The 57,671-nt window shown below is 43.6% G+C and carries 46 protein-coding genes, 4 tRNA genes and 1 riboswitch (2 of these 51 only partly in view); of the genes, 28 read left to right on the forward strand and 22 right to left on the reverse strand.

What is annotated here, in order from left to right:
* The 3 genes in view from uvrY to pgsA are tightly spaced (at most 47 nt apart) and all read left to right on the forward strand, a layout consistent with a single transcriptional unit that may run on beyond the window.
* Nucleotides 1-21: the end of a UvrY/SirA/GacA family response regulator transcription factor gene (gene uvrY, locus VTAP4600_RS01880; protein WP_102521249.1), read on the forward strand. It extends 624 nt beyond the left edge of the window; 21 of the gene's 645 nt are visible here — the last part of the coding sequence; the start codon falls outside the window, past its left edge; it ends in the stop codon at nt 19-21.
* Nucleotides 21-1,856, forward strand: a complete 1,836-nt coding sequence (gene uvrC / locus VTAP4600_RS01885) for an excinuclease ABC subunit UvrC (protein WP_102521250.1) — start codon at nt 21-23, stop codon at nt 1,854-1,856. The genes uvrY and uvrC overlap by 1 nt, the downstream gene beginning before the upstream one ends.
* A 47-nt stretch (nt 1,857-1,903) precedes the next feature.
* Entirely contained in the window at nt 1,904-2,461 is a 558-nt protein-coding gene (gene pgsA, locus VTAP4600_RS01890) for a CDP-diacylglycerol--glycerol-3-phosphate 3-phosphatidyltransferase (protein WP_102523858.1), read from the forward strand.
* Nucleotides 2,462-2,575: 114 nt separating this feature from the next.
* On the opposite strand, the gene VTAP4600_RS01895 is transcribed toward pgsA, so the two are convergent.
* Nucleotides 2,576-4,633, reverse strand: coding sequence for a GGDEF domain-containing protein (locus VTAP4600_RS01895; RefSeq protein WP_102521251.1), 2,058 nt, complete (start codon nt 4,631-4,633; stop codon nt 2,576-2,578).
* A 312-nt stretch (nt 4,634-4,945) separates the two neighbouring features.
* On the opposite strand from VTAP4600_RS01895, the gene VTAP4600_RS01900 reads away from it, so the two are divergent.
* The 9 genes from VTAP4600_RS01900 (at nt 4,946) to nspC (ending at nt 13,100) form a co-directional block, all read left to right on the forward strand.
* A tRNA-Cys gene (locus VTAP4600_RS01900) sits at nt 4,946-5,019 on the forward strand.
* Between the two features lie 3 nt (nt 5,020-5,022).
* Nucleotides 5,023-5,098: transfer RNA gene (locus VTAP4600_RS01905), tRNA-Gly, on the forward strand.
* Nucleotides 5,099-5,191: 93 nt separating this feature from the next.
* Nucleotides 5,192-5,278 (forward strand) — tRNA-Leu (locus VTAP4600_RS01910).
* 35 nt (nt 5,279-5,313) lie between these two features.
* Nucleotides 5,314-5,389: transfer RNA gene (locus VTAP4600_RS01915), tRNA-Gly, on the forward strand.
* Nucleotides 5,390-5,599: 210 nt separating this feature from the next.
* A complete protein-coding gene (locus tag VTAP4600_RS01920; RefSeq protein ID WP_102521252.1) occupies nt 5,600-5,881 on the forward strand; it encodes a hypothetical protein in 282 nt (93 codons plus the stop codon).
* A gap of 126 nt (nt 5,882-6,007) precedes the next feature.
* Nucleotides 6,008-7,183 (forward strand): HD domain-containing phosphohydrolase, encoded by a 1,176-nt coding sequence (locus VTAP4600_RS01925; protein ID WP_102523859.1) that lies wholly within the window; start codon nt 6,008-6,010, stop codon nt 7,181-7,183.
* 531 nt (nt 7,184-7,714) lie between these two features.
* Entirely contained in the window at nt 7,715-10,603 is a 2,889-nt protein-coding gene (locus tag VTAP4600_RS01930; RefSeq protein ID WP_102521253.1) for a pyridoxal phosphate-dependent class III aminotransferase, read from the forward strand.
* A 12-nt stretch (nt 10,604-10,615) separates the two neighbouring features.
* Nucleotides 10,616-11,860 carry a carboxynorspermidine synthase gene (locus tag VTAP4600_RS01935; protein WP_102521254.1) on the forward strand — a complete coding sequence of 415 codons (1,245 nt, stop codon included), beginning with the start codon at nt 10,616-10,618 and terminating at the stop codon, nt 11,858-11,860.
* Nucleotides 11,861-11,966: 106 nt separating this feature from the next.
* Complete coding sequence (gene nspC, locus VTAP4600_RS01940) at nt 11,967-13,100, forward strand: carboxynorspermidine decarboxylase (RefSeq protein WP_102523860.1); 1,134 nt, start codon at nt 11,967-11,969, stop codon at nt 13,098-13,100.
* A 25-nt stretch (nt 13,101-13,125) separates the two neighbouring features.
* On the opposite strand, the gene VTAP4600_RS01945 is transcribed toward nspC, so the two are convergent.
* Together VTAP4600_RS01945 and VTAP4600_RS01950 are read right to left on the reverse strand one after the other, a co-directional pair.
* Entirely contained in the window at nt 13,126-13,413 is a 288-nt protein-coding gene (locus tag VTAP4600_RS01945) for a hypothetical protein (protein ID WP_231897844.1), read from the reverse strand.
* A gap of 142 nt (nt 13,414-13,555) precedes the next feature.
* A complete protein-coding gene (locus VTAP4600_RS01950) occupies nt 13,556-14,008 on the reverse strand; it encodes a GNAT family N-acetyltransferase (RefSeq protein WP_231897845.1) in 453 nt (150 codons plus the stop codon).
* 481 nt (nt 14,009-14,489) lie between these two features.
* On the opposite strand from VTAP4600_RS01950, the gene VTAP4600_RS01955 reads away from it, so the two are divergent.
* The 3 genes from VTAP4600_RS01955 to VTAP4600_RS01965 all read left to right on the forward strand — a co-directional run bounded on the left by VTAP4600_RS01955 (nt 14,490) and on the right by VTAP4600_RS01965 (nt 17,210).
* Nucleotides 14,490-15,161, forward strand: coding sequence for a hypothetical protein (locus VTAP4600_RS01955; protein WP_102521257.1), 672 nt, complete (start codon nt 14,490-14,492; stop codon nt 15,159-15,161).
* A 232-nt stretch (nt 15,162-15,393) separates the two neighbouring features.
* Nucleotides 15,394-16,350, forward strand: a complete 957-nt coding sequence (locus tag VTAP4600_RS01960) for a transposase (RefSeq protein WP_231897894.1) — start codon at nt 15,394-15,396, stop codon at nt 16,348-16,350.
* 428 nt (nt 16,351-16,778) lie between these two features.
* Entirely contained in the window at nt 16,779-17,210 is a 432-nt protein-coding gene (locus VTAP4600_RS01965) for a GNAT family N-acetyltransferase (RefSeq protein WP_102521258.1), read from the forward strand.
* A gap of 47 nt (nt 17,211-17,257) precedes the next feature.
* On the opposite strand, the gene VTAP4600_RS01970 is transcribed toward VTAP4600_RS01965, so the two are convergent.
* Nucleotides 17,258-18,052, reverse strand: a complete 795-nt coding sequence (locus tag VTAP4600_RS01970) for an AraC family transcriptional regulator (protein WP_102521259.1) — start codon at nt 18,050-18,052, stop codon at nt 17,258-17,260.
* 101 nt (nt 18,053-18,153) lie between these two features.
* Here VTAP4600_RS01970 and VTAP4600_RS01975 point away from each other — a divergent pair, with 101 nt between their 5' ends.
* Nucleotides 18,154-19,281: a multidrug effflux MFS transporter gene (locus VTAP4600_RS01975; RefSeq protein WP_102521260.1), complete on the forward strand. Its 1,128-nt coding sequence runs from the start codon at nt 18,154-18,156 to the stop codon at nt 19,279-19,281.
* A gap of 131 nt (nt 19,282-19,412) precedes the next feature.
* Here VTAP4600_RS01975 and gbpA read toward each other — a convergent pair whose 3' ends face one another.
* From gbpA to VTAP4600_RS01990, 3 genes are all read right to left on the reverse strand, one after another.
* Entirely contained in the window at nt 19,413-20,873 is a 1,461-nt protein-coding gene (gene gbpA, locus VTAP4600_RS01980) for an N-acetylglucosamine-binding protein GbpA (RefSeq protein ID WP_102523862.1), read from the reverse strand.
* A 70-nt stretch (nt 20,874-20,943) separates the two neighbouring features.
* Nucleotides 20,944-21,032: riboswitch (cyclic di-GMP riboswitch) on the reverse strand.
* A 242-nt stretch (nt 21,033-21,274) separates the two neighbouring features.
* The gene (locus VTAP4600_RS01985) at nt 21,275-21,787 is read right to left on the reverse strand and encodes a glycine cleavage system transcriptional repressor (protein ID WP_102521261.1); all 513 of its coding nucleotides are present in this window, start codon (nt 21,785-21,787) and stop codon (nt 21,275-21,277) included.
* A gap of 299 nt (nt 21,788-22,086) precedes the next feature.
* Nucleotides 22,087-22,983 (reverse strand): DUF3943 domain-containing protein, encoded by an 897-nt coding sequence (locus VTAP4600_RS01990; RefSeq protein ID WP_102521262.1) that lies wholly within the window; start codon nt 22,981-22,983, stop codon nt 22,087-22,089.
* A 218-nt stretch (nt 22,984-23,201) separates the two neighbouring features.
* Between VTAP4600_RS01990 and VTAP4600_RS01995 the strand changes: the two genes are divergently transcribed.
* Nucleotides 23,202-24,437 carry a CinA family nicotinamide mononucleotide deamidase-related protein gene (locus VTAP4600_RS01995; RefSeq protein ID WP_102521263.1) on the forward strand — a complete coding sequence of 412 codons (1,236 nt, stop codon included), beginning with the start codon at nt 23,202-23,204 and terminating at the stop codon, nt 24,435-24,437.
* A gap of 210 nt (nt 24,438-24,647) precedes the next feature.
* Nucleotides 24,648-24,929 carry a 30S ribosomal protein S6 modification protein gene (locus tag VTAP4600_RS02000; RefSeq protein ID WP_102521264.1) on the forward strand — a complete coding sequence of 94 codons (282 nt, stop codon included), beginning with the start codon at nt 24,648-24,650 and terminating at the stop codon, nt 24,927-24,929.
* Here the strand turns inward: VTAP4600_RS02000 and yfaE are convergent.
* From yfaE to ubiG, 4 genes are all read right to left on the reverse strand, one after another.
* A complete protein-coding gene (gene yfaE / locus VTAP4600_RS02005; RefSeq protein WP_102521265.1) occupies nt 24,926-25,204 on the reverse strand; it encodes a class I ribonucleotide reductase maintenance protein YfaE in 279 nt (92 codons plus the stop codon). The two genes, VTAP4600_RS02000 and yfaE, sit on opposite strands and share 4 nt — an antisense overlap.
* A complete protein-coding gene (gene nrdB, locus VTAP4600_RS02010; RefSeq protein ID WP_102521266.1) occupies nt 25,204-26,337 on the reverse strand; it encodes a class Ia ribonucleoside-diphosphate reductase subunit beta in 1,134 nt (377 codons plus the stop codon). The genes yfaE and nrdB overlap by 1 nt, the downstream gene beginning before the upstream one ends.
* A 121-nt stretch (nt 26,338-26,458) precedes the next feature.
* Nucleotides 26,459-28,741, reverse strand: a complete 2,283-nt coding sequence (gene nrdA / locus VTAP4600_RS02015) for a class 1a ribonucleoside-diphosphate reductase subunit alpha (protein ID WP_102521267.1) — start codon at nt 28,739-28,741, stop codon at nt 26,459-26,461.
* Between the two features lie 541 nt (nt 28,742-29,282).
* Nucleotides 29,283-30,017: a bifunctional 2-polyprenyl-6-hydroxyphenol methylase/3-demethylubiquinol 3-O-methyltransferase UbiG gene (gene ubiG / locus VTAP4600_RS02020; protein ID WP_102521268.1), complete on the reverse strand. Its 735-nt coding sequence runs from the start codon at nt 30,015-30,017 to the stop codon at nt 29,283-29,285.
* Nucleotides 30,018-30,292: 275 nt separating this feature from the next.
* On the opposite strand from ubiG, the gene gyrA reads away from it, so the two are divergent.
* From gyrA to VTAP4600_RS02035, 3 genes are all read left to right on the forward strand, one after another.
* Entirely contained in the window at nt 30,293-32,950 is a 2,658-nt protein-coding gene (gene gyrA / locus VTAP4600_RS02025; RefSeq protein ID WP_102521269.1) for a DNA topoisomerase (ATP-hydrolyzing) subunit A, read from the forward strand.
* 786 nt (nt 32,951-33,736) lie between these two features.
* Nucleotides 33,737-35,020, forward strand: coding sequence for a group II intron reverse transcriptase/maturase (gene ltrA / locus VTAP4600_RS02030; protein WP_102521018.1), 1,284 nt, complete (start codon nt 33,737-33,739; stop codon nt 35,018-35,020).
* A gap of 216 nt (nt 35,021-35,236) precedes the next feature.
* Nucleotides 35,237-35,896, forward strand: a complete 660-nt coding sequence (locus VTAP4600_RS02035) for a TPR domain-containing protein (RefSeq protein ID WP_102521270.1) — start codon at nt 35,237-35,239, stop codon at nt 35,894-35,896.
* 132 nt (nt 35,897-36,028) lie between these two features.
* Here the strand turns inward: VTAP4600_RS02035 and cydC are convergent, their stop codons facing one another.
* The 4 genes from cydC to VTAP4600_RS02055 all read right to left on the reverse strand — a co-directional run bounded on the left by cydC (nt 36,029) and on the right by VTAP4600_RS02055 (nt 42,473).
* Nucleotides 36,029-37,750: a heme ABC transporter ATP-binding protein/permease CydC gene (gene cydC, locus VTAP4600_RS02040; protein ID WP_102521271.1), complete on the reverse strand. Its 1,722-nt coding sequence runs from the start codon at nt 37,748-37,750 to the stop codon at nt 36,029-36,031.
* Complete coding sequence (cydD, locus tag VTAP4600_RS02045; RefSeq protein WP_102521272.1) at nt 37,743-39,527, reverse strand: heme ABC transporter permease/ATP-binding protein CydD; 1,785 nt, start codon at nt 39,525-39,527, stop codon at nt 37,743-37,745. Before cydD ends, cydC begins: the two co-directional genes overlap by 8 nt.
* A 119-nt stretch (nt 39,528-39,646) precedes the next feature.
* On the reverse strand, nt 39,647-40,603 hold the full coding sequence (trxB, locus tag VTAP4600_RS02050; protein WP_102521273.1) for a thioredoxin-disulfide reductase: 957 nt from the start codon (nt 40,601-40,603) through the stop codon (nt 39,647-39,649).
* 160 nt (nt 40,604-40,763) lie between these two features.
* The gene (locus tag VTAP4600_RS02055; RefSeq protein ID WP_102521274.1) at nt 40,764-42,473 is read right to left on the reverse strand and encodes a hypothetical protein; all 1,710 of its coding nucleotides are present in this window, start codon (nt 42,471-42,473) and stop codon (nt 40,764-40,766) included.
* Between the two features lie 373 nt (nt 42,474-42,846).
* On the opposite strand from VTAP4600_RS02055, the gene VTAP4600_RS02060 reads away from it, so the two are divergent.
* Complete coding sequence (locus tag VTAP4600_RS02060) at nt 42,847-43,491, forward strand: 2OG-Fe dioxygenase family protein (protein WP_102521275.1); 645 nt, start codon at nt 42,847-42,849, stop codon at nt 43,489-43,491.
* Complete coding sequence (locus VTAP4600_RS02065) at nt 43,491-44,744, forward strand: cysteine desulfurase-like protein (RefSeq protein ID WP_102521276.1); 1,254 nt, start codon at nt 43,491-43,493, stop codon at nt 44,742-44,744. The genes VTAP4600_RS02060 and VTAP4600_RS02065 overlap by 1 nt, the downstream gene beginning before the upstream one ends.
* A 139-nt stretch (nt 44,745-44,883) precedes the next feature.
* Here VTAP4600_RS02065 and VTAP4600_RS02070 read toward each other — a convergent pair whose 3' ends face one another.
* Nucleotides 44,884-45,714, reverse strand: coding sequence for a DUF2797 domain-containing protein (locus VTAP4600_RS02070; RefSeq protein WP_102521277.1), 831 nt, complete (start codon nt 45,712-45,714; stop codon nt 44,884-44,886).
* Nucleotides 45,715-46,033: 319 nt separating this feature from the next.
* Between VTAP4600_RS02070 and VTAP4600_RS26120 the strand changes: the two genes are divergently transcribed.
* The gene (locus VTAP4600_RS26120; RefSeq protein ID WP_231897846.1) at nt 46,034-46,246 is read left to right on the forward strand and encodes a hypothetical protein; all 213 of its coding nucleotides are present in this window, start codon (nt 46,034-46,036) and stop codon (nt 46,244-46,246) included.
* Entirely contained in the window at nt 46,230-47,372 is a 1,143-nt protein-coding gene (locus VTAP4600_RS02075; RefSeq protein ID WP_231897847.1) for a GGDEF domain-containing protein, read from the forward strand. The genes VTAP4600_RS26120 and VTAP4600_RS02075 overlap by 17 nt, the downstream gene beginning before the upstream one ends.
* 29 nt (nt 47,373-47,401) lie before the next feature.
* Here VTAP4600_RS02075 and VTAP4600_RS02080 read toward each other — a convergent pair whose 3' ends face one another.
* The 3 genes from VTAP4600_RS02080 to VTAP4600_RS02090 all read right to left on the reverse strand — a co-directional run bounded on the left by VTAP4600_RS02080 (nt 47,402) and on the right by VTAP4600_RS02090 (nt 50,251).
* Nucleotides 47,402-48,124 (reverse strand): SanA/YdcF family protein, encoded by a 723-nt coding sequence (locus VTAP4600_RS02080; RefSeq protein WP_102523863.1) that lies wholly within the window; start codon nt 48,122-48,124, stop codon nt 47,402-47,404.
* On the reverse strand, nt 48,124-48,447 hold the full coding sequence (locus VTAP4600_RS02085; protein WP_102521279.1) for a DUF3392 domain-containing protein: 324 nt from the start codon (nt 48,445-48,447) through the stop codon (nt 48,124-48,126). The genes VTAP4600_RS02080 and VTAP4600_RS02085 overlap by 1 nt, the downstream gene beginning before the upstream one ends.
* Before the next feature lie 109 nt (nt 48,448-48,556).
* Entirely contained in the window at nt 48,557-50,251 is a 1,695-nt protein-coding gene (locus VTAP4600_RS02090) for an NAD-dependent malic enzyme (RefSeq protein WP_102521280.1), read from the reverse strand.
* 314 nt (nt 50,252-50,565) lie between these two features.
* Between VTAP4600_RS02090 and VTAP4600_RS02095 the strand changes: the two genes are divergently transcribed.
* From VTAP4600_RS02095 to VTAP4600_RS02105, 3 genes are all read left to right on the forward strand, one after another.
* On the forward strand, nt 50,566-52,929 hold the full coding sequence (locus VTAP4600_RS02095) for a helicase-related protein (protein WP_102521281.1): 2,364 nt from the start codon (nt 50,566-50,568) through the stop codon (nt 52,927-52,929).
* A 71-nt stretch (nt 52,930-53,000) separates the two neighbouring features.
* Nucleotides 53,001-53,771, forward strand: a complete 771-nt coding sequence (locus VTAP4600_RS02100) for a phospholipase A (RefSeq protein ID WP_102521282.1) — start codon at nt 53,001-53,003, stop codon at nt 53,769-53,771.
* Nucleotides 53,772-54,127: 356 nt separating this feature from the next.
* A complete protein-coding gene (locus VTAP4600_RS02105) occupies nt 54,128-54,511 on the forward strand; it encodes a transporter (RefSeq protein ID WP_102523864.1) in 384 nt (127 codons plus the stop codon).
* Between the two features lie 84 nt (nt 54,512-54,595).
* Here VTAP4600_RS02105 and VTAP4600_RS02110 read toward each other — a convergent pair whose 3' ends face one another.
* From VTAP4600_RS02110 to VTAP4600_RS02125, 3 genes are all read right to left on the reverse strand, one after another.
* Nucleotides 54,596-55,699, reverse strand: coding sequence for a phosphoribosylaminoimidazolesuccinocarboxamide synthase (locus tag VTAP4600_RS02110; protein WP_102521283.1), 1,104 nt, complete (start codon nt 55,697-55,699; stop codon nt 54,596-54,598).
* Between the two features lie 184 nt (nt 55,700-55,883).
* Entirely contained in the window at nt 55,884-56,321 is a 438-nt protein-coding gene (locus VTAP4600_RS02115; protein WP_102521284.1) for a hypothetical protein, read from the reverse strand.
* A 337-nt stretch (nt 56,322-56,658) separates the two neighbouring features.
* Nucleotides 56,659-57,671, reverse strand: partial view of a phosphopentomutase gene (locus VTAP4600_RS02125; RefSeq protein ID WP_102521286.1) — the 3' portion only. The gene runs 229 nt beyond the window's last position; 1,013 of the gene's 1,242 nt are visible here — the last part of the coding sequence; its start codon lies off the right edge, out of view; it ends in the stop codon at nt 56,659-56,661.

Genomic DNA, 57,671 nt, shown 5'->3' on the forward strand with positions numbered 1-57,671 from the left:
ATAGACACAGAGACTTTGTAGTGTCTGAAGCTGTATTCGATGCAAAATCTTTTCTAAGTACTGTCACCAGTCAGCCCGGCGTGTACCGAATGTATAACGCCGAGTCGACGGTGATTTATGTCGGCAAAGCCAAAGATCTTAAAAAGCGCCTTTCCAGTTATTTTCGCGCTAAAGTTGATAACGAGAAAACCCGCGCATTAGTCAGCCATATCGACAAAATCGATGTGACCGTGACGCATACCGAAACCGAAGCGCTCATTCTTGAGCACAACTACATCAAGCAGTATTTACCAAAATACAACGTGTTACTGCGTGATGATAAGTCTTATCCCTATATTTTTATTAGTGGTCATAAACACCCGCGTTTATCTATGCATCGTGGCGCTAAAAAGAAGAAAGGGGAGTACTTTGGTCCTTATCCAGACTCTGGTGCTGTACGTGAGACTTTGCACCTTCTGCAAAAAATATTCCCAGTAAGACAATGCGAAGATACGGTTTATGCTAATCGTACACGGCCATGCTTGATGTACCAAATTGGGCGCTGCGCAGCGCCTTGTGTATCGAGTGTGATCAATGATGAAGATTATGCCGAGCTGGTTGGGTATGTGCGCCTATTTTTGCAAGGTAAAGATCAACTCGTACTCGAGACATTAATTGCGAAAATGGAACAGGCGAGCATGGCACTGCGCTTTGAAGACGCCGCCAAACTTCGTGACCAAATCCAAGCAATTCGTCGTGTGCAAGAACAACAATTTGTTTCTGAAGACAGCATGGACGATTTAGATGTGCTCGGCTTCTCCCATGAAAATGGCATTGCCTGTATTCACATTCTAATGGTCCGTCAGGGTAAGATTTTGGGCAGTCGTAGTCATTTCCCTAAGATCCCAAATAATACGGATAGGCAAGAAGTGTTCGAGAGCTTTCTTAGTCAGTACTATCTCAGCCACAGTGAAACGCGTACCTTGCCGAGCAAGCTAATTCTTAATGATGACTTGCTGTTAGACCAAGAGCCGATGAGAGCCGCTATTAGCAATATTGCTGGACGTAAGGTGACATTTCATACCAACCCTAATGGTGTGCGCAGTAAGTATCTAAAATTGGCTAATACCAACGCGTTGACGGCAATTACCACTAAGATTAACCACAAAATGACCATAACCCAGCGAGTAAAAGCGCTGCAAGAAGAATTCGGTTTTGAGTCTATTCGCCGTATGGAATGTTTCGATATCAGTCACACTATGGGCGAAAGTACGATTGCCTCGTGTGTGGTGTTTAATCATGAAGGCCCAGTTAAGCAAGAGTATCGCCGTTACAACATCACAGGCATTACCGGCGGTGACGATTATGCTGCGATGGGGCAGGTGCTAGAGCGCCGCTATTCCAAGCAGTTAGACGTTGATAAAATCCCAGACATTATCTTCATCGATGGTGGTAAAGGGCAGTTAAACCGAGCTTATGAAATCATCACTCAGCATTGGGAAGACTGGCCCAAGCGGCCACGTTTGATTGGCATTGCAAAAGGGGTGACTCGAAAGCCGGGCTTAGAAACCTTGATCACCACCGATGGCGAAGAGTTTAATTTACCAAGCGATGCGCCTGCATTGCATTTGATCCAACATATTCGAGATGAAAGTCATAACCATGCCATTGCCGGTCACAGGGCAAAGCGTGGAAAAACACGTCGCACTAGTTCTCTAGAGGGGATCGAAGGGGTCGGACCGAAACGTCGTCAAGCCTTACTTAAATATATGGGCGGATTGCAAGAACTAAAACGTGCAACTGTTGAAGAAATAGCCAAAGTGCCAGGTATTAGCAATTCTTTAGCAGAAAACATCTATCAAGCATTGAAACAATAAGGAATTTATCGCACCATTAACCCGCGATGTCTAAGAGCCTAAATACTATGCGTTTTACCATACCAAATATACTTACTTTACTGCGTCTGATACTTATCCCGGTATTTGTGGTGGTTTTCTACTTACCATACCAATGGGCACCAGTTGCAGCTGCAATGGTATTTTGGGTGGCAGGCTTTACTGATTGGCTTGATGGCTTATTGGCCCGAAAGTTAGGCCAAACCTCTCGTTTCGGTGCATTTCTTGACCCGGTAGCCGATAAAGTCATGGTGGCGACCGCCTTAATCCTGATTACGGAAGACTACGCGTCCATTTGGATAACCATTCCCGCTATTACAATGATTGCCCGTGAAATTATTATTTCGGCATTACGAGAGTGGATGGCGGAGATTGGCAAGCGTGCTAGTGTGGCCGTTTCTTGGGTTGGTAAGGTTAAAACTGTCGCGCAGATGTTTGCTCTCTGGGTGCTTATTTGGCAGCACAACGAAATAATGGTTTGGGTTGGTTATGCGGCGCTGTACATCGCGACAATTTTAACCTACTGGTCGATGATGCAGTACTTAAAGGCTGCAAAAGATGACCTTCTTGATGAAAAGCATCAATAGATTAGTCATTTTGTATTAGATTAGAAAAGCGAGCTTTGATAGCTCGCTTTTTGCGTTTTATGGCCGATCAATTTTTTGAGGCAGTTTATCGCTGTGTTAGTCCTCGATAGGGCTTTACGTATAGTACTGCTCTACATATCGGTTTCGGCCCATACGTTTGGCTTGATAGAGCGCCATGTCTGCTTTATGTAGGCAGTGACTCAAGGTAAGTTTTTGAGCCTGATTTTGTATATGCGCTATTCCAATAGACAAAGAGAGCCTGTCAGCACAGTGCGACTTTGCATTGGGCAAGTTAAACTGATACAAGGCTTCTTGTAACCTTGTTACATGGTTACTCACGTGTTCAGCGCTATGTGAATGCACAATGACGACAAACTCATCACCCCCATATCGATACACCTTTGCTTCAACACAACCAAAAAAGTCAGAAATTAGATTGGCAATGCCAACTAACGTCTCATCTCCCTTAATATGGCCATAGTGGTCATTGAATTCTTTATAGCAATCAATATCAAACATTAAAAATGACAACTGCTTTGGCGGCGTCAGCATTAAATCTTCAAAGTGAATATCCAAAGATTGTCGATTCCACAACTGGGTTAGGTGATCCGTTTGAGACAGTTTGGTGAGTTTCTTCCTATTAAGCTGATTTTCAATGGCAATGGACATATAAGTTGCTAGCTGTAAAAACAACTCATAGTGATAGGTTTGATAAGCAAAGCATTGAATTGATTGCATAGTGAAGACGGCTTTCACTTTTCCATCAATGCTAATTGGTGCAAACATGAGAGAGTTGTTCCCTTCATGTATAGCGGTACCGTTGAGTAATTGCTGCTTTTTTTGAGCATCCATATTATTAAAATACAAGGGACGATTGTTTCTTGCACAGTATTCGAAAAAGGATGCTTCATCACCGAATGTTAACGAGAATGGCTGTTTTACTTCGCCCTCATCGTAATAGTGCTCAATGTGCATTTGTTGTTTATCTGGGTGGTAAAAAGCGATCGCAAGGGTATCGATAATAAACAGCCTTGAAAGGTCATTGGTCAACTGACTGATTATGTCTTTAAAATTGTCACAGGTACTAATGTATTGGCCAATGTTATTAACCATCGATAAATTGCTGTTGATGTCTTGCGCTGACTCTAATTTGAGTCGATCCATATTCAATTGATAGATCTGTTGCAAATAAGACGTTTCACGCGCTCGAGCGCTCTGACGTGCTTTTTGATAAGAATGAAGTAGTAGGTCGTAGTTTCTTTGCTTATCTTTAAAGTCATCTTGCTCATCCATCCGCTTGAGCAACAAGTCATTAAAATCGTCAATGAGCTTATCCGTACCCACTTGTTTGGCGAGATCCAGCCCCTCATTTAAGTAGACGTCAAGCCGCTCAAACTGGCGTGTCTCAAGTAAAACATGGCACAAATCTAATGTCATTTCGGCTTGGTAGTACTGGTGATGACAATTTTTGATGGCGAGAATAGCGGACAAAAAGCGCTGCTCTGCTTCTTTATATTTGCCTTGAACCTGAAAATATCGACCTTTCGCTTGATAGTAAAAGCTGAGGTAGCGCTCGTTTGATTGGATCAAAGGCTTAAGATGTTGCAGCGTGGCTAATGAGTTAGGGAGTCGATTGAGTTTTATGTAGACATTCGCGACGTTGATATACGAAAGAAGTGAGTATTCATGCTGGCCTAGGGTTTCAACAAGAGAGATGGCCTTAGAGAAATACGTTAGCGCTTCTTCATTTTTGTCTAGTTGCTCTAGTAAATCGCCAATGTTGTTTTGTATCAAGGCGTATAGAATATCATCTTGAAAATTCTGTATGTTTTCGGCTTTGGTTAGAAACTCACTTGCGTGAAGATGATCACCGAGCATGCCAAAGATGGTGCCGATGTTAAAGTAAGAGAAATGCAGTAAGTATTCTTGATGCGCGCTATTGCACAGCGAGACGCAATCAAAAAACTGTTTCATGGCAGGAATAAGCTCACCGTTACGATACTGAGCATAACCTTCATAAACTGCTTGATACTCTAGTGGGACATGAATGTTTTGTTTGTTTGCCAATATTTGCAAGTTTTGCAGTTTCTGAAGAACTTCATCTGCACTTGCGGTTGTTGGCAAATGGCGAATATCATCGACGAGGTATGACAACCATTTAGCGCTGTTCATCTGTGATTCCTTTCATTCAGATAAGGCGAGTTAGTTTGTATCAGCGAAGGCTAATTAACTTTGAAGTATAGCAGTGTTTCATAAGAGATCTTAATAAAAATTGATAAATACATCAGGAAGGGTTTTGAGGTAACTTAGGTCCTCGTTATGCAAGACTAAAACGCTATAAAAATAGTCAAAGTAACCATTTTTGGACGTATTTTGTTCAAACGATACGAAAACGCAAAAAATAGGGTTGACGTTGTCGCTCGAATCCGTAAAATCCCATCCCGTACTCAAGAGGAACTCACTAAGAGTTTTGAAGTTTACGTTGGCGTGTTGGCAGAGTGGCTATGCAGCGGATTGCAAATCCGTGGACCTCGGTTCGACTCCGGGACGCGCCTCCATTTGCGATACTAGCTCAGTTGGTAGAGCGCAACCTTGCCAAGGTTGAGGTCATCGGTTCGAACCCGATGTATCGCTCCAAATTATAAGATATGGCGAAAGCGGTATCGAAGATGGTGTCTAACCGTTCTCATAGAGAACACATTGGTTAGGAGCATCGCAACAAGTTTGCGTGCCCTGGTGGTGGAATTGGTAGACACAAGGGATTTAAAATCCCTCGGCGTTCGCGCTGTGCCGGTTCAAGTCCGGCCCGGGGCACCATCTATAAAAGTCTGTATTTTTTGAAATGCAGCAATGCGATACTAGCTCAGTTGGTAGAGCGCAACCTTGCCAAGGTTGAGGTCATCGGTTCGAACCCGATGTATCGCTCCAGTTTCTAAAATAGAAAATTAAAAGCCCGATCAGAAATGATCGGGCTTTTTCTATTGGTCTTATAAACATGTTGTTTCCTAAACACTCTCTGTCTCCTAAACACCTCACTCGTCTTCCGTTTTTACTTTTCACATTCTCAGCTTTGATACATCGTATTTTTTTCAATAAGCTAAAATATGAGTAGGCATCAAGTGCTGGTGGGAGGCGATTATGTCTGTAACCTCAAAACACACAGGACCGAACAAACACTACGATCCAAGCTTGGATTTGACCAACGAACAGCGTCACCGCTTTACTAGAGTCGCGAATAAAGCGGCTGATAACCGTGCTAGAAAGCAAGCTTTGAATAAGCAGGAGCATGGTGTTGTTCATGACCCAGTTGAAGAGCCAATAAAGGACAACAGAGAATCTCAGCCTAATTGGCTACGCGTCATCATCTGGAGTTCTGTTATCGGCTTATTATGGGGTTGGATATTATTCATGACAGGTTGACTCGCTAGAGTTTGAAGCTAAGCGGGTAACATCAGATATGAAGTACTTATTGTTGACCAATTCAACAATAAGTACTGGTGTCATGAACTATACTTTTGCTAATGAAGTTCAATGGGGCATCGCGTCATGTTAGATATTAACCAGTATGAGGAAGAGATTCAGCATGAGTCTCTAAATGATTTTTTTGATGATTTTAGAGAAGCACATGAACGCTGTGAGATCATACTGATTGAATTAGAACACACACCCGACAGCACGGACCTACTCAACGATTTGTTTCGTGTTGCTCATACCATAAAAGGCAATCTCATTTATGTTGGCCTTGCCTCGATCACCCCAATCATGCAGAGTCTAGAAGATCTTTTAGACTATATCCGAAAAGGGTACCTGCATTACGATAGCCTGCTTTGTGACGTAATTTTGCTGTCTTTAGATCGCACCAAGAAAATGGTAGAAGCGAGAATTGATGACAAGCCTCTGCCGATGTCTGAAAGTGTCATCAACAGTGTGTGTGAAAATATCACCATGATTGCGGATGTAAAACGGGAAGAGCGTGAGAAATACGTAAAAAAAATCCTTATCGCGTTGGATCCAAGTGCCGTTATTAAACAAGAACCTAAGCCTGAACAAAGCCTTAAAGCGGTACCAGAGTTACATAATTACCAAGAGCCTGATACCGTTCAATTTAAACAATTGTCAGAGATGCTCACCGATTACGGTATTCCCCTTGATGAAGATCTCCACTTTTATATGGGAATGGTGACGCCACTCGAAAATCGCAGTCATTATTGGCGTGGGCGCACCGCAAGGCAATTGTTTTTGTGTATGGAAATGAACCGTCTTGCTGGGTACCCTGTAGATAAAACCCAGCTCGCTGTTGCGGTAATGCTGCATGATTTAGGTATGTCATTCATGCCGCTTACTATCTTGAATAAGAAAGGTCCCATCACTTCGAAAGAGCGTGATTCACTTCATAACCATCCAAACTCTGGCTACCTGTTGTTAAACGAGTCCATCCACTGGCATGACGCAGCGGTGATGATCCTTCATCATCACGAACAGGTCGATGGTTCAGGTTATCCAAGCCACTTAACTCAAGATCAAATCTGTGAGGGGGCTAAAATTCTCAGTATTGCAGACACCTTTGATGCCAGAACACATGAACGCGCGCACGTCACGCTTTTACGTAGGCCTTTGGTGCGTACCATCGTTGAGATTAACAACTTTAAAGGAACCCAATTTGATGTGAAATGGGTCAGCATATTCAACCAGGTTGTTAAGTTACATTTTAAATCACAATAGCGGAGATCAGAGTCTTCAAAAGCCCTGCGGTGGCGAGTGTTTAGTAAGTCGTTCTATCGAGAGAATTTTACTTGTTTTACGTAAATCATAAGTAAGTTCACGGTGACAAAATTTTATTGCGTTGACTATTACTAAAATGTTATTCTCCGCCGCAATCTTGAATCGATTTGATAAAATCTGTTCTTGGGAAACGCACAGTGCCAAGCTGATTGTGACACTGTGTAGGGTAGGTATTAAGCCACACTCCGGCTTAATAGATGGGATGAACAACGCCGTGAACGGTGTTATGACGGGAAGCCCAACATGAATATTTTTTCTTTTCTTTGCTTTGCAACATCAGCTTCGTACTTCCAAACTGCAGTATTATTACTGAGCCTTGAGAACACATATCTTTTTTAGCTTTCAAAGCTAACGTATTCCTGTATCTGTCAACTCAGATTTAGGTCTTTGTTACGCGTTACGTTTAACCACCATGCGATGGGGTAAATGTGCGTATACAAGCTGCATTGCGGCACTTTAAGGTATGACATTATGAGTTCTGTAATTGAACTAGAAACCGCGGTTTCAACCTCTCCATTTGCTACTGATATTCCTACATTTTCGGGCGTATATGACTTAACACCTGATGCATTATTGTTGGAACAGCAAGAACACGAATCTGAAGTTCGCTCGTATCCACGTAGATTACCAATCGCTATCAATAAGGCGCACGGCGCACTCATTGAAGATACGCGCGGCCAGCTATTTCTCGATTGTCTTGCGGGGGCGGGTACGTTGGTTCTGGGGTACAACCACCCTGAGATCAATCAAGCGATAAAAGATCAGCTAGATGCTGGTTTGCCTTATCAAACACTTGATATTACCACTCACGCTAAAGATACGTTTATTAAACGAGTAAAAGCATTTTTGCCGGAAGATCTTGCCACCCACTCTGCGATTCAGTTTTGTGGCCCATCGGGAGCCGATGCGGTTGAAGCGGCGATAAAGCTTGCCAAACAAACCACAGGCCGAAATACCATGTTCGCATTTCGTGGTGCTTACCACGGTATGACCAATGGTACGATGGGAATGATGGGCAATACGGGCACAAAAGAGCGCCGTACTGGCCTCATGTCTGATGTGCACTTTATGCCGTTTCCATACAGTTTACGTTGCCCGTTTGGTTTAGGCGGTGACGAAGGTGCTAAAGCAAGTATCCGATACATCGATCGTCTACTTAATGATGATGAAGCTGGCATCATGAAGCCTGCTGCGATTGTCGTTGAGCCAGTTCAGGGCGAAGGTGGCGTGATACCAGCTCCTGCGTTTTGGTTGCAAGCGCTTCGCCGTATTTGTGATGAGCACGGCATCCTGCTGATCTTCGATGAAATCCAATGTGGTGTAGGAAAAACCGGTCATAATTTTGCATTTGAAGAGTCCGGTGTTTCTCCTGATATTTTGTGCTTATCAAAAGCGATCGGTGGCGGATTACCAATGTCTTTGTTGGTGTTCAAGAAAAGCATCGATACGTGGAAAGCCGGTGAACATACGGGCACCTTCCGAGGGAACCAACTTGCTATGGTATCCGGAGCAAAAGCACTAGAAATCATTGAGCGAGATAACCTCGTTGAACACGCTAATGTCGCGGGGCAGTACTTACGCATGGGCCTTGAAGGCATTGCTAAACGAGTAAACTGTATTGCTGATGTGCGTGGTAAAGGTCTCATGTTGGGGCTAGAAATCGTGAAGGCCAACGGTGAAAGCAATAAATTCGGCGAACCTGCTTCAGACGGCGACTTAACGCTGGCGATTCAACGAGCGGCGCTTGAGCGTGGCTTGATGGTTGAGAAAGGCGGCCGTGATGGTTCGGTTATTCGTTTTCTGCCACCGATCATCATTTCATTCGAACAAATCGATTTTGCGCTTCGTGTAATGGAAGAAGCCATTGTTGCAGCCGGTGGTGGCGTTAAAGCTTCTCAACCCGTTAATGAGCAATGGAAAAAGCACTTCATTCAAACGGGTGAGCAGGGTGCCGATGAATTTGCGGCAGTCATGAATCACACAACCTCTGCGATGAAGCAATTGTTTGAACAAGTTGATAAACCATACTCTGGAATGGAGCCCAACCTGTTGGAATCATTAATCCAGTCGGTGGATCTGGATTCAAATAACATGACGTTGCAGCAAGTCATTTCTGAGACAACCGATTTGGTCGCTAAGAATTCAATATTTACCCAGCACCCAAATTGTATCGCCCACCTGCATACTCCTCCATTAATGCCCGCTATTGCCGCGGAAGCGATGATTGCCGCGTTAAATCAGTCAATGGACTCTTGGGATCAGGCTTCTTCGGCGACGTACGTAGAGCAACGAGTGGTCGATTGGCTGTGTGATAAATATGAGTTAGGCGCTGATGCGGATGGTATTTTCACAAGTGGTGGAACACAAAGCAACCAAATGGGTTTGCTTTTGGCTCGCGACTGGATTGCTGACAAATTAAGTGGTCACTCGATTCAAAAGCTGGGTCTTCCTGACTATGCCGATAAGCTTCGAATCATCTGTTCGAAAAAATCACATTTCACCGTTCAAAAATCCGCTTCTTGGATGGGGCTTGGTGAGCAAGCGGTACTAACTGTTGACACGAATAGCAATGGCACAATGGATTGCACGCAACTTGAGTACGTTGTCGCGCAGGCCAAAGCCGAAGGTCTGATACCTTTTGCGATTGTTGGAACAGCAGGGACAACCGATCACGGCGCAATGGACGATCTTAATAGCATTGCAGATCTGGCCAGTCGTCATGATCTTTGGATGCATGTTGATGCCGCTTACGGTGGGGCACTGATCTTAAGCCAGTACAAAAACCGTCTAAACGGCATAGAAAGAGCAGACTCATTGAGTGTGGACTTTCATAAGCTCTTCTATCAAACAATCAGCTGTGGCGCGGTGTTACTTAAAGACAAATCGAAATTTAAGTACTTACTTCATCATGCTGATTACCTTAACCGTGAGCATGATGAACTTCCAAATCTGGTCGATAAATCGTTGGCAACAACGAAACGCTTTGATGCGCTCAAAGTCTTTATGACAATGCAGAGTGTTGGTCCAGAAGTACTTGGTGAAATGTACGATCATCTCATTGAGCAAACGGTTGAAGTCGCCGAACTGGTGAGCTCGCATAATAATTTAGAGTTGTTGGCAGAGCCTTCTTTATCCACGGTTCTGTTCCGATGTAACCATCAAGGTGTCAAAGAACTCGATCAGTTAAACCAACTTGTTCGAGTTGAAGCGTTAGTGCGTGGCATCGCCGTATTGGGTGAAACCACGGTAGAAGGCAAATCGGCTCTGAAATTTACAATATTAAATCCTTGTCTGGCTTTGTCGGACTTTGAAAATCTATTAAATCAAATTGATACGCTGGCTTTAGAGCTCGCAAAATAAGGGTACAAACAAATGGCAGTTCTTCAAATTGGCGCAGGTGGCGTTGGTTGGGTAGTCGCGCATAAAGCGGCACAAAATAACGAAGTTTTAGGCGACATCACGATTGCGTCTCGCACGATCGCGAAATGTGAAAAAATCATCACATCGATCAAAGGCAAAAACAACCTTAAAGATCCGTCTAAGAAGCTAGAGGCTCGTGCGGTTGACGCTGATGATGTTGACGCTTTGGTTGCCTTGATCAAGGAAGTAAAGCCTGATCTCGTTATCAATGCTGGTCCTCCTTGGGTAAACATCACCATTATGGAAGCGTGTCTGCAAGCGAAAGTGTCGTACTTAGATACATCTGTCGCGGTAGACCTTTGTTCTGAAGGGCAACAAGTACCACAAGCTTACGATTGGCAATGGGAATTCCGTGACAAGTTTAAAGAAGCAGGCATCACCGGTATTTTGGGGGCAGGCTTTGATCCAGGCGTTGTGTCTGTGTTTGCCGCTTACGCCGTAAAGCACTTGTTCGATGAAATCGACACCATTGATGTGATGGACGTAAACGCAGGCGATCATGGTAAGAAGTTTGCTACTAACTTTGACCCTGAGACCAACATGCTTGAGATCCAAGGTGATTCTTTCTATTGGGAAAACCAAGAGTGGAAACAAGTGGCTTGTCATTCTCGTATGCTGGAATTTGATTTTCCTAACTGTGGTTCTCACAAAGTATACTCAATGGCGCACGATGAAGTTCGCTCTATGCAAGAGTTCATCCCAGCGAAGCGCATCGAATTCTGGATGGGTTTTGGTGATGCCTACCTGAACTACTTTAACTGTATGCGCGATATCGGCTTATTAAGCCCAGATCCGCTTACTTTGCATGACGGTACGGTTGTTCAACCATTGCATGTGCTTAAAGCACTGCTGCCAGATCCAACATCATTAGCACCTGGTTACACGGGTTTAACGTGTATCGGTACTTGGGTTCAAGGCAAGAAAGACGGCAAAGAACGCAGTGTGTTCATCTATAACAATGCCGACCACGAAGTCGCCTACGAAGACGTCGAGCACCAAGCCATTTCTTACACGACGGGCGTACCTGCTATTACCGCAGCATTACAGTTCTTCCGCGGTGAGTGGGCTGATAAGGGCGTATTCAACATGGAACAGTTAGACCCAGATCCGTTCCTGGCGACTATGCCAGAAATTGGTCTAGATTGGCATGTGCAGGAACTAGAGCCGGGTCAGCCGGATATTAAGGTGCTTAAGTAGAAGTACTAAGTACGAAGAACTAAAAGCGAAGTGCTTGTCACTTCGCGCTTAGAGTTTCGTAATTAGCTTTTCCCGTGGCTTTGTTCCATATTTAAGAGAGAGAATGATGAATCAGTGTGAATTAAAAACACCGTACTTCATGATTGATGAAGCTAAGCTGGTGGCGAATCTTGAAAAAGCGAAGCAGCTTAAAGAGATTTCTGGCGTAAAGCTTGTTTTGGCCCTTAAGTGTTTCTCGACTTGGGGTGTGTTTGACATCATCAAGCCATACTTAGATGGCACAACAAGCAGCGGTCCTTATGAAGTAAAGCTGGGTCACGAGACGTTTGGCGGTGAAACTCATGCTTATAGCGTGGGTTACAGTGAAGATGATGTAAAAGAAGTGGCAAGTATCTGTGACAAGTTGATTTTTAACTCTCAATCTCAACTCGCAGCGCACCGTCATTTAGTAGAAGGGAAAGCTTCTATTGGCCTACGCCTCAACCCTGGTGTGAGTTATGCGGGTCAAGATTTAGCCAACCCTGCACGCCAATTCTCCCGTTTAGGCGTGCAAGCGGATCACATTCAACCTGACGTGTTTGAAAGCCTAGACGGTGTGATGTTCCACATGAATTGTGAAAACAAAGACGTGGATGCATTCATCGGTTTGCTGGATGCTATTTCCGAGCAGTTTGGTCATCATCTAGACAAGCTTGATTGGGTGAGTTTAGGTGGCGGTGTATTCTTTACGTGGGCGGGTTACGATATTGAAAAACTGGGTAACGCCTTAAAAGCCTTCTCTGCTAAACATGGTGTTCAACTATATTTAGAGCCGGGCGAAGCCATCATCACTCAAACAACGGACTTAGTCGTTACTGTGGTAGACATCGTTGAAAACGGGATGAAAACTGCAATCGTCGATTCAGCCACAGAAGCGCATCGCTTGGACACACTAATATACGACGAACCTGCTTCTATTTTAGAAGCAAGCGAACAAGGTAAACATGAATACGTAATTGGATCTTGTTCTTGTTTAGCCGGTGACCAATTTTGCGTAACAAGGTTTGATGAGCCGCTTGAAATAGGTCAAAGACTTCACATTATGGATAGCGCGGGCTACACCATGGTGAAACTAAATTGGTTTAACGGATTGAAGATGCCTTCAATTTATTGCCAGCGCAGTAACGGCGAAACTCAGTTACTTAATGAGTTTGGTTATGAAGACTTTAAACGTTCGTTGTCACAGTGGACTGTTAAATAGCAGAACGCGACAAACGTTCAGAAGATCAATAAGGCAGCTCGTCTGCCTTTTTTCCTATATGATCTGGCGCTATATAGGATTCAAACCTGGTGGCTTTAATGGATTGACAGCCCAACATACGTGCCTTACATACTCGATGCATGCCATCCATTACACGTCCTTGATGACAAAGGATAATTGGATAGGCCAAATCAGCGTCATTAATAAGTTTTGTATGTTCAAGTATGTTATTACAAGTGGGTTTGGCACCACCAAGGTCATACCAAAACTCTTCTTCTAGTTCTTGAATCTGCGATAACTGTATTTCAATCACGCAGAGATCTTTTGATAGCGTAATAAGCCGAAAAACGTCCCATGCCAAAAGTCCCTGCGGAGAATCCCTAAAGTGATACTGTTGCCTCATGTGGTAACCTTTTTGTGAATAAATCGAGTTCACTCAATTCGAATGGCATGGTTTATAGATACTTCTGCCAGTGGAGCAATCCCTTTAATGCCACTTGATGATCTTCAAAACGACACGACGTATAGAGCTTTTGTGCTGCAATGTTGTCTTCATCTACTTCGAGTGTAATTTTTAAAAAGTCTTGCTCAATGCAGTGTTGTTCTATACCGGCTAAAAGAATTTTTCCCATACCTTGTCCTCTATGATTTAGCGAAACCATAAAGTCATGAATGTTGAGAACTTTTTTTGAGCGGTAAGTGGAAAAAGACTCAAAACAAACGGCAAAGGCGACAGGTTGTTGTTCAATATAACAGAGAAAACCATGGAAGTAGGGCAGCTCAAAGATCTTGTTTGTTACTAGCGGATCGAGGTTTGCAGAAACGGCTTTAGCGTATTCATTAAATAATTGATTAAATTGAGAACGCTGCAAATTATTATTAATGTCGATTCGGATGGTCTTGGTCATATCACGCCCCATTTAATTAATCCCCACCTTTGATTGATATCTTACTCGTAAACCCTGTCTATGTGTCTGTTAACATTATTAAAGGACACACACCTCAAGAATGGAAAAAGTATGGAGACCAGCACAAGTGCTAATACCTTGTTGCAATCGATTCTATTTTCGATACGCCTGTCCCACTAACCCGTTCAGAAAGATCTCAACATTATTAAAGGACACACACCTCAAGAATGGAAAAAGTATGGAGACCAGCACAAGTGCTAATACCTTGTTGCAATCGATTCTATTTTCGATACGCCTGTCCCACTAACCCGTTCAGAAAGATCTCAAATTTTCCTTCATACCCTTAATCAATGTTCGATGCGTTGATATTTTGATCATGTACCGGTATTGTTTTAAGTGCAATAGTTGTAATTGCAACTATTGCGGGGTAAGGTAAGGGCAAGTCAGCAAAACAAACCTAATTAATCGAAAGGATAGAACCATGAAAAAATTAATGTCTATTACCACCATTATCTTTGCCTCTTTATTTTTAAGCACTGCAGTATCTGCCGCTGATTACGGGGTAGAGCTAGCATGGAATACGGATAACGCGAATGATGTACTGGCAACCATGTCAGAGCAACGTACTGCTTTTGGCCAGTTAGTGAATAACGGCGAAATTAAAGATATGTTTGTGTTTGACAGCAGTATTGACGGTAAACCGATGAAGCTTATTCGCTTTGTTATTGATGCTGAAGATGAAGACAACGCCAAAGCGAAGTTAGCAAGTTTGCCCCTTTATAAAAAAGAACTCGTCAAAATTAATAACGTACGCTTACTCGGTAATAAATGGTTGGATAATACACCCGTGCACAACAATTACGGTGTGACATTTACATGGCGAGAGGGAATTGATGTATTCGAAATGGAACGCGTACTTGGCGTGGACTTGCAACGTGTTATTAGTTTAAATCAGGCGGGTCTCATAACGTCTTCGTACTTGAATACCCAAATGCTGGCCGATGGTGTTGAGCGTCCAATTTACAATGTTTCCTTTTTAGCGACAGATGCGCAGCATGCACGTGAGTTGACTAAACAATTTGAAGCGGTGAATTTGGGCTATGCTACGGTTGAAGTGATGTATTTAGGTCATAAAGTACAGCTCGCTCAGTAAATTTTAGATACATCTGATGACAGGAAAACCGCCAACACAATTATTGGCGGTTTTTTAACATATAAAGATTAAAAGAAAGATTAAAAGAAAGATTAAAAGGACACACGCCTTAAGAATGGAAAAAGCATGAAGTTTAGCGCAGTCGATAGCATCGCTATTGCATATCAGTTTTACTGAACAAAGAAATGGTTCATTCTTGCTCTTATCGAACGAAGAGTTACAGGGAAACATGATGACCACCGCACGAAGCCGATTAGTCGACCTAAACACCACCGCTTATTATCATTGTGTTTCTCGCTGTGTACGCCGCTCCTTCTTGTGCGGAGAAGATGAGGTGACAGGAAAAAGTTATCATCATCGTCGAGACTGGATTGAGCAGAAAATGTATGGGTTGGCTTCAGTATATTGCATTGATATTTGTAGCTACGCGATCATGAGTAACCATTATCATCTAGTGGTATATGTTGATAAAGAAGAAGCAGAACGGCTTAGTCTCGACGAGGTGGTCAAACGCTGGGGAATGGCGCACAAATTGCCTGTTATTATTACTCGTTGGCTAAAGGGTGCGTTAACCAGTAAAGCGGAGCGAGACTCATGCGAGCTAATTATTGAACAGTGGCGCTCCCGGTTGTTTAACTTAAGTTGGTTCATGAAAGAACTCAATTATGGTATCGCCTGCCAAGCGAATAAAGAGGATAACTGTACCGGCCATTTTTGGGAAAGCCGATTTAAAAGCCAAGCGTTATTAGATGAGTCAGCCCTAGCCGCTGCTATGGCGTATGTAGACTTAAACCCCATTCGTGCAGGGATCGCCAAAACGCCTGAAGCATCTGACTTTACCTCTATCAAACAGCGCTTAAAATCGCTAGAGCAAAATCAACAAACAGCACCAGGGTTAGCCGTGTTTATTGGCGCTTCAAGTCACGAATCGGTGAAAGGTATTCCATTTCGCTTAATTGACTACCTTGAACTGGTAGACTGGAGCAGCAGGCAGTATCACAATGATAAAGCCTCAATTGGTCATGATATCCCACCTATTTTGGAGCGTCTTTCCCTTAACCAAATGCAGTGGCTAAAAGCATGCTCTACGCTTGAACGTAAACGAGCCTGTTATGTCGGTCGGAGTAGTAATATGCAGATCCTTCAAAGTAGCCACACGAGAATCAATGGATTTCGTTTAGACCGATAAACATTACACCAACATAACGTCCTACCTGTAATCCCTGAACTTCCGATATTAATGCCCTCATTTTTAACTGTCTTTTTGCACTGATCTAAATATTTAGCGCAGTGGACAATTGAGCAAGAGCTTTCATGTAAGACGGACACCTGGCATCTAATGTATTTTTAAAGCGCCTGTCCCAATAACCGCACAATAACCGCTCCTTTTTAAAGCGTGTGTCCTGCCAATATGTGCGAAATATTTAGCACAGTGAACAATTGAGAAAGAGCTTTTACGTAAAATATACTTCAGGCATCTAATGTATTTTTAAAGCGTGTGTCCTGCCAATATGTTTGAGTTTGGACGAAGCGGTAATTAAACACTACGCTATGGATATTGGGCGAAATGAGTGGGTAGGGGTTGATGAACAATGGTGTCTTTAAGGTGAATGAGAGGTGTCTGATGAAGACGCATTAGCCCTGTGTCAGGCTATTAACGGCGCTTTTTCTGAGTATGAGGACTTTACGGGAGAACCTTATTTGCGCTTTGAGTCTCATGAGCGATTTATTCAAACCTTATCTGATAATAATAACCATTTTTTAGTTGTTAAGCGCGAAGGGCGATTCATCGCGGGTGTTTGCTATCGTACGCCTTCTATTACATCGGACACGCTCTATTTCGGTATGCTCTGGGTCGCGCCGGAAGAGCGGAGCCAAGGCCACGCTCGGTATCTTATTGGTTTGATAGAAGAGGAAGCCAAGCAACAACATAAAAAGGGTTTGCTGATCAAACTTTTCAAAATACCTAAACTCATTGAGTATTATCAGGCATTGGGGTTCGACTTCATTGATGGTAATACTGCAGGATCAATGGTGAAATATTTTTAGTACTTGTTGCCATTATGGGGTCACTTACGGCTTCTCTTACCTCACCTTTATGACCTTGATATAAAGGGGATGGATGGGTTTTTCATGAAATTGAGTGGGGTTTGCCCAGTTTGTTTCTTAAAGTAAGCGATAAAGGCACTGTCAGAGGAAAACTCCAACCAATCTGATACCGCATTTACTGGCATGTCTTTCGAAAGCAATTCGACGGATTTTAATAAACGCCATTGCTGCCTCCAATCTTGATATGACATTCCGGTTTCTGTTTTGAATAGCCTTGTGACAGTTTTCGTGCTCGCGCCAACCGAATCCGCAAGATCAGTGAGCGGTGGAGCCAAGAAAGAGTTTTGCATAACCTGCTGGCGGAACTTCTTCAATTTTCGGTCAAATGGCAAAGGGAGCTGAAAGGACTGACGTTTGGCGCAATAAAACTCCTCCCAGAAGAGTTGGGTGGTATTTTTCATTTCTTCTTCCGGTTTATTCCACTCCCATAGAGCCATTCTATCGATAAGCACTTGTAACAAGGCATCAACTTCAACGATGGTGATTTCATCTGGACCACGGAAAGCGAAACAATCGAAATACAATGAACGGTAAGCCACCACATTGGTCATTGTGGCGCGATGTAGAGTATTAGGTGGAATCCAAACAGCTTTGGTAGGCGGTAAGATGCAAATTGAATCCTTTAAGGCAAAGCTCATACACCCTTGAGAAGCGTAAAGCAGTTGACCTTTTGTGTGCTGATGCATTCCTGAGTCGTGCTTGCCTATGTTTGCAGCAATCCCTACAACCAGAGCGCTTATATCATCGGCATTAAATTGGGTATTTTCATCAATAATGGCCATTTGTCTCTATCTTGATGTTTTTGGTTTTAATGTTGTTAATAGGAAATGATAGCCTCATCTATACTGCTCGCCAAGTTATTTTAGAGTAGTGAGAACTTACGGTGAATAGAAAACCTTCTTTATGGCTTATGGTTGTGATGCTGATGTTTCCACAAGTGGTGGAGACCATATACAGCCCAGCACTAAGTTCGATTAGCGCGGCGTTCGCTGTAAGTTATGCGCAAGCCGCTCAAACGTTATCAGTGTATTTTTCTGCATTTGCCGTTGGGGTGGTTGTTTGTGGCGTCTTGGCGGATAAGTGGGGAAGAAGACCCACGATGCTCATTGGCCTGTTTATTTATGGCGTTGCTGCATTGATTGCCATGCAAGCTGAGAGCTTTACCACGGTTATGATTGCCCGAGCGCTAAGTGCATTTGGGATTGCTGTTGGATCGGTGGTCACTCAGACTATGCTCCGAGATGTTTTTAGCGGTGAAGAGCTAGGAAAAGTGTTCAGTGCGATGGGGATGGGCATTGCTATAAGTCCAGTGATTGGGATGTTGCTAGGTGGGCACTTGTCGTTAGTGGGGGGATACCGAGCTGTGTTTTTGGCCTTATTTGTTATGGCTTTGGTATTGCTTTTATATAATTTGGTCAGCTTGCCTGAAACGCAAAAACAAAAACAACCGTTACAGCTGAGAAGTTTGAGCCTTCGTTTAATCAAAGACTCGCAGGTGTTAGGTTCGGCGTTGTTGGTTGCTTTTTATAACGTTGCTCTTTTTTCGTATTATCAATTGGGGGCGTTTATTTTTTCGGAGCTTAATTATGGGCCAGAGCAATTTGGTTACAGCGGCATTGTATTGGGTTTTGGCACGCTCCTTGGCAGCTATTTCAATAGGCTGCTATTAGGCAAAAAAGTGTCGCAACGGGTTCTGTTGTGGGTATCAGCAATGTTATTAATGCTCGGCTCGGTTGGAGTGTATGTACTGTTGGGATCTGTCTGGTTTATAGCGGCTATGCTATTTGTGGTCATGTCGTTTGGCATTGCAATTCCAACGGTTTTGAGTGTGGCTTTGATCGATTACAAACAGCAAGCGGGTAGTGCTGGTGCGTTGTTTGGTTTGCTTTATTATTTACTGATTGGAGGCGGTTTAGCTGTCGCTGGTTTAGTTCAGAATCTAGGCATTGTACTCTTAGGTTGCAGTGTAGTGGTTGTTTTAGTCACATTTACACGCAAGTACCAATCGTAATCGGCCATCGAGTGTTTTAGGCAAGTGTCGAATCAAACAATATCCCCACTTTCGGGGGATATTGTTTGGATTTAGGTCAGCCCACATCCTCTTAAACTTATAAGAGATGTATGGCTGAATCCCAACTAGAGCTAGTTGGTTTTGTCCCAAGCGGAGGACCAATGAGAGCCCGTTGCCGGTTCAAATTGGGTTGCACTTTCAGACCACTGAACGCAATAACCAGAATATGGGAACACTTTACATTGATAGATGTGACCGTCACTGGCAAGCACCTTGGTTCCTTCGGTATAAGTTTCTAGACCGTTAGGGAACACGAAATCGTACTCACCATCTGGCGGTGTTTGGTCTTCTTTCAGGTGGAAATCTTGAGTGTTCTGATCTAGTACATTGCCGTCGGTATCCTTAGTGACGATAACCAACATATGATGACCCGGTTTTGAATCGGTCAAAGTGAGTTGAACATTCTTAGCTTCGCCATCAGCCATCTTGGATACATGTGAAGCAAGTGGCACTCGGTGGTGGTTAAACACCGTGAGTTCAGCTTGAAGTTCTCCCTCCGCAGTCAAAGTTAAATCTAATTGCGTTGGTTGCTCTCCGATCATGTATTTAGGTTCTAGTCCTGTGACCGAAAAGCTATGATCCGGCGTTGGGGTATCAATGTGATAGCCAATTTCTACACGAGTTAACCCTGAGCCCTTTTTGAGATAAATTGGGTTAACGCCATAGGTTGGATCAAAGCCGTTATCGGAATTGATTTGTCCCGCTTGCATCAGGGTTTGTTGCTGGTTTATCTTGGTGGCAAGCCCATGAGACCAGTTATTTGGCTCTCTTTGTTCTGCTGTTTCGATCTTAAATTCGGTTCGGTACGCAGGGTTTTCACCTGATTGGTCGAAGACCCGTGTATAGACGGAATCCCCAACGTTGAGTGGCATACTTGGATTGATTTGCCCCCCTTGTTGCCAATCAGGGATCACAGGTTGATCGCCATCGAATTGAACGTCAATAACGTTGTAAAAAGACGCGGCGGTATCGCCTACATCCCATACGGCTAAGATTACCTGGTAGCCTTCACGAGCGGGCACTTGGCATTGATGGCTGACCAATTTAGGTGGTTGAACCATATTGCCTTCGACCACGCAAAATGGGTTTAAATCAAAAGAGTCACGAGCTAACGGTTGATTGGGATTCCAGTTTGGCTTGGTAATGTAGTATTTCCAATCCTTGGTGACGTGGTTAGCGGTAAACGTCCATTCGAAGTTTTGCGTGCCAGATTGAATTGGACGTTTCACCCAGCGACTTGCGGTTTGTTCATCGAGAGCTGCTGCCAATGAAGATTGCGCACTGGCGATTTTACCATCTGCAGGGCCCGTGGTAGGGAACCCATCAGGACCTTCAACACTTTGGGGTTCATATTGAATCGACCCACAATGGGTGTTTTTTTGTTGGGTATCACTGGCTGGGAATTTACACAGCGCAACACGGCTTTCTGCAACACCCCCTTGGTAGGATGAGACGTAACCGTGGCCAAAACTTGTGCTACTGACACCAAGGAGTGCCAATGCAATGATGGATTTACGAGGGAGTTGATTCATCATTTGTCTTTATTCCTTTTATTTGACAAAAAAGATGACACCCCGGCACGCTAAACACTTAATCGTATTAAGTGGCGGCCCCGCTATCATAGATACGTGAATATCGACAGACCGGAAGCTTTGCGTCCTATTCTTTCAAATAGTTTGCCAGAAGTGCTGTTGAGCCATTGAAATGTAATCAATGAAAACAGCTTGCGCGATAGGCTCGGATAAAATCTGGAATGCTTCTCTCGATTTTCAGTTAGAGAATGTTGTTTTGTTTACTGAAGAGCCAAAACTGGAAAATAAAATGAGAAGATCTTCATTGGAATGGAGAGTTGTCAATGTGCTTCAATAGGGCTGTTTATCGGATTTTGTCCAATATAAAGCACCCGCTTTGAAGCGGGTGCGCAAGTTAGTGTTTAGGCCTCGATAATCACTCTTGTATCTTCACTGAGTGACTCTAACTCATCGGTGATGTCTTTGATGCCTGTTTGGGCTGGTAAACGCAGCGCAATGGTTGAGCTGAATAAACTGGAGCTCACACCGCCGCCGCCTGCGATAAAGACCCGATGGCAATCCATATCAAGAATGTTGACACCTTGCCCGTCTAATACGTGGGTAATTTCGTTAACGATACCTGCTCGATCGTTAGCATCGACACGCAAGTGGTAAATACTGTCTTTATCGTGCTCAGAGCTGTCGGCTTCTGCAAACTGAACCATTAAAGCTGGATTACTGCTGAAAGCATCTTTAACCAATTGCTCATTTTCTTGTGGAAGTTCAATTTTAATTACTGCTGCAACTTGGTGTTCGATGAAGTTCACTTTACTGATCAACCATTTTCCTTCGTTCTCATGCGTAACTGCTGCGAGTTGCTTGATGGTGGAAGGGGACGCTTTACCGACAAAATTTACAATAAATGTGGTGTTCATAGGGATTCCCTCCTACTAGGAAACAGTTGTGGCACGTCATGCCTACTTAAGTAGATGATTTTATGTAATAACGACACTAACAACAGTGTAGAAGTTGCAGGGAAAGAATGTTTGACAGGAGTCTATTTTTTGCAATATACCGGTTTTCTACTTCAAAGAACTGGGGAGAAGTACTAAAAACTAAGTACGGAGTAATAGGTTTGAAAAGCAAAAAGCGAAGCAATAAGTTCAAATAAGAACCTAACACCTCGCCCCTGATCTAAATCTTCGCTTTTAGTACTTCGCTTTTAGCCCTTCACCTAAAACGTAATCGTTAAGTCTAGGCCATAGAACTGACGATCATAAACCTGATAAGGGTTGATGATTTTGTCTGCTTCAGTTTGGTACCCAGTCCACGGTTGTGAGCGGAAGTTTAGATTGGCATCGCCACCCCATGCATCTGTTACCCAATAGTGGATATGTCCAACTGGATTTAAGAAAAACAACGACACATCGCCCATGGTCTCAGAGCCCATGACTTCGCCGCCGTTAGCAATGATGTTTTGTTCGCCGGTAAACATCATTTCACCCACTACAGCACCGAAAAACGGCGTTATAAACAAATCTTGCCAAGAAGGGATCTCTGCAAATGACTCTACGCCGAAGTCCCAAAACACGGCAGACATGGTAAATGAGTACAAAAATGATTCAAATTCATTAAAGCCAGCGTGGCGCCCTGCGGTGTAGTAAACACCACCAAAATATGGGTGCATGATGTAGTTAAGAATATGTTCATCGCGATCCCAAACCGGGCCTGCGGAGACATTATCTTTCCATTTTTTGCCTAGGTTAGAGAGGTCGCGATCTTCTGCATCCCACTTTGTGATGCTTTCAGGCAAAACCGTCATAATGCCTACAGTTGCAATACTGAGACCCAAGATTGTGTATGTTTGTTCTCTTAGGTATTCCCAATCTTTCTCTTCAAGGGCATACAAGTGCGGAGGTTGTACCGATGAGGCTTCGATCTTCTCTTTTTTGTGATCTTCATAGCTAAGCGAAACTGGAATCGAGTCAATACCGGAAATAAGGCTATAGTTTTTCGCCTCGTAGCCGATAGTATGGCTAGAGAAATCATCATTAAAATCAAAGTTTAAATTGGCTGCGTGTGCAGATGTGGAACACGCCAACAAAATCGCAGTCAAAGGTTTTAAGTGCACAAACGGCTCCAATCAAAAAACAAGCTATGTAAGATAGATATTATTCGCTTAACAAATCATAGATGCAAATGATTTATGGGTTAATGTCTTGTAAATTGGTTAGAATCGTAATGAGAAAATTCAATTAGTACGAGTTTTAACCAGTTGAATTATGGGTTTAATATTGAATCAATTCATGTGATCGGTTGCATTTCATGAATGATTAAAAGGTTACAATAATGTTAAAAATAGCAATGCTTAGCACCGGAGAAGAAGTATTACACGGTGATATTGTTGATACCAATGCGGCGTGGTTATCAGAGCAATTTTATCGTCATGGTCTTCAACTGACTTACCGCAGCACGGTAGGTGATCAACTGGAAAGCTTAATCAACGAGTTTTCATACTTAAGTCACGACTATGACATCGTGATTGTGAATGGCGGGTTAGGTCCTACGACCGATGATTTGTCTTCAGCAGCGGCAGCACAAACCGCTAAGCAATCGTTGGTCTTGTTTCAGTCATGGTTGACTGAAATGGAGCACAAGTTCACCTCGCGTGGCCTAGAGATGCCAGACAGCAACCTTAAACAAGCGATGCTGCCAGAACGAGCAAAGATTATCGACAACCCTGTCGGGACGGCTTGCGGCTTTAGCTTGGAAATTAACCAAGCAAAATTTCTGTTTACTCCGGGCGTACCAAGTGAATTTAAGCACATGGTGTCTGAACAAATTATTCCACAACTCCTAGAGCAATATCCCAATATTTTGCCAAACGAATGCAGCCGTATCTACACATTTGGCCTATCTGAGTCAGGTATCTCGGACAAGTTAGATTTACTGCGCCTACCGGATGGCTATGAGTTGGGTTATCGCTCGTATTTGCCATTTATTGAAGTAAAACTATTTGGACCAATGGCGGATATGGAAACTCGCATTAAGTTGCTTCATATCATTTATGGTCACTTGCAAGACAACGTGGTGAGTGTAGATGAGCCAATGATTGCGAATGTAGGTGGTTTATTGAATGAGCGTCAAGCGACGCTATCAATAGCTGAGCAAGCCAGTGGTGGTTACTTAACGAGTTGGGCCCATGATGATGAGGTACTTGCAGAGCACCTTAAGCAAAGTTGGGTGATGAACGCTGCGCTGAGTGAAAGCATTGTAGACCAAGATCCACTAGCAGCGGCGTTAGCGCTTGCTGCTGCTACTCGAGAAAATGGAAAAGCGCATTTTGGCCTTTCTTCAGGGGTCGCTAAAGATGGTGAGTTTGCGATTGCGTTATCGACAGCTGAAGGGGAGTGGGGGCAAATTTTCTCATTTGGTCGCGATTACAACAATAAAGCACAGAGAAAGCTGATTTCAGCCGTCATGCTCGATATGTTAAGACGCCATTTAGAAGGCAAGCCGATGTTTGGTCTCTATGGATCGTTACATAGACAAAAAGAGTTGTATGTGCCAGCGTCGGCACTGTAAAAAATAGTTTATATCTGCTTGACTTTCAGCTTCCCCTTAGTCAATAAAGGCTGTGGGGATCCTGACCTTTCAAAGATTTTTATGCAGTATTATTTATCGTGTTTTTCTCAAAAAATTGGCTTGGCTTTAGTCTGGAATTAGCTAATATTGATCCGTCAAGGCGGTGAAAAAATCACCAATCAGTACTGCTATTATGATTTGGAGGCAATAATGCTTACACAAACAATGATAAAAGTGTGGTACCGAGTATCTGGCAATAAAGTTCTTTTAGGAGAAGCACATAGCGATCATATCAATGACTTAACTGCTATGTGGTTAGCAACGCCATCTGAAGCGCAAGATACGCCTAATGGAGGCTATCGAATGTCATTATTTGATGACGGGGGCAAAGCGATAGGTGAGAAAGAAATCTCAGTAAGGACTGCTGAATTGTTACTCAGTAAATATGCAAATTTAGGCAATGATTGCCATTCCCACCGAGCCGTGAGTTAGGCGCGCTTACTTTTAAGCCGGTAATTGACTTTTTCGAGCTCTAGAGCGGTTTTTGCCCTGCAGACGCAGGGCAATATTTCATTTGGCTGAATGAACGCCATAGCAAAACCAACATACTCAACTTCCCCAGAAACCAGCTCACAACGACAAGCGCCACAATGGCCATCTCGACAGTTATATTCGACTTCTAGACCCGCAGACTCCATTGACTCAAGCAGAGTACGATCGGCTTGAGATGAAATATGAGTAATCGCGTTGATTTTGACGTTATGCATTACAGCTCAAAGTCTCCGAAGTCGTCAGCATCAACTTCATTGTCAATTTGACCAACAAGGTATGAGCTAATTTCCGCCTCTTGAGGAGCAACTTGTACATTATCTGAAGATAACCATGCATTGATCCAAGGGATAGGGTTAGAAGTCGCTTCCGGATACGCTACGCCTAAGCCAACCGCTTGCATGCGGATGTTAGTGATGTATTCAACGTATTGGCAAAGGATGTCTTTGTTCAACCCAATCATTGAGCCATCTTTGAATAGGTATTCAGCCCACTCTTTTTCTTGTTCTGCTGCATCTTTGAATAAGTCAAAACACTCTTGCTTACACTCTTCAGCGATCTGCATGAAGCTAAAATCATCTTGACCATTACGTAAGATATTGATCATGTGCTGTGTGCCGGTAAGGTGAAGCGCTTCATCACGAGCAATCAGTTTGATTATTTTCGCGTTACCTTCCATTAATTCACGTTCAGCAAACGCAAATGAACAAGCAAAGCTTACGTAAAAGCGAATCGCTTCAAGCGCATTCACAGACATCAAGCAAACATAGAGTTTCTTCTTAAGGTCATGAAGGCGGATAGAAACACTCTCACCGTTGATTTCATGAGTACCTTCACCGTAGCGGTGGAAGTCATTGGTTAGCTTAATCAAATCATCGTAGTAATGAGCGATGTCTTTCGCACGTTTTAGGATGTGTTCATTTTCAACGATATCATCAAATACAACACCAGGATCATTCACGATATTACGAATGATGTGCGTGTATGAACGAGAGTGAATCGTTTCAGAGAAAGACCAAGTTTCAATCCAAGTTTCTACTTCAGGCAGTGATACCAATGGAAGTAGGGCAACGTTAGGGCTACGGCCTTGGATCGAATCAAGCAAGGTTTGATACTTTAAGTTACTGATGAAAATATGTTTTTCATGTTCAGGTAATTTATTGTAGTCAATGCGGTCGCTTGATACGTCAACTTCTTCCGGACGCCAGAAAAAGCTCAATTGTTTTTCGATTAATTTTTCGAAGACTTCAAATTTTTGTTGGTCGTAACGAGCGACGTTTACTGACTGACCCAAGAACATTGGTTCTTTTAATTGATCGTTTTTGTTCTGAGAAAAAGTACTGTAAGCCATGCGTGCTTATTCCTTTTTTATAATACGTACTAAAAGCGAGATGCTAAAAGCTAAATTTGAAATGCTCTTAACTCTATGCGAAGTGCAAAGAGCTAAGAGCTCACTAAGTCAGGAGTGCGGGTTAGATCTTACAACCGCCGCCTTCACAATCCTCTTCTTCGACTTTAGCGCCTTCGCCTTGGTCATCGCTCGCACCATCACGGGTGTTATGGTAATAGAGCGTCTTCAAACCGTACTTATAGGCGGTAAGAAGATCTTGTAGCAAGAGTTTCATCGGTACTTTGCCGTTAGCTTGCACGCTTGGATCGTAGTTTGTATTTGCTGAAATCGCTTGGTCAACAAATTTTTGCATCAAGCCAACGAGCTGAATGTACCCATTATTTGATGGGATAGTCCAGAGCAACTCATAGTTGTCTTTCAGGTTTGCGTAATCGGGCACGACTTGTTTCAAGATACCGTCTTTAGAGGCTTTAATTGAAACAAACCCACGCGGTGGCTCAATGCCGTTAGTTGCATTTGAGATCTGTGAAGAGGTCTCAGAAGGCATCAACGCAGTCAACGTCGAGTTACGTAGACCGTGAGTTTTGATTTCCTCACGTAATGTTTCCCAATCTAGATGAAGTGGCTCATCACAGATCTTGTCTAAGTCTTTTTTGTAGGTATCAATGGGTAAGATACCTTGTGCGTACTTAGTTTCATTAAATGATGGACATGCACCTTGCTCTTTTGCAAGTTCTAGTGACGCATTCAATAAATGATATTGAATGGCTTCGAACGTACGGTGAGTCAGGCCATTTGCGCTGCCATCAGAATAACGAACACCATTTTTAGCTAGGTAATAGGCGTAGTTGATCACGCCTACACCTAGAGTACGGCGATTCATTGTTGACTTGTACGCGGCTGGTAATGGGTAATCTTGATAATCAAGTAACGCATCTAGAGCACGAACAACAAGACGAGAAAGCTCTGCCAATTCGTCCAGGTTTTCAATTGCACCAAGGTTAAACGCAGAAAGCGTACATAGAGCGATTTCACCAGAGTCATCTTCAACATTCGTTAAAGGTTTAGTTGGCAATGCGATTTCCAAACATAAGTTGGACTGGCGAATAGGCGCTACAGACTCATCAAATGGACTATGTGTGTTGGTGTGGTCAACGTTCTGGATGTAGATACGACCCGTTGACGCTCGTTCCTGCATTAATAGAGAAAACAGATCAATTGCTTTTACGGTTTCGCGCTTAATGTTTGGATCGGCTTCGTACTTAACGTACAGACGGTCGAATTCTTTTTGATCTTCAAAGAAAGCATCGTAAAGGCCAGGAACATCTGAAGGTGAGAACAAAGAGATGTTACCGCCTTGGATTAAGCGAGTGTACATAAGCTTATTAAGCTGTACGCCGTAATCCATATGACGAACACGGTTTTCTTCAACACCACGGTTGTTTTTCAATACCAATAAGGATTGAACCTCACCGTGCCATAGTGGATAGAAAACAGTTGCCGCGCCACCACGTACGCCGCCTTGAGAGCAACATTTAACCGCGGTTTGGAAGTACTTATAAAATGGGATACAACCGGTATGGAATGCTTCACCACCGCGGATCTCAGAGCCTAGCGCACGAATACGACCAGCATTGATGCCAATGCCTGCACGTTGAGACACATAACGAACAATAGAGCTCGCCGTTGCGTTAATTGAGTCAAGGCTATCATCACATTCAATCAGTACACATGAGCTGAATTGACGGGTAGGGGTACGCACACCAGACATAATCGGTGTAGGTAGAGAAATTTTAAACAACGATGCAGCATCGTAGAAACGTTTTATGTAATCAAGACGCGTGTCTTTTGGATACTTAGCAAATAAGCATGCGGCAACAAGAATATACAAGAACTGAGCGCTCTCGTAGATTTCTTTAGTTACACGGTTTTGTACAAAGTACTTACCTTCTAGCTGCTTAACTGCCGCGTATGAAAAGTTCATATCACGATTGTGATCGATCAACTCGTCAAGTTGAGCAAACTCTTCAGCGCTGTAATCTTCCATTAGGTGCTTGTCATACTTACCGCTATCAACAAGTTTACTAACGTGGTCATAAAGTGCAGGTGGCTCGAACTGACCATACGCTTTTTTACGTAGGTGGAATACAGACAAGCGTGCTGCTAAATACTGGTAATCTGGAGATTCTTCTGAAATCAAATCGGCAGCCGACTTGATGATGGTCTCATGGATATCCGACGTAGTAATGCCGTTATAAAATTGGATATGAGACTTTAATTCTACTTGAGATACCGACACGTTATCTAAGCCTTCAGCGGCCCATGCGATAACGCGGTGGATTTTCTCCAGATCAATGTTTTCTTTGCGACCGTTGCGCTTAGTCACAGTTAGTTGTTGATTCATTCTGACAGATTTCCCTAACGAAACTGGTTAAAGCCGTATTTCTATGTGATTTTTGTAAATTGATACTCGGCTTTGTGATCCAAATCTACCTTGCTATAGAGGTAGAAACACTACATATGGTGTTGTTCGTGTGAACGGCTACAAGATAGTGCGGAATCAACGGAAATTCAAGTAAGATAAAATGTAAGGTCTGTGGATAACCTATGACTAGTATATTTATCGTTAGTAAGCACTAACCGCTCGAATTAGACGGCGTTTATGACGACAAAAAGTCAATTCAAAGGTTGTTTTAAATGTAAGCGGAGAAAAAAATATTTCCCTTGATCTTTAACCAAAATTGGGAGCTAGACTAAGGTGTATAAAGGCTAAACAGGTTGTCGATGAAATAGTCAAAAAGAGAGCAAGATCTCTTTTTGACATCAGTAAAGCTTGATTCTGGATAAACAGTCTGATTCTGAGACCTGGCGCATTAAATCAGCGCATTTTCTCGAGGGTCTCTGATTTAACTAAATTGCACCAGTACTGAAATAGTTGCGAACACTTATGAGCCTGATTGCACCAACAAAGGGCTACGCTGAGTCTGAACGATATAGTTCACTTCAACGTTGCTGCCTAATCGATAGGTATCAGTCAGTAAATTGTAATGGAGCCCAGTAATCGACTGTTCGATGAGGTCGGTCTGGTCTACCATTTTTAGTAGTTCAGCTGGCCTGATGAATTTGGCGTGATCATGAGTCCCTTGAGGGACTAATTTCAATATTTGTTCTGCGCCAACAATGGCAAACAAGTAGGATTTAGCGTTACGATTTAGCGTTGAGAAAAAGACATGACCGCCGGGTTTTACCAACTTAGCGCAAGACTTAATTACCGAAAGCGGATCTGGTACGTGCTCAAGCATTTCCATGCAGGTCACCACATCATATTGCTCAGGGTTTTCACTGGCGTGATCCTCAACCGTACTCTGGATGTAATTCAGGTTTTTTGTGCCAGTTTCTAAGGCGTGTAAGCGAGCAACTTCTAATGGCGCTTTCCCCATATCAAGCCCAGTTACGTTGGCTCCTTGAATGGCCATGCTTTCTGCTAAGATACCCCCACCACAGCCAACATCGAGAACTTGTTTGCCAAATAAACCATTGGCACGTTCCAGTACATAGTTCAGGCGCAATGGGTTGATTTGATGTAAAGGTTTAAATTCACCTTCTAAATCCCACCAGCGCGATGCCATGTCTTCAAATTTTTTAATTTCTGCAGAGTCAACGTTTTTCATCTGGGTCATGGTCATATCATTTCAAATTGAGTTGTTTGCATTATAGCGACAGTCTTACCACTGAAAAGTGCAAATATCAATTTGTGGGGTTTTTAACGATATAGTGGCTAATTTTCATACAGATATAGCCAATTTGTGCAAATACTCGCCGATCGATTCACAACCAAGGTCACAACATGATAAAAGGCTAGGGAAAGAGATGCCGAATGGGGTATTTGTGTGTTATATTTTTCGACCTTGTACGTATTGAATATACGATCAGAATATAGAGGGATAATGGCTCTATGAGCGATCTAGCTAAAGAGATCACGCCCGTAAACATTGAAGATGAGCTTAGAAGTTCATATTTAGACTACGCGATGTCTGTAATCGTGGGTCGTGCTCTTCCAGATGTGCGTGATGGCCTTAAGCCTGTACACCGCCGCGTTTTATTCGCGATGAATGTGCTAGGTAATGATTGGAATAAATCATATAAAAAATCTGCCCGTGTAGTGGGCGACGTAATCGGTAAATATCACCCGCATGGTGATAGCGCTGTTTACGACACTATTGTACGTATGGCGCAACCATTCTCGCTTCGTTACATGTTGGTCGATGGCCAAGGTAACTTTGGTTCGATCGATGGTGATTCTGCCGCGGCAATGCGTTATACCGAAGTACGTATGTCTAAAATTGCTCATGAACTATTAGCAGACCTAGACAAAGAAACGGTTGACTATGTACCTAACTATGATGGTACAGAGCAAATCCCGGCCGTGCTTCCAACAAAAATTCCTAACCTATTGGTTAACGGTGCTTCTGGTATCGCAGTAGGTATGGCAACCAACATCCCACCGCATAACTTAGGTGAAGTTGTCGATGGTTGTTTGGCATTCATCAATAATGAAGACATCACTATTGATGAGCTAATGGATTACATTCCGGGCCCAGATTTCCCAACTGCAGCAATGATCAGTGGCCGTAAAGGCATTGTCGATGCTTATAAGACGGGCCGCGGCAAGGTCTATATGCGCGCAAAAGCGAATATAGAAGCAGACAAAAATGGCAAAGAAACCATCATTGTCACGGAAATCCCATACCAAGTTAACAAAGCTCGTTTGATTGAAAAAGTTGCCGAGCTAGTAAAAGACAAGAAAGTAGAGGGCATCAGTGCTCTACGTGATGAGTCTGATAAAGACGGTATGCGCATTGTTATCGAATGTAAGCGTGATGCAGTAGGTGAAGTGGTTCTAAACAACCTTTACTCACAAACTCAGCTTCAAACGACATTCGGCGTTAACATGGTTGCACTTGATAACGGCCAACCAAAACTGTTCAACTTAAAAGAAATGTTGAAGTGTTTTGTTGATCACCGTCGTGAAGTTGTCACTCGTCGTACCATCTTCGAATTGAAGAAAGCACGTGACCGCGCTCATATCCTTGAAGCGTTAGCACTTGCACTTGCGAACATTGATGAAATCATTGCTCTTATCAAGAACGCAGCAACACCTGCAGAAGCAAAAGAAGGCCTAGTCGCTCGCGGTTGGGACTTAGGTAATGTTGCTTCAATGCTAGAACGTGCTGGTACTGATGCGGCTCGTCCTGATTGGCTAGAAGACCAATTTGGTATCCGTGACGGTCAGTACTTCTTAACTGAAACACAAGCACAAGCGATTCTTGAGCTGCGTCTACACCGTTTAACCGGTTTAGAGCATGAAAAAATTCTTGATGAATACAAAGCGCTTCTAGAAGAAATTGCAGAACTTATGCACATTCTTGCAAGCACTGAGCGTTTGATGGAAGTCATTCGTGAAGAGCTTGAAGCCGTACGTGATGGTTTTGCTGACGCACGCCGTACCGAAATCACAGCAGCAATGCATGATATCGATATGGAAGACTTGATCACTCAAGAAGATGTTGTTGTTACGCTTTCTCGCGAAGGTTACGTTAAGTACCAAATCCTAAGCGATTACGAAGCACAACGTCGTGGTGGTAAAGGTAAGAGCGCAACCAAGATGAAAGAAGAAGACTACATTGAACGTCTTCTTGTTGCGAATACGCACGATAACATCTTGTGTTTCTCGACTCGTGGTAAAACATACCGACTTAAAGTTTATCAATTGCCTCAAGCGAGCCGTACTGCTCGTGGTAAGCCAATTGTGAACATTCTTCCATTGGAAGAAAACGAACGTATTACCGCAATTCTACCTGTTTCTGAGTTTAGCTCTGACAAGTATATTTTCATGGCTACTGGTGACGGTACAGTTAAGAAAACATCGCTTGATCAGTTTGCTAACGTACGTGCTAACGGCTTAATCGCGGTTAACCTACGTGATGATGATTCATTAATTGGTGTTGATATTACCAATGGCGAAAACGACATTATGTTGTTCTCGAAATCAGGTAAAGTTGTTCGTTTCGCCGAAGATAAAGTACGTGCAATGGGACGTACCGCATCGGGTGTTCGTGGCATGAAGTTACCAGAAGACGATCAAGTGGTTTCACTGATTGTTCCTGCTAACGAAGGCGACATCTTGACAGTAACAAACAACGGCTACGGTAAACGTACGACGCTTGCTGAATACCCAACCAAAGGTCGTGCGACTCAAGGTGTGGTATCCATTAAAGTGTCGGATCGTAATGGCCCGGTTGTTGGCGCTGTTCAAGTTGAAGACGGCGATGAGTTCATGATGATTACCGATGCCGGTACGCTAGTTCGTACTCGTGTTTCGGAAGTTAGCCAAGTGGGTCGTAATACCCTAGGCGTGACGCTTATCCGTACAGCTGAAGACGAAAGTGTTGTTGCATTGCAGCGCATCGATGAAATCGAAGAAGCAGAATTAGCAGAAGGTGAAGAACTGCAAGAAGGCGAAGAGCCTAGCAGTGAACAACCAAGCGCTGAATCTTCAGAGTCGACCGATTCAACTGACGCCCCTAAAGCTGACGACGCAAACGAAGAATAATTCGTAACAATTAATATAGAAACCGGACCTTTTGGTCCGGTTCTTTTTGTTTGCCCAGCGAAGCTGGCAAACCCATTAGGCTGAAAGAAGCCTAAATCACCCTGATTGAGGGGAAGATAATCCGAATCGCAAGGGCGTTGCTGGCCAACGGCAGGGTTTGAAGGAAGCGATAGGAAGTTAACAGTACACAACGAAAGTGAACCTGATTCGGCAATTTAGGTGGGTAAGCGTGCAAAATAGCGTGAAGCCCGATACTCAATCAGACCTAGATTGTGCTTGAGGGTGGCATTGTTAACAGGGAGCCAGTGCAGTAACTGGGGAAGCCTGACACCACATCCGAGCAAACGTCGGAAGCATAAACTCAAGGCGAGAGCCAAGATCTATGTTGGTGCGAGGTGGCAGATGAATCCGTAGTAGTGAGTAAAGCTCGGCCGGTGAAGCCCAGTAATGGTGTGGAGGATAAAACTGAGCTGACCATCAGTAACACGTCTGATGGGACAACATTTTGCCAAAAGCAATCTGGTGTTGCGAAGGGATGAAGTACATTTTAAGTCTGTGATGAGCAGATGTTTTTTTTTCAGTGGTATACAAGTTGATTAGCTATCGAGGTATTCCGTCTCGGTCTTTGTGAAAGCAAAGCACTGAAGCGAGAAACCGTACAAGGGAGTAACTCTGACTCACTCTAGTAAATTGCCATTGAGCTAGAAGGCTAGAGAGTGGAGTGAAATACACCAACACTGTGAGAGAGCATTTGTCCCCACACGGCACACAATCTAAAGGAAAAAGTTGAGAGTTTACTACAGTTTATATGGTCACTTGCTCCACAAAGAGCGACTCTATAAAGGATTTAAAAAAGTGTGGAAAGCGAAAGGCGCGGCCGGAATAGATAGGCAGAGCCTAAGCGACTACGCCCAAAATCTGAGTGATAACCTAGATCAACTTCTTCTGGAACTCAAAACCAAGCGATACACCCCTCAACCCGTCAGACGGGTAGAAATACCGAAAGATGATGGTGGGGTGCGATTACTTGGGATCCCAACAGTACGGGATAGAGTTGTCCAACAAGCTCTAAATGATCTATTAACCCCAATCTTCGAAGAGCAGTTTCACCCATCCAGCTTTGGGTATAGACCGAATCGAAGTTGTCACGATGCTATAAACAAAGCGACGATGTTCATCCGTCGATACGGAATGCAACACGTCGTAGATATGGACTTATCGAAGTGCTTCGATAAGCTCGACCACGAGCTTATTCTAAAAAGCATTAAGAAACGAGTCACAGACAGTAGCGTACTGGAGCTCATCAAACAGTTCCTGAAAAGTGGCGTAATGGTTGATGGAGAGTGGCAGCATACCGAGATAGGTAGTCCGCAAGGTGGAGTAATAAGCCCACTGATAGCGAACATCTATCTGGATGCGTTTGATCAAGAGATGCGAAAGCGAGGACATCGAATAGTCCGTTATGCCGACGACATACTGATCTTCTGTCGCAGCCGTAAAGGTGCAGAAAATGCGCAAGTACAGGCAACGAAGGTCCTGGAAAAACAGCTCAAGTTAACGGTGAACGAAACCAAATCACACATAGCGCACAGCGGCGAAGGTGTGAAATTCCTTGGAATAGAAATCGGTAGCCATTATAGCCGTATTCAGCCAAAGAAAATGTCGACGTTCAAAGGAAAGTTGAAGCGAGTGACAAGACGCAATGGCGGTAAGCCATTGTTAGAAGTCATTAAACAACTGAATCCACTTCTGAGAGGGTTCAGCCAGTACTTTCGAATAGCGAATGCCAACAGGGAGTTTAAGAAACTGGCCGCGTGGTTAAGGCGAAGACTTCGCAGCGTCCAATTACGATTATGGAAAAAACCGACCCGACTCCACCGCAGGCTAAGACAGCTAGGTTACGAAGGGTCATTCAGGTATATCTGTATGGATAGTTGGAGAAATGCTGCGAGTCCATTAGCCAGTTACTCGATGCCAAATCAATGGTTTAACGACCTTGGATTAGTGAATCTTGAACACGTTAGGACAGGATATGTGTTCAGCCATTATGCTGAATGGAAATGTGCATGAGCCGTATACGAGGTCCGTACGTACGGTTCTGTGAGAGGGATGAGGCGGAGACGCCTCACCCTACTCGATGTCGTGTCTAGCAAAATAAAACGTATGACTAAGGTACAATTTCCCTAACGGCAGTATGTTTTTGGAAGCTGGCTAGTTTATACATAAGTCACACTAGATAAACAATGAGCCCAATTCGGCTTTATATTTATCTAGATTGATTTTTTGATGAGTAAAATCTTTATGGAAAACCTATCTTTTGGCCTGCTATTGGCATTGATTGCATTTGTCGTGACGCTTATTTTGGCCCTGATATACGCACGAAAAGACAACGACGCAATAGACTACCGAATACCTGTAACCATTGCTGGTACCGTAAGTTTGCTAAGCCTTTTACTGTGGTTACCTTTGCGTCCTACAGCGCCTGTTGAAGCTGAAGGTGTAAAGAAAGTGCTGACTCTAAATGAAAAAATTTATGAGGTGCAATCAACGCTTCGAGACGATCCTAATGACGGCCAAGCATGGTTTGAATTGGGTCAGGGGTATATGGCTCAGAATGAGTTCGATTCTGCCTCAACGTGTTTTGGGTATGCGATCAGGTTGTTTGAGTCGCCGAAACCGACGATGTTTTCAGCCAAAGCTTCGGCGCTTTATTACGTGAATAAGCAGTTAATCGATCAAGAAGTACAACAGCTACTAGACAAAGCGCTTAAGCTCAATCCTATGGATGAAACTGCATTGACTTTGATTGCTAACGATCATTACCTGAGTTTTCGCTTCCAGCAGGCGATTGACACATGGCAGAAAATCTTAGATTCGCATAAAGAGTCGATTGACCGAGTTAGTATTATTCGCTCGATTAATCAAGCCAAGCAACAAATTCAGTAACAGGAAAAGTAGAACGAAAAAAAAGCCGCTCACTGTATTTCAGTGAGCGGCTTTTTACGTTTTGTAATCCATCATGAGGGTTGATGTAGCCTCAGGCGTTACTTGCACATTAAAGCGCTTAGAGCTTAGAGCTTAGAGCGTTTGGAACAGTTGGTGATAGCGGCCTTTATGGCTCAGTAACGTTTGATGATCACCTTGCTCAATGATCTCTCCAGCTTCTAATAGACAAATATCATCCATTTCTTCAAGGCCAACTAAGCGGTGAGTAATATAAATAACAGTCTTATTAACGTGATAACGTTCGAATAAAGCCATCATTTTTTGCTCTGTTTGCTTGTCTAACCCTTCAGTTGGTTCATCCATGAGCACGATAGGCGCATCATGGAGTAACGCTCTGGCAATACCGACACGTCGTTTTTCGCCACCAGAAAGTTGGCGGCCACCGTCGCCTAACCAAGTATCTAAACCAATGTCTTCAGTGAGTTTACTCAGTCCGACTTGAACTAACATGTCGATGAGCTGATCGTCAGAGGCATCAGGTTTTGCTAGTAGCAAATTATCACGAAGTGATCCGTTTAAAATATCGACACGTTGACTGATCACGGAGATTGATTGACGAAGATCTGACTCTGCCAATGAAGGAAGAGGGTGATTACCTAATGTAATTTGACCTTGCTGTGGATCCCAGCTTCTTGTTAACAGTTGCAATAGCGTCGATTTACCAGAACCGGTTTGGCCAAGTATGGCTAATTTTTTGCCTTGTTTTACATGGATATCGATGCCTTTAAGCACGTTGACTTCGCTGTCTGGGTAGTGGAAATCAACATTGGTAAACTGGACATCGTATTGGCTAATTGGTTTAGCACTTTGTTCTGGGAAGGCGACATCTGGCTCGGCGTGGACAATATCATTTAATCGGCGAGCCGACGTTAGCGTTTGGCCTAAGTACTGGAACGCGCCAGCAATGGGCATGAGCATTTCAAAACTTGCCATTGTGGCAAAGGCGATTAACGCAATGTATGGATCTGGTGTATTACCACCAACACCATCTGCGGCAAGCCAAAGCATTAATACCAGCGACCAGCCGCTCGCAAGTAAGATAAGCCCATTGGCGAGACCACCGATAACCGCATTACTGTATTGGTTTTTGGTGAGTTTATCTTGCTGTTCTACTATTTGATCACGATAGTTTTGCTCAACGCCAAACAGAACTAACTCTGAATGTCCCTGAAGCCAATCCAACGTCGCAACGCGCAGAGTAGACTTATTAACGGTAAGTTCAGCGCCGTTAGATTTGCCCAACTTATAAAATAAGATAGGCCAGGTTAATACGATAGCGAGCAATATTGCGCCAAGGGTTAAGCCTAACGTCATGTCAAACCAGCATAAAAAAAGCGTAAGGCTGGCAATGCCTAGAATGCTGATGACAACAGGGCTTATTAATCGAAGGTAGACGTGGTCCATTGCATCAACATCGGCGACCAAGCGATTAAGAATATCGGCGTCTCTAAGGTTGCCAATACGACCTGGAATAAGCGGCGTCAGCTTCTCGAAAAAGAATATACGTAAATCGGTGAGCAGTTTAAACGTAGCGTTATGGCTAACCACACGCTCACCCCAGCGCCCGGCCGTTCTTGCCATCGCGAAGCCACGTACAAAGGCTCCGGGTAACATGTAGTTGAAGGTTTCCCTTGCGATGGTTAATCCCGCAACTGAAGACGCAGCAATGAACCAACCCGATAGAGTCAGTAATCCTATTGAAGAAAACAGAGTCGCAAAGGCAAGCACCATACCGAGAGATAACCCAAACCAGTGCTTTTTATAGAGTTTTAGGTAAGGCAGTAAATCACGCATCTATATCGCCCTTATTATTATCTGACTGCTGTTTAGCACTTAATAGGTCGGCGAACAATCCACTTTGGGAAGCCAGTTGTTGATAATCGCCCGATTGCACTATTTGACCATTAGCCATGACTAAAATTTGATCGATATCTTTTAGTGCTTCTAATTGGTGAGTGATCATAAGCACACTGCAATTTTGCGTTTCACCTTCTAGCCCTTGCATGACCAGTTTTTCGCTACGTGCATCAAGGCTAGCGGTTGGCTCATCTAAAATCCATAAAGATCCTTGTTGTAACATGGCACGAGCCAATGCTAAACGTTGAGCTTGACCTACAGATAGCCCACCAGAGCGATCGCTTATTGGGTAATCAAGACCATGTTGTGACACAAACTCTTGGCTAAACGATTTTTCAAGCGCTGACACAAGTGCTTGTTGACTGACGTCTTTTTTACCCAGAGTGACATTTTCTTTAATCGTACCGTGCAATAGTAATGGGTTTTGACCAACCCAACTAATGGCCGTTCTCCAGTGCTTGATATCTAGCTGTTCCAACTCGATACCATTAACTAAAAGGCTTCCTTTATAAGGCAGAAAACCAAGTAGGGCGTTGATGAGCGTTGTTTTACCTGCACCGCTAGGACCGACAATAGCACTGCGCTGTTTTTCAGACAGAGTGAAGTTGACTGGACCAATAAGCATGGTGCCTTCTGTGCTATATACTTCTAAGTCACGGGCTTCAATGGTTAGGTTTTCATTATCTGTAAGCTGTTGATCGCCTGACTTAGTCGCCGATGTCTCTGTTGATAGAAACTCGACAATGCTTTCTGCCGCGCCAACCGCTTGTGCTTTTGCGTGATAGAAGGTGCCTAGATCGCGAAGAGGTTGATAAAACTCAGGTGCGAGGATAAGAACAAACAAACCAGAAAACAGGGTGATGCTTGCGCCATAGTAACCAAAGTTTAACTCGCCGATATAGCTAAAACCGAAGTAAACCGCGGTCATTGCAATGGAAAGTGAAGTAAAGAACTCGAGAACCGCTGATGATAAGAATGCAACTCGTAGGACTTCCATCGTTCTTGTTCTGAATACTTCTGAGGTACCGCGCAGAACATCACGTTCAGCATTGGCGCGGTCAAACAGCCGAATGGTCGTCATCGACTGTAATCGATCGTAAAAGTGACCGGATAAACGCTGCAACGCTTTGAAGTTTTTTCGGTTGGCATCAGAAGCCTTCATGCCGACTAAAGCCATGAATAGTGGGACTAACGGAGCCGTAATCAAAAAGATGATGCCAGCAGCCCAGTTCGTTGGGAACACCACCGCTAAGATAACAAACGGGATCATGACGGATAAAGAAACTTGTGGAAGGTAACGAGCAAAGAAATCTTGCATGTCTTCTACTTGTTCTAGTAACAACGTCGCCCAAGCTCCAGCAGGTTTGCCTTTGATATAAGCAGGCCCAAGCTCTCGGAGTTTATCTAAAATGAGGCTTCGTATATAAACACGGATTTGCTCGCCGCAGCGATAGCCAGCGATTTCTCGTCCCCAGGTACAAATAGCACGGGCGATAACGGCCAATGCTAACCCAGAAAAATGCGGGATCAGCTCATGCTTATCAGTATGTTCGATAATAAGGTGATGGAGTATAGAGGCGATTAGTGCTGCTTGAGCGAGCAGAAACACACTTGATAATACGCCAAGTCCAACTGCAATCATAAGCCAGCGTTTTGCTAACTTACTTTGCTGTCGCAACCACTTATTCAAGGTGCGTTGTTGTTGTTTGTTCATCGATAGAAGGCTTATTGATTAAATTATAATACTTTCAAGAATGGGTATTATACAAAAACAAATCCGGCGGGAATACCGCCGGATTTTAAGGTTTTGATATTAAGGGGCAAAAATGATGACTATTTTGCCAATCCGTCGAGGAATCGTTCAGCATCCAGTGCCGCCATACAGCCTGTTCCTGCTGATGTGATGGCTTGGCGATAGTTGTTGTCCATTACGTCACCCGCGGCAAAAATACCAGGAATACTTGTTTGAGTAGCATTACCTTCTAAACCAGATTGAACGGTGATGTAGCCGTCTTTCATGTTTAGTTGGCCTTCAAACATGGATGTGTTTGGTTGGTGACCAATGGCAATGAAAGCACCCATAACGGCGAGCTCTTCGGTCGCGTCAGATTTTGTATCTTTTAATCGGACACCGGTGACACCCATATCATCGCCTAACACTTCATCTAGTGTGCGGTCGGTATGAAGAACGATATTACCGTTCTCTACTTTGTCCATAAGGCGATCAATGAGAATTTTCTCTGATCGGAATGAATCTCGGCGATGGATCAGGTGAACTTCAGCGGCGATGTTTGATAAATACAGCGCTTCTTCAACTGCGGTATTACCACCACCAACAACCGCGACTTTTTGATTACGATAGAAAAAACCATCACAAGTAGCACAAGCCGATACGCCGCGCCCTTTAAACGCTTCTTCCGACTCTAGGCCAAGGTATTTTGCTGACGCACCTGTTGATATGATTAATGCATCACAAGTGTACTCTGTTGAGTCACCTTTAAGACGAAATGGACGCTGGCTAAAATCAACACTAGAAATATGATCGAATAGGATTTCGGTTTCAAATCGTTCTGCGTGCTCTTTCATTCGGTCCATTAATGCCGGGCCCGTTAGCCCATGAGCATCACCAGGCCAGTTTTCAACTTCTGTTGTCGTTGTTAATTGGCCACCTTGCTGCATACCGGTAACCAGTACTGGGTCTAAATTCGCGCGCGCAGCGTACACGGCTGCGGTATAGCCTGCAGGGCCGCTGCCAAGAATCAATAACTTGCTGTGCTTAATATCGCTCATTGGAACTCCGAAATTCTAGTAAATATAAATGCTTGAGAGATTGTAGAAAATAGTGGAGGCGAAGAGAAGCAATAACAAGGGGAGAAGGGGAATAAATAGTTATAGATTAGAAGAAAAGAAGCTGGCATGGCCGCCAGCTTCCTTTAAGTATTGCTTATGGCTACTTTTCTACAAATAGATTGGTGACCGAAACTGAAATTCCTTTATCGGTAACGTCATATTTCATACTTGCATTCAGGTCATTTTGAATGAAAGCTTCTAGCTCTTCCGGGATTGGCTCGCCGGACTCTTCCAACATGGTCAGCATCGGAGAAAACAGCTTGTTGTAGTCGATGAATACGTCTGTCATGCCATTTTGCTCAATGGGCTTATCTAGCAAGTCTTGGCTAAATTTCGCAGCCTGCTCTCCTGAGTAAACCACTAAGTGATTCGCTTTAGCGACCGCGTAAGCCGGTTCGATGTCACCCAACATACCAACTAATTCAGCGGGTAATTCAAACGGAGTTCCATCGGTCGGAATTTGAATAGAAGCAAGTTCAGGGATCATCATGGCTGCGTTTTGCACTAGGGCCGTTGGGTTCTCAGCACTCAATGTAATCGCAGCATCAAGTTTAGTTAATTCTTCAGAGTACTCACCTTGTGAGAATTCGTAATCGAATAAGCTAAAGCTAATACCTTTAAGACCATTAACAAAACCTGAAGCCATGCCAATCATCATTGCAGGGTTAGCCTGTTTCATTTCTTGCTGGAATTCAGCTAATGGCTGGCATTGGTAAGGCACTGACTGAATGTCAGACAAGATATTAGTGACCGCAGGAGTCAATTGGTTAACGTCTATCCCCAAACCAAAGAACAGAGCACTTTGTTTAATCAAGTCACTTTGCGGGATAAAGCCGCGCAGTGATTGAAGAGCATCAAGAATGACTTTGTTGTTACTCTCAATGATAAAGTCGCCACTGATCATACCATTGGCGTGGAAGCTACCACCAGCGACCGTACGTGGCCAATTTGCCGCGATGGATTGAATGTCAGCTTGGCATGCAGGAGTTTGAATGGCGGCCATTGAAGTACTTGACTCAATTTCATTCATTCTGGTGATTTGCTTCGCTAATAGATTGCCGTCAACGGTGGTGATGCCTTTAGCCAGTTGCTGGTGATCTATGTACGATATGTGCTCGGTGCTGATGGTAGGGTGCTTAGTTTTAATGTTGTCGATGATGCTCTCTGAAGCAACTGAGCTAACCGGTTTTTCAATGCCTAACGCCATTTTTAGAGGGTTAAGATCGCCAAGTTTTGGGACGTTAACAGTAATGGTTGCGAAACCATCGGTGATGGCGATGACGAGATCGACTTCGCTGACACCATCTTGTTCAGCTAATGAGTAGCTGCGGTAGTTAACCGTATCGAGCGTCTTTTTCGTATGAACAAACTGGCTTTCTGCTTCTATTTTATCCATCGTCGCCCAGAATGCAGCGGCTTTCTCTACTTCCATTTTTATTACTGGGATAAATCCAAGAGTATAAAAGTAGTTATTAATGGAGTCAGAAGTACCGAAAGTGGTTTTAAACTGAGCAGGGCTTTCTACGGCATTGAGGAACGAGTCGTAGAAGCTTAAGAAAAACTGCTGCTTATTGGTGATGTCTGCAGGATCGGTTTCCATAAGCGCTAACATATCTTCCCGTGAAGGCATATTTGCTATCGAAGATAAGTAGTTATCTAAAGGTGTTGGGGTTAACTGTGCAGCCAAAATTGCAGTATCAGCCGGGACTTGGTTGAGTATCGAAACAGATGAGTTGCTTTGGTTTTCAACATAAAAAAAACCACCAGCACCAATAGCCACGACGCCAGCGGCAATAAGCATTTTATTCACAAGTCTTTCCTTTTTATAAACATGACTGAAAAGAGCATAATCGGTAGCTAGTTTCATAACAATGACTTAGCTATTATTTAATTCGGTTTGTCACGGTCTTAAGACTTAGTTCACATTCTATTCGTCAGTTTTCTAATTGAGCATTTAAAGATAGATAAAATTGATGGCTAGTGAACCATGCTGGTTTTTAAACTGGCCAAACTCGTAATTCGGCTTTTATCACTGCTTTGCGTTTCTGTTGTAGCTTAATATCTTGATTATCGGTTGAGGGTGAAATTATGTGCTGTCCATTGTTGATTGTGCAGGATCTTCTTGTAATAATAAATGTGAATAAAATGTTGCATTTGTTATTAATTAAAAGGTAGGGATCGCCATGACAACCCGTTTCGAAAGTACACTGCAATTGACCAGTTTGACACCACAATCTATTGCTAAGCTTGCCCCCTCTTTTGCCAAGCTACCAAGTACAGAACATGCTGATGGCACCTATCGATTGCGTCGATATTCAGTTGTAAAGTTAGAAGGAACACGTTTAAAAGCAACGGATAAAAATGACTTTGTTCAATCTGCCGATATTAATCATTTTCAAGGTGATGTGGTTCGCCAATTTGAGCCTATCGATACAGATATTATTAATAGTTCTGAATTCTTTGATATGTGCTCTGTTTTTGCGACCGCGTCTCGATTACCGACGAATCATGAAATCGAAATACACCAAATGCGAATCACTACCAAATTTGAAGAGACACAGGTGGCGCCGGAAGGCATACATCAGGATGGTTTTGCCAATATCGCTATTGTGGGCATTGATCGCAGCAACATTATTGGTGGAGATTTAATGCTTTACAAAGATAACAACGAAGCACCATTTTTCCGTAAGGTTTTGGAAAATGGTGAGGTGGCAATGTTAGACGATAATAAACTATGGCATAACGCTGAACCAATACGCTCAATTGTTCGTGAACAAGAAGGGCATATGGACGTATTTGTCCTGACGGCATTAGGAGCGAAGCATTGATGGCTTTTTCAGTAGATAAAGTGAGATCGCAATTCCCAGCTCTCGAGCAAAGCTTCGTTCGTAGTTCAAACGCAATCCATGGTGAACGCCATCATGCCGTTTTTCTAGACGGCCCGGGCGGCTCTCAGGTCCCTCTGTCTGTCTTGGATGCCATGCACCAGTATTTAGGACACTACAACTCGAATCTTGGTGGGCACTTTTTTTCTAGTCAGATCACTTCAGACTTAATGCTCAAAGCACGAGAGGCTGCGCAGTCGCTATTAAATGCTCCGTCGAGTAAGCAGATTGTGTTTGGGGCGAACATGACCTCGCTTACTTTCCAATTAAGCCGGGCGATTAGCCGGGATTGGAATAGCGGCGATGAAATCATTGTTACTGATCTTGACCATTACGCAAACGTGTCGCCGTGGAAAGAAGCCGCGCAAGACAAAGGTGTCAACGTCCTTACCGCGGGTGTGACTCAACCAGAATGCCAGTTAGACATGAATCAACTTGAATCTTTGATATCTGCTAAGACGAAGTTGATTGCCGTGACCATGGCCTCTAATACAACCGGCAGTGTTGTAGATATCGCCACTGTTGTCCGTATGGCAAAACAAGTAGGGGCGATGGTTTATGTGGATGCGGTGCATTATGCACCTCATCAGTTAATTGACGTTCAAGCACTAGGTTGCGATTTTTTAGTGTGTTCAGCTTACAAATTTTTTGGTCCTCACCTTGGCCTCGCGTATGTCGCAGCCCCTTGGATTGACAGCTTGGCTCCCTATAAAGTCGAGCCTGCGCCGAATACTGGTCCGAATAGATTTGAAACCGGAACACAAAACTTCGAAGCCCTGGCTGGATTTTGTGCAAGCGTTGATTATTTGGCCCAGTGGGGAGCGCCATCTTTGACGCTTAGAGAGCGTCTGAAAACCAGTTTTGAGCATTATACTCAGCATGAAAGCGAGCTTAGCGATTATTTCTTAGCACGATTTTCATCATTAAATGGCGCGACGTTATATGGCTTGAATAGAGCTGGGCCTGATCGCACTCCAACCTTTGCTTTTCGACTTGATAGCGTCTCTCCAGAACAAGTCGCCAAAAAGTTAGGAGAAGAGCACATCTGCGTTTGGAATGGCCATTTCTATGCCATTGGGTTGGTTCGCACCTTGGGGTATATGGAGAGCGGTGGAGTGATCCGAGTTGGCTTAATGCACTACAACACGAAAGCCGAGATCGACAGGTTATTTGACGTGTTGAAAACACTCGCCTAGGGGAAGTAAAACGAGCGATGTTCCATATTAAAAGGCAGCAATGGTTTCCCCGTTGCTGCCTTTATACGATTAAGTCCTATACGACCAAGCCTTATATAACTAAGCCTTATATGACTAGGTGCGGTGCATCACTTTTTCGTTAGTCTTCAGTTTCACAGCTGATTTCGTAAGAGCCAAATTTTCGGATATTGATGACCCCAGTATCCAACATTAAATACTGGCCTTTGATTCCCTTCAATATGCCTTTTACTTCTGGGTTCTTATCAAAATTATGCGACACGATCTTCGTTGGGTGTTCTACAACAGGATAAGCGATAGAAGTAATGTCGTTATCGAGCACTTCGATGGCATCGTCACCATACTTTGCTTTGATTTCTTCAAGAGCAGAAGTTAACTGCGGCAAAATTTGTGCAAACTGTTCTTTTAACTCAAGTGGTTCACCGTCTTGCTTTAGTAAGGTACGCCAATTGGTTTTGTCTGACATTTGTTTTGCGATCTCGATTTCAATAAGACCAGAAATATGACGAGTTTTTACTTTGAAAATGGGTAACCCTTGAGTGGCACCTTGATCGATCCAGCGAGTGGGTATCTGCGTATGGCGGGTAATACCGACTTTCATACTTGATGTGTTAGACAAATATACAAAGTGATCAACCATGCAGTTTTCTTCGCCCCATTGAGGTTCTCTGCAGGTACCTTGCTCGTAATGGCAAGTTTCAGGTTTCATTATACACATGTCACAGCTTGCCAGTTTTTTCATGCAAACAAAGCAATGTCCTTGCGAGTAACTCTTTTTGGTTTTTTTACCGCAAGAGCTGCAAAAGATATTACCAGTATGCGTGAGGGTGATGGTTTTACCTATGACTGGGTTGAGCGCAATCTTCTGATCGCCGACGGGCAAAAAGTACTCAACTTGGCCGTTGAGTTTGGCTTCCATTTTTCTCAACGTTCCGATTTCTGACTTCGACATTACTTTTCTCTTTTTATGTTTTAGCCGTAATTATAGCAATACGAGTAGTCTGCGTCTTGCAAGGATACGGTTAACTTAATTGTGATCGTTCACACTGTTAATTGAGCTGATATCAAAATCTTGTTGGTGGTTGACGGAAAATTCTTCGGTTAGCTCAGTAAAGTGTTACAAAGCTCGAAATTTGGTGCGATTACGATGGCATTTGCCAGATAAATACGGTGTTATATACTTATTGCAAGAGTGATCTTGGTTCAACAATTGGTGTTTGTTTAGTAGGTGGAAATTGGTTTGTATGAATCTAAAACATGAATTGAGCTTAATGCAAAAGTTTGTAGTGGCATTGTTGTGTACCACGATAGTGGCCATGGTGCTCTATTTTTTGTATGGACAAAGTAAGAGCTTTGTTTTGAAGCCCACTGACTACACGTTTAATTGGTCTGATGACAGTCAATCTGGTGGAAGCAGTGTGTCGTCTCTCTCTATTGACGAACAAATATCGAGCAATAACAATAAAAGTGTCGCTTCAATGTGAATTGAAAGAAAGCAGTTATCTATGGCCTTATTGTTCTACTTCTGTCTATTTTAATGAAGATAGAACGAAAGGTTGGGATTTTTCTAACGTTCATACTATCTACCTCGATATTGACTATGAAACCAAGCAAGACTCACCTCGTTTACGGGTGTATTTACGTAATTTTAACCCAGCTTATTCCTCAATTGAGGATGAATATACGGTTAAATATAATGGAGTGGAATTTACCCCAGGTGTTGGGAATGGTGAAATAGCCATCCCATTTAAGAACTTCCAAGTTATGACGTGGTGGCTGTCCGATCTTGAAATTCCTATACAACATGCAGGGCCAGAATTTAGTAACGTCACTTTATTTGAGATAGCAACGGGTTCAGGTGCAAAGCTGGGCTCGCATAATATCACCATCAACAGCGTTCGTTTTGAAGGAAGTTATCTAGATGGCGAGACGCTTATGTTAGTTTTGCTGTTTTCTTGGGTGGTACTTGCGTTGTTATACGCGCGGGAAGAGGCAAAACTCTCACTGAGGGAAATTCAAAGAGCCGAGGACAGAGAACTGCACCTAAAAGCGGTTAATGACAATCTGCGTTTACAGAATCATGAAATTTCGGAAATGGCGCAACGTGATGCACTTACGGGAGCGAGAAACCGACACTCTGTGCGTCGTTGGTTAAAAAGTATGACTAAGAATGTTCAATGGGAGAATGGACGCTTTTCCATGATCTATTTAGATATTGACCATTTCAAAGCGGTTAATGACACGTTTGGTCATCAGGTTGGTGACGACATATTGCGTGAATTCGTAATGATCGTAACGTCATCTATCGACAGCGAAGAGCACCTAGTTCGTTGGGGCGGAGAAGAGTTTATTGTCTTTTGTCCGAACTCGACTTTAGATCAAACCACAGCGTTAGCTGAGAGAATACGCCTTAATGTAAAGCGTCATATTTGGGTACATGGCGAAGAACTCACCTGCAGTGCAGGGGTTGCAGAGATGGGCGAGGAGCGAATTACCGAAACCATCGCTCGTGCTGATGAAGCCTTGTATATAGCCAAACAAAAGGGGCGTGATCGAGTTGAGGTGAATTATGGTTTAGTGATCCGCAAAGACGATGTTCCGTTTATGTAGCGCGTTAATTTTGCTGGAAAATAACCACATTACTGAATTTGTGAGTTGGTAACTTGCTCGATAATAGGCTCTTTAGGCCCAAGATATTTAGGTTCAGTATCAATGATGTACAAGTCAAGCCAGGCTTTAGCTCGAGCAAGTACTTCCCGCATTCGAACGTATAAGCCAGCGCTGCCTGAGGGGCCGGGAACGGCCAAGCATACCGCATCAATATCGTTGTGGTTCGCTATGTATAAAGCGCGCTCGCAGTGGAAAGCTTGTGTCACGATAACAAAATCATTAGCGTCGAATATTTCTTTTGCGCGGATCACGGAATCCAATGTTCTAAACCCAGCATAGTCAAGGTGGATAGCTTCTTCAGGAATGTCTACCTTGAGCAGATCCCTTTTCATCGTCCAGGGCTCATTGTACGAGCGATGAGCGTTATCTCCGCTTAGTAAAAAATGGGTCACTTTGTTGGCTTTGTATAGTTCAACCGCGGCGTTAATCCGGTGGCTATAGTACGTATTAAGCGTTCTCCCTATGTATTTGCTTGTCCCTAAGACAAGGGCAACATCATGGGGAGGTAACGAAGCAATATCTTGATAAATTTGCTCTTGAGTTTGCCAGCTTACCCAGCGGTCAATTACGGCTAAAACACTTGCTGTTGCGATAATAAGCAACAACAGGCAACCAAAGAGTAGCTTGGTTTGTCTGAGTACTGAAAAGAGTGATATCCGCTTGAGTAAGTCGGTGAAACTTGTCGTAAACATCATACTTGGCGATTCTTCTGCGCCCAAATCCCTATGAATAGAAACCAAGATATTAAACCAATAGCGAGCATATCATGGCTCACCTGATGCAGTGCTTGATTTAGAGCAGGGGAGGCTTTAACTATCAACAAGCCATAACCAAAAGCATTGACGAGAATGAATATTAGGGTCCGTACAACAAAGTGATAGCCTGAAAGGTTACGGCGCAATAGGCGATTAATATCCGCACCAAACACAACCAAACTACAAGCGATAATAGCGGTAGAAATATCCGCTAAATAGGGCGAGAGAAAAGAACCAAAATCAGAAAGAATCGCTAACATCTACGGCACACATTCCTTATAGACGATTGAAATAGTTAGAAAGAACGTTAGTTATAATACAAAAAAGAAAAGCCCCATAGGGGCTTTTTGTCATAAAAATGCGAATTAGTTAAAATGCGGTGCGCTTATAACGGCGATAAACCGGTTGCCAGAAGTATTGCTCGATGGCTTTACTCAATGCTTCATCGGTAATTTCTAATGCCACACCTTGTTCCATTGCTTTTTTTGCAACGGCGAATGCAATGCGTTTAGAGACCACGTGGATCTCTTCAAGTGGTGGAAGCAGGGCACCGTTATCGTTGTTGGCCATCGGCGAGCATTCTGCCAGTGCTCGGCTTGATTCCATTAGCATTTCATCGGTAACGCGAGAAGCGGAAACAGCGAGAACACCAAGCCCAATACCAGGGAATATGTAGCTGTTATTACATTGTGCGATAGCGTAACGTTTGTTGTTGTGAATAACCGGATCAAATGGGCTACCTGTCGCCACTAACGCTTTACCGTCTGTCCAACGAATAATGTCGTTTGGCGTCGCTTCAACACGGCTTGTTGGGTTAGACAGAGGGAACACAATTGGGCGTTCGCAGTTAGCGTTCATCGCTTGAATGACTTCTTTGCTGAACAGACCAGGAGCACCAGATACGCCGATCAATACCGTTGGTTTCGCATTTTTTACAACGTCAAGCAGAGAGAAACCCGCTTCTTCACTGTCACTTTCCCACTCCGTTAGGTGATCATTTTTTTGCATCAAACGACGTTGGAAATCAAGCAGGTTTTGCATGCCTTCTTGCAGTAAACCCCAGCGATCAACCATATAAACTTGAGCGCGCGCCTGTGCATCAGACAGCCCTTCAGAGACCATTTGAGCAATGATTGCTTCAGCAATACCACAACCAGCAGAACCGGCACCAACAAAAGTGACTCGTTGCTCGCTTAATTTGCTACCTGCCGCGTGACATGCCGCAATCAGTGAACCAACAGTAACGGCTGCCGTACCTTGGATGTCATCATTGAAGCAACAAATGCGATCTTTATAGCGTTCAAGCAAAGGCATGGCGTTCTTTTGAGCAAAATCTTCAAATTGAACCAAGGCATCAGGCCAGCGGCGTTGAACGGCTTGAATGAACTCTTCAACAAATGCATCGTATTCTGCACCGGTAATACGAGGATGGCGCCAGCCCATATACATTGGGTCTGCAAGTCGTTGTGGATTATTCGTGCCCACGTCCAGTACGATAGGTAGCGTATAAGCGGGGCTAATACCACCACAAGCGGTGTACAACGCCAGCTTACCGATAGGGATCCCCATACCGCCAATGCCTTGGTCGCCCAGACCTAAAATACGCTCGCCATCAGTAACCACGATCACTTTAACGTTGTGGTTTGTCGCGTTATTCAATAAGTCATCAATACGATTTCTATTTGGATAAGAGATAAAAAGACCACGACCACGACGATAAATGTTAGAGAAATTCTCACATGCAGCCCCTACCGTAGGGGTGTAGATAATCGGCATCATCTCGCTGATGTGGTTTTGAACTAATCGGTAGAACAAGGTTTCATTGGTATCTTGGATATTACGCAAGTAAATGTGTTTATCCATGTCATTTTCGAAGTTTTGATATTGCTTGTAAGCACGATCAACTTGTTCTTGAATGGTTTCAGTATTCTCTGGCAGCAGGCCTTCTAAGTTAAAGGAGATACGTTCAGATGCACTAAATGCGCTGCCTTTGTTTAACAAAGGAGTACTTAAAAGAGCAGGACCTGCATAGGCGATGTATAAGGGACGTTTATCGTTATTCATGTGGGACTCGGTAGCGGAAAGAAAATGATGGCTAAGAGGAAATAATAACGGTTTGGTTATCGGCTTGTAAACAGAATTAACCGTATATGTCTTGTAATTCAAATAAGTTTTTATGAACTTAAAATAATTTATGTTTTTAACCCGACTCATTACGTGTAAAGACTACAAATGCGCCAATTGCCAAGGCGTCAATCCAGTCCGACAATAAACTTGCGATGTAAAGTGTCGAGAATAGCCGGAGTTGGTCATCGCAGCCGCAATTACAGTGATGTATAGTAAGTAAAATCAGAATTAGCTTTTAGACCGTTTTAATTATGCAGCCAACAACCTCACTTCCTATCGATGCCAGTAGGCAGGAATTCGATCGCCTTGTCTCCCAACACCACCTTGTTGTTGAAGCTGAAACCGGTTCGGGTAAATCAACACGTTTACCGCTTTGGTCGGCAAAATTTGGTCGAGTATTGGTGATAGAGCCGCGTCGAATTGCGTGTACGTCTTTGGCTGAGTTTCTTGCTAAGTCAGAAGGCTCAGTTTTAGGAGAGCGTATTGGCTATGCGATTAAGCTTGATGCTCACTACAACGACAATACTCAAGTTGTCTTTGTCACACCCGGTGTCGCGTTAAGGTGGTATTCCGAAAATCGTTTGGTGGACTTTGATATCGTGATGGTGGATGAATATCATGAGCGTCGCTGGGATACAGACTTATTAACGGCCTTGCTTAAACAACACAACAGGCATCGGATCATTCTTACGTCCGCAACAATAGAGAGTCAGCGTTTGGCTCAGTATATTGACGCACAATCGCTGCGGGCGGAAGGTCGCACTTTTGGTGTAGAGATTCACTACAACGCCCGAGACGCACACCGACTCCCTGATGCCCGTGATATTGAAAAACGCGTATTTGACCAAATTGTCGAACTTCTACCGACAACCGATGGTGATATGTTGGTTTTTTTGCCTGGTCGTAAGGAAATTCAACAATGTGTTAGCCTGCTTAATCGAATTGAATCACTTATTGTCGTTCCACTTCATGCGTCGGTGACCGATGAGCAAAGGCGCATTGCAATGAATCAGCAACCCGGTCAGAAAGTCGTGGTAGCGACGAACGTAGCTGAGACTTCGCTAACCATCCCGAATATTTCTGTGGTGGTCGACTCAGGCCTTGAAAGGAGAACACTGCAGCGAAACGGTCGTACGGTACTGAGTTTGAAGAGCATCTCTCAAGCGAGTGCGAAACAAAGAGCGGGAAGAGCAGGGCGAGTAAGAGAGGGCAAATGCATTCGATTATTTGGAGCTAATGCGCCTTTAGAGTTGATGACCCCGCCTGAATTACAACGTGAAGAGTTAACGGAGCCTATGCTTGCCTCTGCATGTTGTGGTGAAAATATCGAAGCGCTGACTTTTTTAGATTCACTGCCTGATAAGTCCTTAATCAGCGCTAAAAATCAGCTATTAACAATGCGGGCCATTGATGAAGCTGGATGCATTACTGAACATGGTAAACGACTTTATCCGTTGCCCATTGATGCTCTTTATGCCGATTTGCTCACTCGGTTACCCACTCGTGCATTACAAGAGGCGATGGTGGATTTAAGTGCCGCGTTATCGGTGCCAGCTCGATTGTATAAGTTACCCAATAGTGTTGATGACCGGGATGATATAGACCAATGGGAGCGACAGCATTGCGACGCTATGACATTGATTAAATTGGTCAGAGGTGATGTGCCTGAGTGTTTGAATATCGAGCCGTTAGCGCTTACTGAAGCACAGCAGCTCGCTCAGCAGATGCGTGAAGCATTAGACTTACCAGAATTGTCGGTGGCTTCGCGTTGTCATCGTCAGCAATTGGCCCGAGAGATTGCTTCTTTGCATCCAGAGTTGGTGTTTGTAAGAAGAGAAAAAAGACGTCAAGCGTTGGGCAATGGATTTAGTGAAGTTAGCGTAGGAAAAGACAGCCGTTTTAGCGACAAAGCTGAAGCCGCGATCGTGTTAGATCAGCATAGCTTGCCGGGGCGCGGGGTGAAGCAAACCCTCAATCTAGCGACGGTTATGATGCCCATCTCGCTGGATGATCTCGTTGCACTCGATATGGGGGAGTGGCAACAAACAGGCACTCACGTAGAGAACAAGCAGGTGATGTCGTCTATGGCTCGCGTTTATGCAGGGCGAGTAATAGAGCGCAAACATACCCCTGCAACAGGAACCCAAGCCATTATTCAAGCACTGATGTCGGGTAAGCTTTGGCCTGGGTTTGCTAAATCACGACAGCGGGATATTCAAGTGTGGCAACTGTACGTTGATCTAGGTCTGGCCGATGAAGCACCCAAAAAAGAACAAAACAGACAGAGTCAGACCAATTTTGAAAAGTGGATGGCACAGCAACTTAACGAATTGGGCATTTCCGAAATGGATGAATTGGTATTGTTTGAGCCAGACGACTTTGGCTTCGAAGGCATCCCGTATTGGCAGCGCGAAGAATTTGACGGCTTGTACCCCAGTGAATTGCAGTTATCGGATATCAAGTTAACCGTGGATTATTTCCCGAATAAAAAACTAGTTCATGTGATCCGTCATTCAGGCTTACGCAAAGGCGATCCTAAACGTTGGGAGCTGCCGACTTGGAATGGATGGCGAATTCAATATAAGAAAGCCAGTCGACTGATAGATATCAAGTAGTTGGCGTACAAATTGCTTCATTTCATATAACTTATTGAAAACGGACACCGATTGCCGTGTGTGAGTGATTTATGAAATACAAACTACTGCTTGTGGCGATATTGTCTCCGTTACTGCAGGCTAAAAGCTTAAGTACCATTTCTAGTTACGAGGATACCTATGTAATTGGAAGCCATACCAGCAGCGTGAACAGGGAAGTGTATCAAGCGGGTGGGTTTGATGGGGCTGAACAGTTACAGCCATTTGAGGTTAAGTTTCAATTCTCATTTTCAGTTCCATTATTTCAGCTTACTTCAAATTCATCCATTGCGGCGTCTTATACTCAGGTGTCGCTGTGGCAGGTAGCAAACAATCAGATATCGTCACCTTTTCGAGAAACTAACTATAAACCCCAAGTGTTTGTCATGTATCGGCCTAACCTGTTTTTTATTAATAATATCGAATTTGGTTATAAACATGAGTCTAATGGACAAACGGCTAACTTATCTCGGAGCTGGGATAGAGCCTATGTCGCCCTAGAATTATTAGACGGCCCATTCGAATACGGATTGCATGCCTGGAGTGTCATTGGGCGTATCGGAGAAAACCCGGATATCTCGGAATATTACGCACCTTGGGAAGCATGGACGAAGCTCTATACTGGTGTGGGCGTATTTGATGCAAGAGGGTTCTATAATTTTGATACCAACAAAAGTGGCATTGAGCTGGGGTACACGTTTTACTTCAATGAGCTGATTGGTGTTTATGGGCAAGTTTATCATGGTTACGGTGAGACATTGATCGAATATGATCATAGTCATACTCGAGTTGGGCTTGGTCTGAAGCTGGTTAACTGGCAGTGATCTTCTGCGAAGAGTTATTTGCTTCATGATTTAATTTCATTACCGAAATACAGTACATCGTTTTCAAAACTGTTCTTATCGTGTTAATTGTTTGGTTCTATTATGCCCTTTTGGTCGATTTTATAGTCATAAAAGACCGATGTCTTATATCGTATTGATATATGCGATGTCATGGTCAATAGTAGTAAAACACTATGAGTTGTCTGCTGATATTAGGGTCTTACTATCAGCAGTTATAGCGCAAGTGACCGTGTGAATTGGCAAAGGATCAATGTTAATAATTCACATGGCTCTACGTTCTACGCCCACAAAAAATACTATAACGGGCTTAAGCGAACAACATGTCGGGGGGCACTATGAATAATCAGCATTCATCGGAAATAGTTTTTGATTACACCACCTTTCTTGGCGCAACATGCCGTAAGAAATGGACTTTTTTAGAAGCGATGCAATCTTTCGCACCAGTCTTTGGTATGCTTTGGAAAGATAGCGTTAATGAGCTTATGTCAAAGGAAGATCAACTGTGGGAGCAGGCGTTAACGTCGTTGTCTGCACAAAACAGTGATGAAGCCAATTTGGTGCGCTTAATTAAGCTTGCTCGTGTACAAGGCATTGGAAAGTTGACACTGAAAATGCCCTATGAACTGGATGTAGAGCAGCGAGATTCCATTGGAAAGCGCAGCCGTTCTGTGATTACGGAATTAGAAGACGACAGTTTTACCGTCGAGATTGCCGAGTAGCGTTTTTAAAACATGGCAAGCAACAGACATCAAAAAAGGAGGCTTGGCCTCCTTTTTTATTTACCTAAATAAGCATCAGTAATGTTAATCGATTAGGCCGTAATCGCGGCTCAATACATCAATGATTTCAGCTTTAGGATTGCTGCTCAGTTCAATTTTCTTACCGGTGATTTTTTCTGCAATAGAGGTATACGTATTGGAGATATCAATTAACGCTTGTTCTGGAAGTTCGTTGTCACGAGCCAGAGCAAAACGCTCATCCATACGGTCTTTATTTAAAAGAATATCGGCATCTTCAAAATGATTGAGTAGGAACTGACGGAAGCCTTCTTTCGAATTCTCAACAATCTTGCCAGCTTGGTACTGTTTTTCATCCCAAATACGAGACGAATCCGGAGTACCTACTTCATCCATATAGATGAGTTTTTCTTTGCCTTTTGAGTCATGTACGTAACCAAATTCAAATTTGGTATCAACGAAGATCTGTCCAACATTGGCCAGAGCGTTGCTGATGACATCAAAACCTTCAGACAGCAGTTTTTCGTAATGCGCTATATCTTCAGGTTGTGAAAAATTGAATGCTGCGAAGTTATTTTCGATATCTTGGCGAGTAATATTCACATCGTCGACAGCCGGTACACCAGGAATTCCTTCTAAAATTCCTTTGGTTGACGGTGTCATTAGCAATTCTGGCAGAGCTTTGTCTTTTTCTAGGCCTTCAGGCATTTGAATGCCACAGAATTCTCTTTCGCCATTAGCGTAAGAGCGCCACATGGAGCCTGTGATGTACTTACGGCAAATCGCTTCGATCATGACTGGCTTGGCTTTTTGAACGATCCACACAAACGGGTGGGGAATATCCAAAATGTGGCTATCCGCTAGGCCATTATCTTTAAACAGCTGGAACCAATGGTTAGAAATAGCATTTAAAGCCGCGCCTTTACCTGGAACGCCCTTTAGGCCTCCTTCAGCACGCCAAATACAGTCGAATGCCGAAATTCGGTCACTGATAACCATGATTGCTAAAGGCGCATCAGAGGCGACATCATAGCCTTTTTCTTTGATCAAGCGTTGGCTGTCGGCTTCGGTTAGCCAATAAACAGAACGAACTTTGCCACTATGGACAGGTTTATCGGTACGAATTGGGAGGTCATCATTTACTGCGAGAACTTGATCGGCGAGGCTCATTGCGACATTCCTATCTGGTATCAAACGTCAAAAAGAGAAACATACCACCATGGCATGTTTGTGATGTAGCGCATGATACCAGAACTGACGATCTCTGCCACACAAAAAGCAAACGTTTGCTCTTTGTGCAGGTTAATTGGCGATAATACTAGCAACTGCAATTGAAGCAGTTGCTTAGCTTCTGTTAATGAAATTGATTTTGGCCGTTTGAAAGGTAGAGCTCGCTATTGGCATCAATGAAAAAAACTTCACAGCCTAGCTGTTTTGCACGTTGTTGCAGGTGCTTTTGATCAATGGCAGAAATACTCTGGCTCGCGACAACGGCACTGGCGTTTCCGGCTTGCATTGCTTTTAACACAATTTCTTTCTCGCTCGATAAACGAGAAGCTTGAATGTGAACAACATGCTCTGCTGTAAATCTTAACTGTCTTAAACGGCTAGGACGAGGTCTAGGACACTGTGCAGTAAAAAGTACCCACTTTGCTCGGTGAGATAACTTTGCCAACCTTGCACTAACTCGTTCGCTTTTAACGAGATCAGTTGAGGCGCTTTTCGTCATCAGGGCAGTGGACACGAAAGCTTGCGAAGTTGGTGTATTTGGTTGAGCGTTAAGTGAATACATAATTACTGTTCCTTTATACATACTGTATGTATTTACAGTAGTTAAAGTTTGAGTGTTTATCAAGCGTTTTTTCCAGATAAACATCACAATTATGCAATGGCAAATTATAACTAATTGTTTTTAAGTGTTTTTATTTAAAATGATGAATGAGCCGGTTTGTATGCGATGTTGGCCGAAATTGATGAAATTGAGCAGGGATGTCATAGCAACGCTAGCGGGGGAACAGAAAAGGCTGAAGAAATTCAGCCTTATACAGTAGTTTTAGGGCTCAAGGCTCAAGGCTCAAGGCTCAAGGCAAAAGGGGGGAAGCACATGAAAAACCTTAAATCTGTGGCACTCATGTTTGGGGAACTATGCTGAGATCCTTTAAGAAAGAACGTCCGTTTTGAGGAGGGCTGGCGCCAAAAAATTCGCAGGCACTCGCTCCAACATCCGACATGGTGGCGCGCTCTCCTAGGTCATTTTTGTTTAGATTTGGCTGGTAAATAAGAAGCGGAACTTGCTCTCTAGTGTGTTTGGTGTGCCCTATAAAAGGGTCATTGCCATGATCCGCCATAACGACCAACACGTCGTTATCGGTCATTTTTTCGATGACGTTATTTATGCCCCGATCGGCGCGTTCGAGTACTTTCCAGTACATCCTTGGATCTTGCTGGTGGCCCGACAAATCCGTTTCTTGAACATTTGCGCAAAAGAAGCCGTGTTGGTGTTGCGTTAAATCTTGATTAAGCAATTCAAACACTTTATCGGTGTCTACGATGGATGTGTAAGACGTGCCAAATCGGTTTTGCACGATGTCAGCCACTTTTCCATACAAAAAGGTAGTGACCCCGTGGTTATGTAACAAGAATGGCGCTTGTGTTGACTCATCTACCCCAAACCCAAGGTGGATGACTTTAAAACCGTTTTCGTAAACGCCGGTATCTGGTGTGTTAACGCCAATGAAGGTTGTCACTTTATTGTCATCTTGCTTAACTTCAAGCGCATCAATAATGGACTGGCTATGTCCTATATGGCCGCCAAAGACAATGTTGCGACCCACCTGATTGGCATTCCGAACGCATCGGCCCATTTTTTCTAATGCGTCAAAGCTAATTTGGTCAAGGTTGGCCGTTAGGTTATACACCTGACCGAGGTCGGCTTCTAAGTTGTCGGCAATCACTACGGCATTGTCGACATAAAGAGCCGCTAAGGAACCTTTGTATAGCCTTTCTACTTGGTAGCCTTGTGCGAATAGTGCTTTTTCGATGCTGTCTATCGATTGATTGAATGGCACAACAAGAGGAGATTGAGGATGGGTTCCCATGATCTCCTGATGGCCCATAAACGTGTCGCCTCCTTCGTGGGCCA

The organism is Vibrio tapetis subsp. tapetis (assembly GCF_900233005.1).
GTDB classification, from domain to species: domain Bacteria; phylum Pseudomonadota; class Gammaproteobacteria; order Enterobacterales; family Vibrionaceae; genus Vibrio; species Vibrio tapetis.

What these genes read in the sequence shown, in the direction of transcription:
- pgsA (WP_102523858.1), top strand. Translation starts at nt 1,904, where the DNA reads ATGCGTTTTACCATACCAAATATACTTACTTTACTGCGTCTGATACTT.
- VTAP4600_RS01895 (WP_102521251.1), bottom strand. Translation starts at nt 4,633, where the DNA reads ATGAACAGCGCTAAATGGTTGTCATACCTCGTCGATGATATTCGCCAT.
- VTAP4600_RS01920 (WP_102521252.1), top strand. Translation starts at nt 5,600, where the DNA reads ATGTCTGTAACCTCAAAACACACAGGACCGAACAAACACTACGATCCA.
- VTAP4600_RS01925 (WP_102523859.1), top strand. Translation starts at nt 6,008, where the DNA reads ATGTTAGATATTAACCAGTATGAGGAAGAGATTCAGCATGAGTCTCTA.
- VTAP4600_RS01930 (WP_102521253.1), top strand. Translation starts at nt 7,715, where the DNA reads ATGAGTTCTGTAATTGAACTAGAAACCGCGGTTTCAACCTCTCCATTT.
- VTAP4600_RS01935 (WP_102521254.1), top strand. Translation starts at nt 10,616, where the DNA reads ATGGCAGTTCTTCAAATTGGCGCAGGTGGCGTTGGTTGGGTAGTCGCG.
- nspC (WP_102523860.1), top strand. Translation starts at nt 11,967, where the DNA reads ATGAATCAGTGTGAATTAAAAACACCGTACTTCATGATTGATGAAGCT.
- VTAP4600_RS01950 (WP_231897845.1), bottom strand. Translation starts at nt 14,008, where the DNA reads ATGACCAAGACCATCCGAATCGACATTAATAATAATTTGCAGCGTTCT.
- VTAP4600_RS01955 (WP_102521257.1), top strand. Translation starts at nt 14,490, where the DNA reads ATGAAAAAATTAATGTCTATTACCACCATTATCTTTGCCTCTTTATTT.
- VTAP4600_RS01960 (WP_231897894.1), top strand. Translation starts at nt 15,394, where the DNA reads ATGACCACCGCACGAAGCCGATTAGTCGACCTAAACACCACCGCTTAT.
- VTAP4600_RS01970 (WP_102521259.1), bottom strand. Translation starts at nt 18,052, where the DNA reads ATGGCCATTATTGATGAAAATACCCAATTTAATGCCGATGATATAAGC.
- gbpA (WP_102523862.1), bottom strand. Translation starts at nt 20,873, where the DNA reads ATGAATCAACTCCCTCGTAAATCCATCATTGCATTGGCACTCCTTGGT.
- VTAP4600_RS01985 (WP_102521261.1), bottom strand. Translation starts at nt 21,787, where the DNA reads ATGAACACCACATTTATTGTAAATTTTGTCGGTAAAGCGTCCCCTTCC.
- VTAP4600_RS01995 (WP_102521263.1), top strand. Translation starts at nt 23,202, where the DNA reads ATGTTAAAAATAGCAATGCTTAGCACCGGAGAAGAAGTATTACACGGT.
- VTAP4600_RS02000 (WP_102521264.1), top strand. Translation starts at nt 24,648, where the DNA reads ATGCTTACACAAACAATGATAAAAGTGTGGTACCGAGTATCTGGCAAT.
- yfaE (WP_102521265.1), bottom strand. Translation starts at nt 25,204, where the DNA reads ATGCATAACGTCAAAATCAACGCGATTACTCATATTTCATCTCAAGCC.
- nrdB (WP_102521266.1), bottom strand. Translation starts at nt 26,337, where the DNA reads ATGGCTTACAGTACTTTTTCTCAGAACAAAAACGATCAATTAAAAGAA.
- nrdA (WP_102521267.1), bottom strand. Translation starts at nt 28,741, where the DNA reads ATGAATCAACAACTAACTGTGACTAAGCGCAACGGTCGCAAAGAAAAC.
- ubiG (WP_102521268.1), bottom strand. Translation starts at nt 30,017, where the DNA reads ATGACCCAGATGAAAAACGTTGACTCTGCAGAAATTAAAAAATTTGAA.
- gyrA (WP_102521269.1), top strand. Translation starts at nt 30,293, where the DNA reads ATGAGCGATCTAGCTAAAGAGATCACGCCCGTAAACATTGAAGATGAG.
- VTAP4600_RS02035 (WP_102521270.1), top strand. Translation starts at nt 35,237, where the DNA reads ATGAGTAAAATCTTTATGGAAAACCTATCTTTTGGCCTGCTATTGGCA.
- cydC (WP_102521271.1), bottom strand. Translation starts at nt 37,750, where the DNA reads ATGCGTGATTTACTGCCTTACCTAAAACTCTATAAAAAGCACTGGTTT.
- cydD (WP_102521272.1), bottom strand. Translation starts at nt 39,527, where the DNA reads ATGAACAAACAACAACAACGCACCTTGAATAAGTGGTTGCGACAGCAA.
- trxB (WP_102521273.1), bottom strand. Translation starts at nt 40,603, where the DNA reads ATGAGCGATATTAAGCACAGCAAGTTATTGATTCTTGGCAGCGGCCCT.
- VTAP4600_RS02060 (WP_102521275.1), top strand. Translation starts at nt 42,847, where the DNA reads ATGACAACCCGTTTCGAAAGTACACTGCAATTGACCAGTTTGACACCA.
- VTAP4600_RS02065 (WP_102521276.1), top strand. Translation starts at nt 43,491, where the DNA reads ATGGCTTTTTCAGTAGATAAAGTGAGATCGCAATTCCCAGCTCTCGAG.
- VTAP4600_RS02070 (WP_102521277.1), bottom strand. Translation starts at nt 45,714, where the DNA reads ATGTCGAAGTCAGAAATCGGAACGTTGAGAAAAATGGAAGCCAAACTC.
- VTAP4600_RS26120 (WP_231897846.1), top strand. Translation starts at nt 46,034, where the DNA reads ATGCAAAAGTTTGTAGTGGCATTGTTGTGTACCACGATAGTGGCCATG.
- VTAP4600_RS02080 (WP_102523863.1), bottom strand. Translation starts at nt 48,124, where the DNA reads ATGTTTACGACAAGTTTCACCGACTTACTCAAGCGGATATCACTCTTT.
- VTAP4600_RS02085 (WP_102521279.1), bottom strand. Translation starts at nt 48,447, where the DNA reads ATGTTAGCGATTCTTTCTGATTTTGGTTCTTTTCTCTCGCCCTATTTA.
- VTAP4600_RS02090 (WP_102521280.1), bottom strand. Translation starts at nt 50,251, where the DNA reads ATGAATAACGATAAACGTCCCTTATACATCGCCTATGCAGGTCCTGCT.
- VTAP4600_RS02095 (WP_102521281.1), top strand. Translation starts at nt 50,566, where the DNA reads ATGCAGCCAACAACCTCACTTCCTATCGATGCCAGTAGGCAGGAATTC.
- VTAP4600_RS02100 (WP_102521282.1), top strand. Translation starts at nt 53,001, where the DNA reads ATGAAATACAAACTACTGCTTGTGGCGATATTGTCTCCGTTACTGCAG.
- VTAP4600_RS02105 (WP_102523864.1), top strand. Translation starts at nt 54,128, where the DNA reads ATGAATAATCAGCATTCATCGGAAATAGTTTTTGATTACACCACCTTT.
- VTAP4600_RS02110 (WP_102521283.1), bottom strand. Translation starts at nt 55,699, where the DNA reads ATGAGCCTCGCCGATCAAGTTCTCGCAGTAAATGATGACCTCCCAATT.
- VTAP4600_RS02115 (WP_102521284.1), bottom strand. Translation starts at nt 56,321, where the DNA reads ATGTATTCACTTAACGCTCAACCAAATACACCAACTTCGCAAGCTTTC.